The organism is Bradyrhizobium sp. UFLA05-125 (genome assembly GCF_059803515.1).
On the sequence record NZ_JBANBJ010000039.1, the window covers coordinates 1 to 57,671 of the forward strand.

48 protein-coding genes and 2 pseudogenes (1 of these 50 running past the window's edge) are annotated in these 57,671 nt (G+C 60.9%); 32 read left to right on the forward strand and 18 right to left on the reverse strand.

Going from position 1 to position 57,671, the window contains the following annotated elements; translation table 11 throughout:
* Window positions 1–162 (forward strand): annotated as a pseudogene (locus SO156_RS27880) (ATP-dependent Clp protease ATP-binding subunit ClpX); the annotation flags it as partial.
* Between the two features lie 51 nt (window positions 163–213).
* Window positions 214–424 (forward strand): annotated as a pseudogene (locus SO156_RS27885) (hypothetical protein).
* Window positions 425–542: 118 nt separating this feature from the next.
* Here SO156_RS27885 and SO156_RS27890 read toward each other — a convergent pair.
* Window positions 543–1,454 (reverse strand): LysR family transcriptional regulator, encoded by a 912-nt coding sequence (locus SO156_RS27890; RefSeq protein ID WP_498537046.1) that lies wholly within the window; start codon window positions 1,452–1,454, stop codon window positions 543–545.
* A gap of 100 nt (window positions 1,455–1,554) precedes the next feature.
* Between SO156_RS27890 and SO156_RS27895 the strand changes: the two genes are divergently transcribed.
* The 6 genes from SO156_RS27895 (at window position 1,555) to SO156_RS27920 (ending at window position 6,078) form a co-directional block, all read left to right on the forward strand.
* On the forward strand, window positions 1,555–2,391 hold the full coding sequence (locus SO156_RS27895) for an SDR family NAD(P)-dependent oxidoreductase (protein ID WP_498537001.1): 837 nt from the start codon (window positions 1,555–1,557) through the stop codon (window positions 2,389–2,391).
* A 50-nt stretch (window positions 2,392–2,441) separates the two neighbouring features.
* Window positions 2,442–2,702: a hypothetical protein gene (locus tag SO156_RS27900; RefSeq protein WP_458150717.1), complete on the forward strand. Its 261-nt coding sequence runs from the start codon at window positions 2,442–2,444 to the stop codon at window positions 2,700–2,702.
* 90 nt (window positions 2,703–2,792) lie between these two features.
* On the forward strand, window positions 2,793–3,527 hold the full coding sequence (locus tag SO156_RS27905; protein WP_458150715.1) for a hypothetical protein: 735 nt from the start codon (window positions 2,793–2,795) through the stop codon (window positions 3,525–3,527).
* 306 nt (window positions 3,528–3,833) lie between these two features.
* Complete coding sequence (locus tag SO156_RS27910) at window positions 3,834–4,043, forward strand: hypothetical protein (RefSeq protein ID WP_458150714.1); 210 nt, start codon at window positions 3,834–3,836, stop codon at window positions 4,041–4,043.
* A gap of 282 nt (window positions 4,044–4,325) precedes the next feature.
* Window positions 4,326–5,555, forward strand: a complete 1,230-nt coding sequence (gene hemA / locus SO156_RS27915; RefSeq protein WP_498537002.1) for a 5-aminolevulinate synthase — start codon at window positions 4,326–4,328, stop codon at window positions 5,553–5,555.
* A 250-nt stretch (window positions 5,556–5,805) separates the two neighbouring features.
* Window positions 5,806–6,078 (forward strand): hypothetical protein, encoded by a 273-nt coding sequence (locus SO156_RS27920; protein WP_498537003.1) that lies wholly within the window; start codon window positions 5,806–5,808, stop codon window positions 6,076–6,078.
* Between the two features lie 580 nt (window positions 6,079–6,658).
* Here the strand turns inward: SO156_RS27920 and SO156_RS27925 are convergent.
* Both SO156_RS27925 and SO156_RS27930 read right to left on the reverse strand, forming a co-directional pair.
* On the reverse strand, window positions 6,659–7,015 hold the full coding sequence (locus SO156_RS27925) for a hypothetical protein (protein ID WP_458150709.1): 357 nt from the start codon (window positions 7,013–7,015) through the stop codon (window positions 6,659–6,661).
* Window positions 7,016–7,056: 41 nt separating this feature from the next.
* The gene (locus SO156_RS27930; protein WP_498537004.1) at window positions 7,057–7,461 is read right to left on the reverse strand and encodes a DUF302 domain-containing protein; all 405 of its coding nucleotides are present in this window, start codon (window positions 7,459–7,461) and stop codon (window positions 7,057–7,059) included.
* A gap of 161 nt (window positions 7,462–7,622) precedes the next feature.
* On the opposite strand from SO156_RS27930, the gene SO156_RS27935 reads away from it, so the two are divergent.
* Window positions 7,623–10,478, forward strand: a complete 2,856-nt coding sequence (locus SO156_RS27935) for an ATP-binding protein (RefSeq protein WP_498537005.1) — start codon at window positions 7,623–7,625, stop codon at window positions 10,476–10,478.
* Window positions 10,479–10,692: 214 nt separating this feature from the next.
* On the opposite strand, the gene SO156_RS27940 is transcribed toward SO156_RS27935, so the two are convergent.
* Genes SO156_RS27940 through SO156_RS27950 form a run of 3 tightly spaced genes read right to left on the reverse strand, consistent with a single transcriptional unit; the run spans window position 10,693 to window position 12,664 of the window.
* Complete coding sequence (locus tag SO156_RS27940) at window positions 10,693–10,815, reverse strand: hypothetical protein (RefSeq protein ID WP_498537006.1); 123 nt, start codon at window positions 10,813–10,815, stop codon at window positions 10,693–10,695.
* On the reverse strand, window positions 10,812–11,195 hold the full coding sequence (locus SO156_RS27945; protein ID WP_458150705.1) for a response regulator: 384 nt from the start codon (window positions 11,193–11,195) through the stop codon (window positions 10,812–10,814). The genes SO156_RS27940 and SO156_RS27945 overlap by 4 nt, the downstream gene beginning before the upstream one ends.
* Window positions 11,192–12,664 (reverse strand): sensor histidine kinase, encoded by a 1,473-nt coding sequence (locus SO156_RS27950; RefSeq protein ID WP_498537007.1) that lies wholly within the window; start codon window positions 12,662–12,664, stop codon window positions 11,192–11,194. Before SO156_RS27950 ends, SO156_RS27945 begins: the two co-directional genes overlap by 4 nt.
* Before the next feature lie 633 nt (window positions 12,665–13,297).
* On the opposite strand from SO156_RS27950, the gene SO156_RS27955 reads away from it, so the two are divergent.
* Both SO156_RS27955 and SO156_RS27960 read left to right on the forward strand, forming a co-directional pair.
* Window positions 13,298–14,194, forward strand: a complete 897-nt coding sequence (locus SO156_RS27955) for an AraC family transcriptional regulator (RefSeq protein WP_458150702.1) — start codon at window positions 13,298–13,300, stop codon at window positions 14,192–14,194.
* A gap of 162 nt (window positions 14,195–14,356) precedes the next feature.
* Window positions 14,357–19,894: a trifunctional serine/threonine-protein kinase/ATP-binding protein/sensor histidine kinase gene (locus tag SO156_RS27960; RefSeq protein WP_498537008.1), complete on the forward strand. Its 5,538-nt coding sequence runs from the start codon at window positions 14,357–14,359 to the stop codon at window positions 19,892–19,894.
* A gap of 26 nt (window positions 19,895–19,920) precedes the next feature.
* Here the strand turns inward: SO156_RS27960 and SO156_RS27965 are convergent, their stop codons facing one another.
* On the reverse strand, window positions 19,921–20,274 hold the full coding sequence (locus SO156_RS27965; protein WP_498537009.1) for a response regulator transcription factor: 354 nt from the start codon (window positions 20,272–20,274) through the stop codon (window positions 19,921–19,923).
* Between the two features lie 38 nt (window positions 20,275–20,312).
* Window positions 20,313–20,942, reverse strand: coding sequence for a response regulator transcription factor (locus SO156_RS27970; RefSeq protein ID WP_458149980.1), 630 nt, complete (start codon window positions 20,940–20,942; stop codon window positions 20,313–20,315).
* 211 nt (window positions 20,943–21,153) lie between these two features.
* Between SO156_RS27970 and SO156_RS27975 the strand changes: the two genes are divergently transcribed.
* Complete coding sequence (locus tag SO156_RS27975) at window positions 21,154–22,704, forward strand: ATP-binding protein (RefSeq protein ID WP_498537010.1); 1,551 nt, start codon at window positions 21,154–21,156, stop codon at window positions 22,702–22,704.
* Window positions 22,705–22,723: 19 nt separating this feature from the next.
* Here SO156_RS27975 and SO156_RS27980 read toward each other — a convergent pair whose 3' ends face one another.
* From SO156_RS27980 to SO156_RS28010, 7 genes are all read right to left on the reverse strand, one after another.
* Window positions 22,724–23,035, reverse strand: coding sequence for a UBP-type zinc finger domain-containing protein (locus SO156_RS27980; RefSeq protein WP_498537011.1), 312 nt, complete (start codon window positions 23,033–23,035; stop codon window positions 22,724–22,726).
* Window positions 23,036–23,216: 181 nt separating this feature from the next.
* Window positions 23,217–24,383 (reverse strand): NADH:flavin oxidoreductase/NADH oxidase, encoded by a 1,167-nt coding sequence (locus SO156_RS27985; RefSeq protein ID WP_498537012.1) that lies wholly within the window; start codon window positions 24,381–24,383, stop codon window positions 23,217–23,219.
* An 87-nt stretch (window positions 24,384–24,470) separates the two neighbouring features.
* A complete protein-coding gene (locus SO156_RS27990; protein ID WP_458149976.1) occupies window positions 24,471–25,478 on the reverse strand; it encodes a cytochrome d ubiquinol oxidase subunit II in 1,008 nt (335 codons plus the stop codon).
* A complete protein-coding gene (locus tag SO156_RS27995) occupies window positions 25,475–26,863 on the reverse strand; it encodes a cytochrome ubiquinol oxidase subunit I (RefSeq protein ID WP_458149983.1) in 1,389 nt (462 codons plus the stop codon). Before SO156_RS27995 ends, SO156_RS27990 begins: the two co-directional genes overlap by 4 nt.
* A gap of 167 nt (window positions 26,864–27,030) precedes the next feature.
* A complete protein-coding gene (locus tag SO156_RS28000) occupies window positions 27,031–28,668 on the reverse strand; it encodes an MFS transporter (protein WP_498537013.1) in 1,638 nt (545 codons plus the stop codon).
* Complete coding sequence (locus tag SO156_RS28005) at window positions 28,665–29,762, reverse strand: HlyD family secretion protein (RefSeq protein ID WP_498537014.1); 1,098 nt, start codon at window positions 29,760–29,762, stop codon at window positions 28,665–28,667. The genes SO156_RS28000 and SO156_RS28005 overlap by 4 nt, the downstream gene beginning before the upstream one ends.
* Window positions 29,763–29,835: 73 nt before the next feature.
* The gene (locus tag SO156_RS28010) at window positions 29,836–30,435 is read right to left on the reverse strand and encodes a helix-turn-helix domain-containing protein (protein WP_498537015.1); all 600 of its coding nucleotides are present in this window, start codon (window positions 30,433–30,435) and stop codon (window positions 29,836–29,838) included.
* Between the two features lie 268 nt (window positions 30,436–30,703).
* On the opposite strand from SO156_RS28010, the gene SO156_RS28015 reads away from it, so the two are divergent.
* The 7 genes from SO156_RS28015 to SO156_RS28045 all read left to right on the forward strand — a co-directional run bounded on the left by SO156_RS28015 (window position 30,704) and on the right by SO156_RS28045 (window position 38,126).
* Window positions 30,704–31,369: a sensor histidine kinase gene (locus tag SO156_RS28015; protein ID WP_498537016.1), complete on the forward strand. Its 666-nt coding sequence runs from the start codon at window positions 30,704–30,706 to the stop codon at window positions 31,367–31,369.
* A gap of 108 nt (window positions 31,370–31,477) precedes the next feature.
* A complete protein-coding gene (locus tag SO156_RS28020; protein ID WP_498537017.1) occupies window positions 31,478–32,911 on the forward strand; it encodes an NAD-dependent succinate-semialdehyde dehydrogenase in 1,434 nt (477 codons plus the stop codon).
* A gap of 69 nt (window positions 32,912–32,980) precedes the next feature.
* A complete protein-coding gene (locus tag SO156_RS28025) occupies window positions 32,981–33,637 on the forward strand; it encodes an NAD(P)H-binding protein (protein ID WP_458149970.1) in 657 nt (218 codons plus the stop codon).
* A 76-nt stretch (window positions 33,638–33,713) separates the two neighbouring features.
* Window positions 33,714–35,138: a class II fumarate hydratase gene (gene fumC, locus SO156_RS28030; RefSeq protein WP_498537018.1), complete on the forward strand. Its 1,425-nt coding sequence runs from the start codon at window positions 33,714–33,716 to the stop codon at window positions 35,136–35,138.
* Window positions 35,101–35,709: an FUSC family protein gene (locus SO156_RS28035; protein WP_498537019.1), complete on the forward strand. Its 609-nt coding sequence runs from the start codon at window positions 35,101–35,103 to the stop codon at window positions 35,707–35,709. The genes fumC and SO156_RS28035 overlap by 38 nt, the downstream gene beginning before the upstream one ends.
* A gap of 43 nt (window positions 35,710–35,752) precedes the next feature.
* Window positions 35,753–37,036 carry a threonine/serine exporter family protein gene (locus tag SO156_RS28040; RefSeq protein ID WP_498537020.1) on the forward strand — a complete coding sequence of 428 codons (1,284 nt, stop codon included), beginning with the start codon at window positions 35,753–35,755 and terminating at the stop codon, window positions 37,034–37,036.
* A gap of 331 nt (window positions 37,037–37,367) precedes the next feature.
* A complete protein-coding gene (locus SO156_RS28045) occupies window positions 37,368–38,126 on the forward strand; it encodes an alpha/beta fold hydrolase (protein ID WP_458149966.1) in 759 nt (252 codons plus the stop codon).
* A gap of 149 nt (window positions 38,127–38,275) precedes the next feature.
* On the opposite strand, the gene SO156_RS28050 is transcribed toward SO156_RS28045, so the two are convergent.
* Together SO156_RS28050 and SO156_RS28055 are read right to left on the reverse strand one after the other, a co-directional pair.
* Complete coding sequence (locus tag SO156_RS28050) at window positions 38,276–38,776, reverse strand: Dps family protein (protein ID WP_498537021.1); 501 nt, start codon at window positions 38,774–38,776, stop codon at window positions 38,276–38,278.
* Between the two features lie 319 nt (window positions 38,777–39,095).
* On the reverse strand, window positions 39,096–40,112 hold the full coding sequence (locus SO156_RS28055; protein ID WP_498537022.1) for an aldo/keto reductase: 1,017 nt from the start codon (window positions 40,110–40,112) through the stop codon (window positions 39,096–39,098).
* A 493-nt stretch (window positions 40,113–40,605) separates the two neighbouring features.
* Here SO156_RS28055 and SO156_RS28060 point away from each other — a divergent pair, with 493 nt between their 5' ends.
* The 7 genes from SO156_RS28060 (at window position 40,606) to SO156_RS28090 (ending at window position 48,963) form a co-directional block, all read left to right on the forward strand.
* The gene (locus tag SO156_RS28060) at window positions 40,606–41,319 is read left to right on the forward strand and encodes a DJ-1/PfpI family protein (protein WP_458149963.1); all 714 of its coding nucleotides are present in this window, start codon (window positions 40,606–40,608) and stop codon (window positions 41,317–41,319) included.
* Between the two features lie 29 nt (window positions 41,320–41,348).
* Window positions 41,349–41,678: a putative quinol monooxygenase gene (locus SO156_RS28065; RefSeq protein WP_458149962.1), complete on the forward strand. Its 330-nt coding sequence runs from the start codon at window positions 41,349–41,351 to the stop codon at window positions 41,676–41,678.
* A 68-nt stretch (window positions 41,679–41,746) separates the two neighbouring features.
* Window positions 41,747–42,211: a (2Fe-2S)-binding protein gene (locus SO156_RS28070; RefSeq protein WP_458149961.1), complete on the forward strand. Its 465-nt coding sequence runs from the start codon at window positions 41,747–41,749 to the stop codon at window positions 42,209–42,211.
* Window positions 42,212–42,219: 8 nt separating this feature from the next.
* A complete protein-coding gene (locus tag SO156_RS28075; protein WP_498537023.1) occupies window positions 42,220–44,385 on the forward strand; it encodes a xanthine dehydrogenase family protein molybdopterin-binding subunit in 2,166 nt (721 codons plus the stop codon).
* A gap of 11 nt (window positions 44,386–44,396) precedes the next feature.
* Window positions 44,397–45,719, forward strand: coding sequence for a c-type cytochrome (locus SO156_RS28080; protein WP_498537024.1), 1,323 nt, complete (start codon window positions 44,397–44,399; stop codon window positions 45,717–45,719).
* 299 nt (window positions 45,720–46,018) lie between these two features.
* Window positions 46,019–46,918 (forward strand): TRAP transporter substrate-binding protein, encoded by a 900-nt coding sequence (locus SO156_RS28085; protein ID WP_458149982.1) that lies wholly within the window; start codon window positions 46,019–46,021, stop codon window positions 46,916–46,918.
* A gap of 17 nt (window positions 46,919–46,935) precedes the next feature.
* The gene (locus SO156_RS28090; RefSeq protein ID WP_498537025.1) at window positions 46,936–48,963 is read left to right on the forward strand and encodes a methyl-accepting chemotaxis protein; all 2,028 of its coding nucleotides are present in this window, start codon (window positions 46,936–46,938) and stop codon (window positions 48,961–48,963) included.
* 56 nt (window positions 48,964–49,019) lie between these two features.
* On the opposite strand, the gene SO156_RS28095 is transcribed toward SO156_RS28090, so the two are convergent.
* Complete coding sequence (locus tag SO156_RS28095; RefSeq protein ID WP_458149957.1) at window positions 49,020–49,913, reverse strand: LysR substrate-binding domain-containing protein; 894 nt, start codon at window positions 49,911–49,913, stop codon at window positions 49,020–49,022.
* A 108-nt stretch (window positions 49,914–50,021) separates the two neighbouring features.
* Here SO156_RS28095 and SO156_RS28100 point away from each other — a divergent pair, with 108 nt between their 5' ends.
* The 6 genes from SO156_RS28100 to tkt form a co-directional block, all read left to right on the forward strand.
* The gene (locus SO156_RS28100) at window positions 50,022–50,771 is read left to right on the forward strand and encodes an SDR family NAD(P)-dependent oxidoreductase (RefSeq protein WP_498537026.1); all 750 of its coding nucleotides are present in this window, start codon (window positions 50,022–50,024) and stop codon (window positions 50,769–50,771) included.
* Between the two features lie 14 nt (window positions 50,772–50,785).
* Complete coding sequence (locus SO156_RS28105; RefSeq protein ID WP_458149955.1) at window positions 50,786–51,634, forward strand: transketolase; 849 nt, start codon at window positions 50,786–50,788, stop codon at window positions 51,632–51,634.
* Entirely contained in the window at window positions 51,631–52,650 is a 1,020-nt protein-coding gene (locus SO156_RS28110) for a transketolase family protein (protein ID WP_498537027.1), read from the forward strand. The genes SO156_RS28105 and SO156_RS28110 overlap by 4 nt, the downstream gene beginning before the upstream one ends.
* A 51-nt stretch (window positions 52,651–52,701) precedes the next feature.
* Window positions 52,702–53,727 carry a TRAP transporter substrate-binding protein gene (locus SO156_RS28115; protein WP_458149953.1) on the forward strand — a complete coding sequence of 342 codons (1,026 nt, stop codon included), beginning with the start codon at window positions 52,702–52,704 and terminating at the stop codon, window positions 53,725–53,727.
* Window positions 53,724–55,592, forward strand: coding sequence for a TRAP transporter large permease (locus SO156_RS28120; RefSeq protein WP_458149952.1), 1,869 nt, complete (start codon window positions 53,724–53,726; stop codon window positions 55,590–55,592). Before SO156_RS28115 ends, SO156_RS28120 begins: the two co-directional genes overlap by 4 nt.
* Window positions 55,593–55,663: 71 nt before the next feature.
* On the forward strand, window positions 55,664–57,671 hold the 5' portion of the coding sequence (gene tkt / locus SO156_RS28125) for a transketolase (protein ID WP_498537028.1). The gene runs 29 nt beyond the window's last position; only the first 2,008 of its 2,037 coding nucleotides appear in the window; it begins with the start codon at window positions 55,664–55,666; the stop codon falls past the right edge of the window.

Below are 57,671 nucleotides of genomic sequence, written 5' to 3' on the forward strand. Positions count from 1 at the left end.
CTCGAGGCGATCCTGCTCGAGACCATGTTCGATCTGCCGGGCCTGGAAGGTGTGGAAGAGGTCGTGATCTCCCGCGAAGTCGTGGAAGGCACGGCGCGTCCGCTCTACATCTACGCCGATCGCTCCGATCGCGCGGTGGAAGGTAGTGCTTTGGCGTCCTGACTCGGCTGAACCAAACGAAGGCTGCCTTTGAACATCCGATGGGGTTTTATCGTGATCAAGATCATCGCTGTGCTCTGCAGTCTATCTTCTCCGGTAAGTTGTCACGAGCTGACCGTCACCACTTCGGACTCCGCCGACGTCTCCGTGCAGTCCTGTCTGATGGGCGCGCCCCAGCTCGCCCGAGTGGATGAATGAGCATCCGACCGAGCGTCTCGCGGCATGGCGCTACGTGATGGGAAGAACGAACGGCAGGGGAGCTTAGGGGAAATGTCGGCCGGCTCGCCTCCGCAGAGCGCAACGGATTGTAGCTGGCCCGGGCAAGCCCCATTGAAGGTCGTCATGCTTCGGGCGATCCTTTAGGCCAAATCATCGTGCCTCGGCTAAACAGGCGGCTGGAGCTCCGCGAAGACTTTCTTCAGTCTCGGCGCCGCAAAGTCGAGGAAAGCACGGACCTTGATCGGCAGAAACCGGTTGGCCGCGTACACGAGATTGACCGGCAGCGGTGCCGGCTGAAAGTCGTCGAGCAAGCTCGTGAGGGCTCCACGTTCAAGCGCGGTCTGGAAGTGATAGGTGAAGGCGGAGGTAATTCCGATGCCGGCGCACGCGGCGTCGCAGGCGGCCTCGGCGCTGCCCACCACGAGCCGCGCATGCACGGGCACCGCGACCGGCACTTTGTCCTTGAAGAACGTCCAGACATCAGGGGACATGAAGCCTGCATAGGTGATGCAGTCATGCCCGGCGAGATCGTCCGGCGTGCGCGGCGTTCCGTGGGCTGCGAGATAGGCGGGACTGGCACAAACCATGCGACGCATCGTACCGAGGCGTACCGCCATCAGGCTGCTGTCGGGGAGAGCGCCGATGCGGAGCCCGATGTCGATCTGCTCTTGAAACAGACTTTGCACGCGATCAGCGAGGAGCAAACTGGCCTTGATATCGGGGTAGACCTTGAGGAAATCCGCCAGGATCGGGATCAGGTAAGCGCGACCAAGGCCGACCGGAGCTGTCAAGATCAGCTCTCCGGTCGGAGCAGAATATTCGCCGGAGGCGGCGCGCTCGGCCTCGGTCACATCGGCCAGAATGCGCTTACACGCAGCAAAATAGGAGCTGCCCGCATCGGTCAAGACCAGTTTGCGGCTCGACCGGTTGAACAGCTTCGTCCGCAGATGGGACTCGAGCTCGGAGACCTTGCGGCTGACCGTTGGCAATGGCGTTTTCAAGTGCCGCGCCGCAGCCGACAGGCTGCCGGTTTCGACCACGGCCAGGAAGGTCGACATCGCGTCCAGACGATCCATCGGCTCCTCTTCCATATTTTGGAAGGATAGCTCTCGATTTTGCCAGATGGCGCCAGATTTCGGAAGGCCTTAGGTGTGGACGGCATAACGGAGAACAGCCATGAGCACCACCAACAAAGGCACCGCCCTCATCACCGGCGCATCGGCAGGCATCGGCGCTATCTACGCCGACCGTCTAGCCAAACGTGGTTACGACCTGATCCTGGTCGCCCGCGACAAGACCCGTCTCAGCGGCCTCGCGCAGCGTTTGAGAAGCTCGACCGGCCGCTCCGTCGACACCGTCGCAGCCGACCTCAACGACAAGACGGATCTTGCCAAGGTCGAGGCGATCCTGCGCGCGAATGCGGACATCACGCTCCTGGTCAACAATGCCGGTGTCGGAGCCACCGCACCGCTACTCAACGCCGACATCGAGAAGATGGACGACATGATCGGCCTCAATGTCGGTGCGCTAACCCGATTGACCTATGCGGCGGCCCCAGGCTTCGTCACACGAGGCAAGGGCACGATCATCAACATCTCGTCGATCGTCGCGATCTCACCCGAAACGCTCAATGGCGTTTACGGTGGCAGCAAAGCCTACGTGCTGGCTTTCTCGCTCTCGCTGCACCACGAACTCGCGGAAAAAGGCGTGCGCGTCCAGGCCGTTTTGCCCGGCGCAACCGCGACGGATTTCTGGGACGTCGCCGGCGTGCCGCTGCACCACCTTCCGGCTGCGATCGTGATGTCCGCCGATGACATGGTCGATGCCGCTCTGGCGGGTCTCGACCAGGGCGAGGTCGTCACCATTCCCTCGCTCGCCGACAAGGCCGACTGGGACAGATACGAGGCGGCGCGCCGCGCGATGGCCGGCAAGCTCTCAAGCGCTGTCCCGGCTCCCCGATACAGCGTCGGAGCGAATGCCGCGTCGAAGGCTGCCGTAGCGCCGGTGGCGTAACTCAATCACTACCGTAGACCCATGGAAGTAGAACCAAAGGAGATGCAATCATGAAACGTTCAATGTTGTTTGCCGCCATTGCCCTCGTCATCGCGAACGGAGTCGATGTGGCTGCCGCTGCCGAGCTTCCGACCTATGAAACGACGGGCTTTCCGATCACCGCGCACCAGGTTTCCGTGATGGGCGCAGCACATGTTCAGGAGGCTCCCTCGGTCCCCGCGCTGACGCTGGGGGGCATGCCTGCCTCGCCCAATCAAATCCTGGTCTTGACAGCGCACAAGCGGTCTCCCGCGAGCAAGCCACAAAGCTGACGGCTAGTGCGTAACCGGAGAGCCAAAGCGCGACGGTGATTCGACCCGATCCCATCGCGCTTTAGCGCCGATCGGATCAGCCACGGAAGATTGGAAAGGGAAGCCATGAACGAGCTACTGACGAAAGTACTTGATGCTCACGGCGGTCTGGAGCGCTGGCGTAGCTACAGCAAGATTGAGGCCACTATTGTCAGTGGTGGCGGCTTCTTTGCTTTGAAGGGCGCTTTGCAGGACGCAAATCCGCGCCGCATGACCGTGTGGCTTCACGAGGAGCGATCGTCCGTCACGCCCTATGGTGCCGCGGATCAGCGCACCATGTTCACTCCCGACCGCATCGCCATCGAGAAGCTCGACGGCACGGTGGTTGCCGAGCGGCGCATGCCCAGGGATTCGTTTGCCGGGCACCAGATGCACACGCCCTGGGACCCCTTGCATCGCGCCTATTTCAACGGCGAGGCCCTGTGGACCTATCTCGCGACGCCCTTCGCCTTTGCAATGGACGGCTTCCGCGTCGAGGAAACTGCGCCCTGGCGGGAGGGGAAGGAGACATGGCGGGTGCTGCGTGTCTATTTTCCCGGATCGATCGAGACGCATTGCCAGGTTCAGGATTTCTTCTACGACGATAAATTCGAGCTCCGACGCCACGACTACAGCGTCAATATTGCCGGTGGCTTCTCCGCCGCGCAACTGATGCTGGAATACACCGAGGCCAATGGCATACGCCTTCCAAGTAAGCGTCGCGCGTACACGCGCGGCCCAGACCGGCGTCCGATCCTGGATATGCTGATGGTATCGATCGACATCAGCGAGGTTGCCTTCTCTTAGGCTGCTCTTGAGCAATCGCGGCCGACCTGGACGTCACGCGCTTTTTATCTCTTCGTTACCAGCGGCGGGCTTCAAAGGCGGAGTCGAGAACCCTAACTGAACAATAGGAATGATGAGTGTAATTCAATAGGAGCTTACCATGGGTGAGGTTGTTCGATTTGTTTCAAGATCAGAGCGCGAGCGTATCCGCCTCATTCGAGAAGCTCGTGCGATATATGAAAGCGTCTTCCCGTCGGCTGCACCCATCAACGAGCAGGGCGACCAAGGGCCGGCGGTTCACTCGGTTAGTGGTGGGGATCTACTGCCGTGATCAGGATCATTGCCGTGCTCTGCAGTCTGTCCTCTCCGACAAATTGTCACGAGCAAACCGTCACCACCTCAGACTTCGCTACCGTTTCAGTGCAGTCGTGCCTGATGGGTGCACCGCAGCTTGCCGACTGGATGAAGGAGCATCCGGCCGAGCGCCTTGCCGGATGGCGGTGTGTGATCGGCAAACAGGATGGCAGGGGAATCTAGGGTGAAAGGCGGATCACTTCTCATGTGATCGATGCACCGGCCTGCGCATTCGCTACGATTTGCTGAGATTTACATTGCTTCACTCGCCCCGACGTCCTTTGTCGGATACCAATTTGCCTCGCGGAGGCAGACAGCTTCGCAAGTGCTTGGCCTCGGCGCCCCGTCCCTTCGCCGCGGCTCCCCACGGCCGGTCCTTTCCCTCCCGAGGACCGGCCGCCCCCCTTCGCAAGGCCTGATAGGCGACGGCGCCGTCGAGCACGAACAGGACGGAGATCTTGCCTTATGACTTATGATCATTTCTTTTCCGCCGCACTGGCTCGCTTGCACGCCGAGCGGCGCTACCGCGTTTTTGCCGATCTCGAGCGCATCGCCGGTCGCTTCCCGCACGCGACATGGCATTCCCCCCGCGGCCCGCGGCCGGTCGTGATCTGGTGCTCGAACGACTACCTCGGCATGGGCCAGCATCCGAAAGTGATCGGCGCCATGGTCGAAACGGCGACCCGCATGGGTGCTGGCGCGGGCGGCACCCGAAACATTTCCGGTACCCACCATCCGCTGGTCGAGCTTGAGCGGGAGCTCGCCGACCTGCACGGCAAAGAAGCGGCGCTGGTCTTCACCTCGGGATACGTGTCCAACGAGACCGGCATTGCGACCATTGCCAAGCTGCTCCCAGACTGTGTGATCCTGTCGGACGCCTGGAACCACAATTCGATGATCGAGGGCGTGCGGCGTGCCGGCGTAGATAAGAAGATCTGGCGCCACAACGACGTCAGTCATCTCGAAGAATTGCTGGCGGCGGAGATACCTGAGCGGCCGAAGCTGATCGTGTTCGAGGCGCTCTACTCGATGGACGGCGACGTCGCGCCGGTGAGCCGCATCTGCGATCTCGCGGAGCGTTACGGCGCCATGACCTATATCGACGAGGTTCATTCGGCTGGCATGTACGGTCAGCGCGGCGCTGGCATCGCCGCGAGGGAAGGGGCCTTGCACCGCATCGACGTGGTCGAGGGAACTCTGGCGAAGGCCTTCGGCGGCCTTGGCGGTTACATCGCGGCGAGCGCCGACATCATCGATGCCGTGCGCTCCTACGCACCGGGCTTCATCTTCACCACCGCACTGCCGCCGGCGGTCTGCGCCGCAGCTACCGCGGCGATCCGGCACCTCAAGGCGTCGCAATGGGAGCGCGACCGCCATCAGGACCGCGCCGCGCGGGTCAAGGCTGTGCTCAACGCAGCAGGTCTGCCGGTCATGCCCAGTGAGACACACATCGTGCCCGTCATGGTGAGTGATCCGGAGAAATGCAAGGAAGCGAGCGATCTCCTGCTCGCCGAGCACGGCATCTATGCCCAACCGATCAACTATCCGACCGTTCCGCGTGGCACCGAACGGCTGCGCATCACGCCGACGCCCTACCATGATGACGCACTGATCGATGCGCTCGCTGAAGCGCTGGTCGATGTATGGGAACGCCTTGGCTTGCCGCTGCGACACCGCGCGCTCGCGGCGGAATGACTCCTCATCGGGAAGAGCCGCTTCAGCGCCAGCTTGGGCCACTATGGTTGATAGTGCGGAGTCGCATTAAAAGCGGTTGTTTGAAGGCCGACCAAGTCTCGGGTAGGCAGACCTAAACTTAGGTGTGCTCTTCATAGCCATTGTACTGTACGTGATCGACCTCTGCGCAATGGCTTGCTTCTCCTCTCGTGCCTACACTCGGGGTGTTAATCGCCCGTTCCATCGAGCGGCAAATCGAGGAGCCACAGCGATGAGAATCATGGATGTACCAACACTGTCAGGTTTGGCTCGCAGGACGGTTGAATCAGCTTTCGACTTCGCCGGCGTCGTTCGCAACTTGATTCTGGACGTGCGCGACAGTTACCGGCCCGAGTTGCACTACATGCGCGGTCCCGGACCGAAATGGCGCGCCAAGCATCAGTCCTGGCTGAAATTCGATTCTCGAGAAGTACCGCCGGCCGGGCAGCACCAGCTCTCGCTGCTGCGTGTATGCCGCCGCGACGCGGCTAACCCCACTCGATAGTCAGGCTGAGGTTACGGAAATCATGCCCGTCTCGAGGGCCAGATCCTCGGAGTGCGACCTAACCTCTGGTCGCGCTCGTTGGGCCGAAATCCGAGGTTGGATGCTGCTCATTGGCGCCGCTCTTTGCATCGCATTGGTGGCAATGGTGAGCAGTTCGGCGCATGCCGGCGTTGCCGTCGAAGGACAGCAAATTGCCGATGAAGTCAACTGAGGGAGGCCGCACTACTCGAAGAAGCCGAAGATCTCCTCGCGTACCGCCGGGGCCGGATACCTAAAGCTCACCGGGCGCGTCAATGGTGCACTAAGACACCACGTTCAATGAGGGCGTTTGCGTGGATTGAGGTTCGGAGCGTCTGGGTAGAGGCGCGCAATTAGAGCAGGCGCCAGCGCGGCGGGCTTGGAGGCCTGGGGCCTCATCATCTCCCGCTACCGCAACCGGCGGGCCTCTCGGCGGATTTGAACCGCACTTTGATGACTGGCATCGCGAATTCTAGTCCTCGAAGGGCGGGCACACCGCTCGGATTTTGAGTTTTTTCGACACAATTGGCGCCAACCGGCCATTCGGCCGGATGCGAGCCACTCAGAAAGAGCTGTGAGGTTCCAAGGAACGGTTCTCGCTGATTGCTTGCGCTGCCTGGGTGCGGGCGTTCAGAACCGCTCGAAGCCGAACGACGAGTTCGCAGGCTCGCTTGCCGTCCGTGGCGATACTGCCGAGGATGTCGCGTACTTCTTCCAGGTCCGGCGGTTGAACGCGCAACCATCGTGACCCAGCCTGTGCACCCATGACCATCGCCGCGATCGCGTCGATGATCTCGTGGAGTTGTGCGTCAAAGGGAGACGCGAAATCCGCCGGCGTCTGCAAGGGTGTTTCGTCTTCCGCGCTTACCCTTTCCTCGAATGGGATGTCGCGTTGGACTATTGGTCGTGTGATAGTCATCGGCGTGCTCCGAAGTTTTGTCCTTGAACTGCCATTGGATGTCAGGTTGCGGTCGTGGCCTTGCTTGCGATCGCCTGCAATGCGGCAGCCATGGCGCTGACGGCCGTATCATTTGCACCGTCCACGCCATGGACGTGCGCAAGAGACGCTGGATCATTGTAAGACAACCACGTGGTGCCCGATGCGTCCTGCCAGACCAGGGTCTTCAGCGGCAGATCAATGCCGATCGTCTGGTTCGACTGCATCAGCGGTGTGCCGGTCTTTGCATGGCCGAAGATCAGGAGTTCCGTGGGCCGCAGCAGCAGCCCCACGGCGGTCGCACCCGCGGAGTGATCAATGTGGGCAAAGACGGTCATTCCCCTGGCCCGGACCTCGGCCTCGAACCGGTTCATCGTTTCCTCCGGTCCGTTGCGACTTTCGATTGTAATCAATCCGTTTGCGGTCATGGCTCTGTGGCCCAAAGAATTTGTGATGACTGACCCTATCCCAGCGAGCCGCACCCCTCCTTGAACCAGTTCTGAAAAATCCTGAAAGGCGTTGCCCGAGCGCCCCAGATTCTTCCGCAAAACCGTCCGAAATGGACCTAAAATGCCCAAAAGGAACACCGATGCGAGGCCAGGACCAACAGCCTGTCTATAGGTTCGGCGCTTGGGAAGTCGATCTTGCTCGTCGCGAGATGCGGCTGAACGGCGTTCCGACGGACCTTGGAAGCCGGGCCTTTGAAATTCTCGAGACGCTGGTCCGGTCGGCGGGCGAACCGATCGGCAAATACGATCTGATGAACCGTGTATGGCCGGGCGCAGCGGTTGAGGAAAACACCCTGCAAGCTCAAATCTCCGCCATACGCAAAGCGTTGGGGCCGGACCGGGGGCTACTGAAAACCATCGCGGGGCGCGGCTACCGACTGTTGGGAGACTGGGTCATCGGTCAGGAGGCTGTCGCCGCAGCCGCCATGCCGGCTGCCGAACCAATTCAAAGCCATGTCACAAATCTCACGGCACCGCCCAACGCATTGATCGGCAGAGAGGCTGCCGAAATCCAATTATCAGAGCTGCTTTCGACCTATCGAATGGTCACCATGACGGGGCCGGGGGGCATTGGAAAGACTGTCCTCGCGCAAGCCGTTGCACGGAATCTGCTCGCGGCTTTCGGAGGTGATGGTCTGCTCGTCGAATTGGCCCCGCTGTCGGACCCTGCGCTGGTTCCGTTCGTGGTCGCGACGGTTCTCGGCCTCAAGCAACGTGGCGACGAGGTTTCCATCGAATCGATCACGCGCGAAATTGGTGCAAGGAAACTTCTGCTGGTGCTGGATAATTGCGAGCATCTCATCGAAGGGGCTGCGAGGCTGGCGGAGGCGCTCGTGCGTTCCTGTCCAAATACGACGATACTGGCAACAAGCCGCGAGGTGTTGCGCATTGATGGTGAGTACGTCTATCGCGTTCCCCCACTCGATATTCCTGGACAGGAAGGTGGTGGAGATCGCGATGTCCTGGGATGCAGCGCAGTACAGCTCCTGATAGCGAAAACGAAGGCGCTGAATGCCGACTTCTCGCCGAGCGCAGAAAACCTTCAACTGATCGCGTCGATTGCGCGTCAGCTCGATGGCATCCCACTGGCCATCGAATTCGCGGCGGCCCGCGTTGCAACACTTGGATTGCAACAAGTCGCGGCGCGCCTGCACGATCGTTTCAATCTCCTGACCAGCGGCTTTCGAACGGCGTTGCCGCGGCATCAGACCTTGCTTGCGACCCTCGACTGGAGTTATGAGCTGCTGTCGGACACCGAGGCCCGAGTGCTGCGTCACCTCGCGGTCTTCAATGGAAATTTTGCCCTTGAGGCTGCGACCGCAGTGACGGCAGATATCGACGCGGCGGCCGCCGATATGCTGGCAGGGCTGGTCGTCAAGTCGCTCGTCGCCGCCGACTTTCAAGCCGGGGACGATCACTATCGTCTCCTGGACACGACGCGCGCCTATGCTCTCGAGAAACTGCGGGCTGCGGGCGAGTACCGGGAAGCCGCACGCCGTCATGCGGAATACTTCCGAGCTGCCCTCCTTCAAGCCGAGGCCGAGAGTAACTCCTTGCCGCAAGCCGATTGGCGGAAGCGCTACGGCCGATATCTCGGCAATGTCCGTGCAGGCCTCGATTGGGCGTTCTCTGCGGACGGCGATTTGCCGATCGGCGCTGCATTGACCGCGGCTGCAGTACCGCTTTGGGTCCACCTTTCGCTGTTTGGCGAATGTCGTGAGCGCACCGAACTGGCGCTCGCGCAGATCGATGACGGCGTTTCGGGTTCAACGCGCTTGCGCATGCAGCTCTCTGCGGCGCTAGGCTGGTCGCTGACCTACAGCCAGGGACGTGCGCGAGAGGCTGGCCCGGCACTCGCGGCCACTCTCGAATTGGCGGAACGGCTTGAGGACAAGGACTATCGCCTGCGTGCGCTTTGGGGCTTGTGTATCGATCAGTTCAACAATGGCGAATTCCTCAGGGCACTCGAATTCGCTCAGCGCTTCACCAGGGTAGCAGAGGACTCGGCCGATCAGACCGACTCGATGCTGGCCGATCGCCTTCTCGCCGTATCGCTCCACTTTCTCGGGAACCAGAATGATGCACGCCGCCACATCGATCGAGTGGATGCATCTCTCGATTGTCTGGTAGGAAGGCCCAGGATTTTCCCCCTCGATCTTCGCATCTCCACGCACTATTTCCGTGCTCGCATCCTGTGGCTGCAGGGGCTGGCGGGTCAGGCGCTACAGCTTGTCGAGCGCAATATCGAGGAGGGGCGCGCGAACGGTCACGCTTTGACCTTTTGCAGCGTGCTGGGACAGGCCGCGTGCCCGATCGCTTTTTGGGCCGGCGATCTCGACGCGGCGGAGCACTACGGCGACGTACTGTTCGAGCACGCCGAACGCCACGCGATACGACTATGGCGGATTTGGGCGGGCTGTTTCAGGGGGATGGTCATGGCCAAACGGGGTGACGTCGACGCCGGACTGGCGCTCTTGCGTAGTGAAATCGGTCGCGCGGGCGACGCCAGGTTCTTGCCGCGCTTCCTACTTCCGCTGGGCGAACTCGCGGCCTGTCACGGCGAAGCGAACGAAATCGACAGTGGACTTGCAGCGGTCGATGGAGCGTTGGAGCGCTGCAGAGCCAGACATGAAGAGTGGTACGTCCCGGAATTATTGCGCATCAAAGGCGAACTGCTGCTGAAGGGGTCGCCATACCGATCCGTCTCGTCAGCGGAAAAATACTTCTCCGACGCCCTCCACCTGGCAAGACAGCAGGGCGCGCTCTTCTGGGAGTTGCGAAATTCAGTGAGCCTCGTCCGTCTCTGGCAGGGACAAGACAGAAAGGCCGAGGCGAGGCAAGTCATCGCGCATGTATGCGAGGCGCTCGGAGACAGCCTCCAGATTGCTGATGCGCGCGAGGCGCGAGCCCTGCTTGCTGGACTTGACGCCAAGTGATGATCAGGCAACTCGTCGGGTTTGAGGTTTTCCGTCAAGCCTCCGTAAAACTTCGGCATCCGCGCGTTTTGTACCCGTCAGGGATACTTTGGTCTTAGCGTCGGCCGCCCTCCTCTCCAGCTCGAAATGCGGGTTGCCCGTCTGCAGTTCTTAGCTGCAAACAATGCAATGCTGCGCGATCACGAAAGACGGAGCCTGGGCAGACAGTAGCGTGCTAGAGCCGATCGAGGGCAGAGATGAATCTGAGGGTGCCTTCGCGGAACGATTGCGGAATTTTGCGCAGCACCAACTCGTGGAGATCCGGCTCATCGTCTACCGCCAGGATGGTCGCTGTCATCGCTCGAGTCTCGTATCGATTTCCTGTCGCAGGAGCGCGAAGTCGATCGGCTTCGTCAGCAATCCCTCGGCGCCGTGTTCGACCGCTTTCCTACACGTTTCCAGATCGCCATAGGCCGTAATCATGATGACAGGCACGTCGGGGCGCGTAGCGCGCATGACCGGCAATAGCTCCAGCCCGCTCATTCCGGGCATGTTGATGTCCGAAAGGACCAGAATCAGCGAAGCGTCCAGAATCTCCACGGCACACCTTAGCGCCGCCGGCGCGGACGTGGCGAACTCCATCCGAAAGCGTCCGGAGCGCAGATCGCGCCGGAAGCGCTGGCGGAACAGGACTTCGATGTCGGGCTCGTCATCTACGACCAGAATATAGACGGTCAATTTTTGCGTCCCTTGGGGATTTGGGCGGCCGCAATATGGGGCAGCGTGATGGTGAACTCGGTAAACACGCCCGGCTCGGTTGCGACATCGATGCGGCCACCGTGCTGTTTCACGACAATGTCGTGACAGATCGAAAGCCCAAGCCCTGTTCCTTCACCGGCCGGTTTGGTCGTGAAGAAGGGATTGAAGATCTTCTCCTTCACCTCCTCGGGGATCCCCGCGCCATTGTCACGGATTCCGATTTCCACTCCGTCGCGCACGCTCCTGGTACTCGCGCACAGCGTCGGCTCAAATCCCTCGCCGGCCGTCTCCTTGCGCTTGGTCGCTGCGTAGAACCCGTTCGAGATCAGATTGAGCAGGACGCGCGTGATCTCGTGCGGGTATAGATCGATCGTCCCGGCATCTGGGTCCAATTCGCGCTTGAGGATAATGTTAAAGGCTGATTTCGCCGCGCGCGCGCCGTGATATGCAAGGTCGACACTCTCCCAGACCAAGGCATTGATGTCGGCCGATCGGCGCTCGCCTGAGTGCTCACGTGAGTGCAGCAGCATGTTCTTGATGATAGAATCGGCTCGCTTGCCGTGCTGAACGACCTTCTCGAGGTTCTCTCGAAGAAGGCTGGTCAATTCATCGACTTTGGCACGAATTTTCCCGGAGAGAGTTGCCTGCCTCAACACGTCGTTGAGCTCGTCGGTCAGCTCGACCGATAGGGCCGAGAAGTTGTTGACGAAATTGAGTGGGTTCTTGATTTCGTGGGCGATCCCTGCGGTGAGTTGGCCAAGAGAAGCAAGCTTTTCGGTCTGCACGAGGCGATCTTGGGCCACGCGCAAATCCTCAAGTGATTGCGCAAGTTCGATGGTCTTGGCCTGCACTTCGTTAAAAAGCCGAGCGTTCTCGATCGCAATAACCGCTTGATCGGCAAACGTTCGCAACAAACGAATGTGTTCTTCCTTGAATGCACCGGTCTGTGCACGGGTCACGCTGATGATGCCGATGCTCGCGGAATGACGAAAGAGCGGGATCAGGGCGACGCTCCGGAAACCGCGCTTGCGCGAGAGATCCAGCAGGCCGGGGTGGTCGGCGAACCCCAGCTCGCAATCTTCGATCTGAACAGGCCGTACCTCCCGGATTGTTCTCTCGTACCAATCGACGTCCGAGAGCTTTAGGGGAAACACATTGACCAACGTCGCATCCGCGACCTCACCCCGTCGGGTGAACGCGGCAAGATGCAATGTGTCGTCGATCAAGTGAAGAACCGCTGTCGACAGCCCGTTCACGAGCTTGTTAGACCTTTCGGCTATCGCTGCGAAGATAGGGCCAAAGCCGCCAGGCGAACTCGCGATGACCCTTAGTATCTCGGCCGTTGCCGCCTCGCGATCGAGGGCTTCTCTCAGTTGCAGCTCAAGCGGATTGAGGAGCGGTTGTTGCGCTCCGCTCCCAGCGTGGTCGACGTTTGCTAGGACCTGCATCTACCGGCTCTCTCCCGGGCTGCGAGTGGCGCATGAGTACGCGGTCTCCGTGGCGAAGCCGCATGTGTACGACACCAAGCAGCTCGGACGCGGAAGCGACATCTCGTCGTCAATCCAATCTCGCCCGGCTGGGCGACCGTTCATTCACGTTCCAGAGTGCCGAAACATCCGCGCGGGCTCTGGGAGCTGCCCATAGCCTAGCCGGCCTTGCGTCAGCGAGCGTGTAAAAGCCGGTAAATCGTCGTCAAGAAAGAGACCGATGGGATTGAGCAACACACGGAGATTGGCCTGGCGTTGCGACCTGCTCCAATCCTATTCCAGGCGGATGCTGGACCGGCAGGACGAAGCAAAGGCGGCCTCGGGAAAGTCGTTCGTTCTCGCGAGGGTGATTAGGAGGTTGTCGTGCCGGGTCGGGCGATGGAATTTTCAGCGCACGGCGGCGCCTGAGTGACTACTCCGTTTTGAGCAAGCTTCGGTCCGAAGGATAGCTGACAGCTGCATATTATTTGGGCATCCGTACAGCGGATGGGCCTGCGACGCTGCCCGCGGACTTGTCGAGCGACGAAGCTCACCGCCGGGTATTTCCAGAAATTTCAGAATTGGGTATCCTGATGCCGATCCACGGAGCGTGCCGTGATCCTAAAGACGCATGGCGATCGAAAGTATCAAGACACTACCTCGCGGTTGGCGGGGGTGGCCGAGTTTTCGAACCTGCGTGTAGAGCACCGATTTCTCGAGGCTGGCTTTCAAGAGCCCGGAGTCTGCATCAGTAACGAGCTTGCGTTTGTACTTTCCGGCCGCGCATTCGCTATTCAGGAAGGGAACGGTCTGACCCGACGGAATTTTATTCAACCAGGTATCGCCTGTATTTGCCCAGAGGGGATCAACGAAAACGTTAGCGGCATCACATCTCCAATCGAGTGTCTGCACATTTTTCTGCCGCCAACCCTGATCCGACAAAGTGCCCTTGCGGACTACGATATAGATCCGTCTAAGGCGGAGCTGGTTTATTCGGGCGGCCTTAGAGACGCGAAGCTTCACCAGATTGCCATGAACATCCACAGTGTCGCGGGTCGGGCTGTCGAACAGATAGACCGCCTTTTCCTGGATGGGATGCAAGCGGCGCTCGCCGCTCATCTGCTTGGTAACTATTCGGTCGACCGCTGGAGTCCGCCCGCAAAGGCCCCGAATATCGATGCCAAGCGGCTCAAACGAGTCCTCGATTTCATCGAAGTGCGTTTCGCGGAGAATATATCGCTCCGTGATCTGGCGGCTGAGGCGCGTCTCAGCGACTTTCATTTTTTGCGATTGTTTCGAGAGGCGACCGGCCTTTCGCCCCATCGCTATGTAACCTACCGCCGAATACAAGAGGCGCAAAAGCGACTGGCATCGAATCATTCCTCCCTCGTGGACATTGCAGTGGAAACCGGCTTCCGATCGCAAGGCAATTTCATCAGGGCCTTTCGGAATGCGACGGGGCTAACGCCAGGTCAATATCGCGCACTACGTCAACCAGGGGGCGAGCGTTGAGGGCTCACGGTTCCCGGTCCCCGCAACAGCAAGATTTGCGCATGGGTCCGCAGTATTCGGTAGTGCGCCGGCTTATCGGCGGTAGTATCTTGCTTAGGACCGCGGCGGCGCGGGCTCCTTGCCGGGTCACGCGCGACTGAACCGATGTGAACCGGCGCTAACATGGATGCAGTTCGCTTCGCCGGAATCGCAGATAGCAGCTTCCACGTTGCGTGGAGGGACGGTGAGCGCGTCTTCTGCCGAGGATGGCATAAGGGCTCCGACGGCAGCCTCGTCGCCTTACTAGCAGTGCAGGCCTCCTCGGAGCATCCCCATCCTGCCATCATCGAACGCCTTGCTCACGAATATGCATGGAAGGACGAACTGGATCGCGCGTGGGCGGTGCGTCCGTTAGACCTCCTTCATGAAGGCGGTCGGACCGTATTGCTTCTCGAGGACCCAGGAGGGGAGCCGCTCGAAAACTTGATTGGCGCGCCAATGGAGGTCGAAAGCTTCCTGCACCTCGCGATAGGTATCGCTGGAGCAGTAGGCAACGTCCACCGGCGCGGCCTCATCCACAAGGACCTAAAGCCGACCAACATTCTCGTGAATCGCACGACCGGAGAAGTCAAGCTCACCGGTTTCGGCATTGCAACCCGCTTGCCGCGTGAGCATCAAAGTCCTGGTCCGCCGGAGGTGATTGCCGGAACCCTGCCATACATGTCACCCGAACAGACTGGACGAATGAATCGATCCATCGATGCCCGCAGTGATCTCTACTCTCTCGGTGTGACCTTCTACCAGATGCTCACGGGATCGCTTCCATTCTCGGCCATCGACCCGATGGAATGGGTTCATTGTCACATCGCCCGGTATCCGCTGCCGCCCAACGAGCGAGTAGACGCGATCCCGCCCCCCGTCGCGGCAATCGTATTGAAGCTCCTCTCTAAGGATGCGGAGAGCCGTTACCAGACTGCAGCAGGCGTCGAGTCCGATTTGCATCGTTGTCTCTCCGGATGGCACGCTCATGGCCGGATCGACTCGTTTCCGCTGGGCGCCCATGACGCGTCGGACCGGTTGATGATTCCGGAAAAGCTGTATGGCCGCGAAGCGGAGGTCGATAATCTTTTCGCTGCCTTTGATCGGGTCGTTACCGGGGGGACGACGGAAGTCGCGTTGATCTCCGGCTACGCGGGTATCGGCAAATCCTCAGTCGTGAACGAACTGCACAAGGCTCTCGTGCCGCCGCGCGGCTTTTTCGCCAGTGGCAAGTTCGATCAGTACAAGCGCGATATCCCTTACGCAACTCTGGCTCAAGCGTTCCAGTCGCTTGTGCGACAGCTCCTGAGCAAGAATGACGAGGAGATATCCCTCTGGCGATCGCTCCTGCTCGATGCGCTCGGCTTCAATGGCCAGCTCATGATCAAACTGATCCCGGAACTAGCCCTGATCATGGGAGAGCAGCCTCCCGTTCCCGAACTCCCGCCGCAGGAAGATCATAATCGGTTTCAGCGGGTATTCCGCCGCTTCGTCGGCGTATTCGCTCGACCAGAGCATCCCCTGGCGCTGTTCCTAGACGATTTGCAGTGGCTGGATACGGCAACGCTGGAGATGCTGGAACATCTCGCCACACACCCCGAGGTTCGTCATCTGTTGCTGGTAGGGGCTTATCGTCACAACGAAGTCGGCCCCTCCCATCCGTTCAAACGAATCCTGGGGGCGATCCGCGCCGCCGGCGGAAGGGTGCAGGAGACGGCGCTCGAACCGCTCAAGCAGGACGCGATCGAGCAGATGATCGCGGAGTCGTTGCATTGCGGCGAAGTGGGCGCGCAGCCGCTTGCGCGGCTCATCCACAAAAAGACGGAAGGCAATCCGTTCTTTGCAATCCAATTCCTCATAGTTCTCGGAGAGGAGGGGCTTCTTCAATTTGACCACACCAGGGAGCGGTGGGTCTGGGATGTGTCACGCATTAGCGCAAAGGGCTTCTCAGACAACGTCCTCGACCTCATGGCAGTCAAGCTCCGTCGCTTGTCGGATACGACGCGAAACGCGTTGGGGCAGCTTGCCTGCCTCGGTAACGTCGCCGAAATTGCGACAATGATGGTGGTCCACGGGGAATTCGAAGAGAAAATTCACGCGACACTCCGGGAGGCGGTTCTGGCGGGCCTCATCTTCAAAGTGGACGGCGCCTACAAATTCATCCATGACCGCGTACACGAAGCCTCCTATGCGCTCATTCCAGAGTCCGAGCGCGCAGCAGCCCATCTTCGCATTGGCCGAGTGCTCGCGGCCAGGACTGCGCCCGGCGAGCTTGAAGATACAATCTTCGACATAGTGAATCATCTCAATCGCGGTGCGGCCCTCATCGAGGCCTATGACGAGCGCGAGCAGGTCGCCGCGTTGAACGTGTTGGCAGGAAAGCGCGCAAAGAGTTCGACCGCCTATGCCTCCGCTCGCAACTATCTTATGCAAGCAACGAAGCTTTCATCTGAGAATGCCTGGACTCGTCGCTACGAGAAAACATTCGAACTCTATCTGCTGCTTTCGGAATGCGAATATCTGGCAGGCTACTTCGAGGCGGCGGACGCGCTCTTCGACATGATTCTAGGCAGGGCGTTGTCAAACCTGGATCGAGCGAAAGTTCACAGCCTGCGTATCAAGCTATATCAAGTGGCGGGCAAATATGACCAGGGACTTGCTGTCGCGCTAAATGCGCTGGGCTCGTTTGGCGTGACGTTTCCTGATGGCGATCAGGACATCAAGGCAGCTGTTGAAGAGCAATTCCGCAACCTTCCCGTCAATCTGGCCGGGCGCCCAGTTGGCGCGCTTCTCGATGCGGCCGTTGCGGTGGACCCCGTCAGCCGGACAATCATCGAGCTCCTCGTTGATGCAACACCATGCGCCTATATCGCTCGGCCGCCGCTGTTTCCGTTGGTGGCTCTTGAAGGGGTCAATCGTTCCATCAGAGACGGGAACACGGAGCAGTCGAGCTATGTTTACGGTGTTTTTGCCCTCTGGCTGGTGTCTCTAAAGGGCGATATCGGCTCGGCTTATCAATTCTCGGAAATGTCGCTACGGCTGAACGAACGATTCAAGAACTTGCGACTGCGGGGCACGCTGCTTCATCTGCATGGCGATCACGTCAATTTCTGGCGAAGACATTTCGCCACAGGACTGCCAATTCTCGAACAGGCCTTTGAGGCTTGTCTCGAAGTGGGGGACCTCGTCTATGCCGGTTTCCTCGCTTTCGAGACCGTGTGGCAGCTGATCGAAAAGGGAGACGGTCTTGAAGATGTGCTGACATCAGCGAGCAGGTACGCAACGTTTGCAAAGCAGAGCCACAACGATGCCGTTTTTGAAACGATCCGGCTGGAGCAGCAATTTATCGGAAGCCTCCAGGGGCGGACGAAAGCTCCCCTGAGCTTCGAGGACGGCACATTCGACGAAGCAGCCTGCTTTGCCACCATCGTCAAGGCGGCCTTTGGCTGCGGCATCGTCTTCTATCATATCATGAAGCAGATCCTCGCCGTCATCTATGGTGAGTACGAGGACGCACTAAAGGCCGCCGCGGAAGCAGAGCCTGTGCTCGGCGCCGCGATGGCGATGCCCATTGAGGCGACCTATCATTTCTGTCACGCGCTTACACTAACGGGACTGTACCCGACTGCTTCGGCGCTGCAGCGGGAGCAATATCGTAGATTGCTTGACGAGAAACTGCAGAAGCTCGAGCTGTGGGCCGACAATTGTCCAGAAAATTATTACAATCGATACTCGCTGGTTTCGGCAGAGATCGCGCGCATCGACGGGCGAAATATGGACGCGATGCGTCTCTACGAAGTGGCGATTCGCTCGGCGCGCGAAAATGGTCTGATCCAAAATGAAGCTATGGCCAGCGAGCTCGCCGGCCAGTTTTATCTTGCTGTCGAACTTGAAACCAACGGTTACGCGCATTTGCGCAACGCACGTGCGTGTTATGCACTTTGGGGGGCAGACGGCAAGGTGAGGCAACTGGAATCGCGACACCCTGGCCTTGCCGCCGGTGAAGGGTATCGGCAAACCGACACGATGGCGGCCGTCATTCAGAAACTGGACGTTGCCACACTCGTAAAGGCCTCTCAGGCTGTGTCCAGTGAAATTGAACTGCCGAAGCTGATAGAGCGGCTGATGAACGTCTCGCTGGAGAACGCGGGAGCGGATCGAGGCTTGCTGATCTTGCCCCAGAAGAATGACTATCGTGTCGAAGCAATGGCTGAGGTCAGCGGCGGCGAAATTGTCCTCTGCCGAGCGCCGCTCTCCGGCAACGATATTCCCAATTCCCTTATTCGCTATGTCGTTCGCACGCGCGAAACGGTCATCGTCGATGACGCCACGCGGCCGAACCCATTCGCAGGTGACGAGTATCTCCAGCGTCGACGACCTCGCTCGATCTTTTGCCTTCCGCTCGTGCGACAAACGGCTCTGGCCGGGGTACTCTATCTCGAAAACACATTGACTGCGGACGCGTTCACGCCTGATCGAACTGAAATGCTTGGGTTGCTGGCATCTCAACTCGCGATATCGCTGGAGAACACGCATCTTTATAGCGACCTTAGGGAGCGCGAAGCACGGATTCGTCGCCTGGTCGACGCCAACATTATTGGCATCATCATCTGGGATCTCGACGGCCATATCCTCGAAGCCAATGATGCCTTTCTCAGTATCGTGGGATACGACCGTGAGGATCTCGCATCCGGTCGCATGCGCTGGACGGAGCTGACGGCGCCCGAATGGCGCAACCGCAACGCACAGGTGGTCGAAGAGGTGAAGACGACGGGCATCGCGCAACCGTACGAGAAAGAGTATTTGCGGAAGGACGGCAGTCGCGTGCCGGTGCTGGTCGGGTCCACAAGCTTCGAAGAAGCCGGGAATCGAGGCGTGGCTTTTGTTCTAGACCTGAGTGAACGTAAACGGGCGGAAGCCGAAGCACGTGAAAGCGAGCGGCGCTACCGCGAAACGCAGATGGAGCTGGCTCACGCGAGTCGTATCGCGACTATGGGCCAGCTTACGGCGTCGATCGCCCATGAGGTCAATCAGCCGATCACTGCAACGATCGGCAACGCCGAAGCGGCGCTGCGCTGGCTCGCCCGTCAGCCACCGAACTTGGAGGAAGTTCATCAGCTCCTTGAAAGGATCGCCAAGGATGGGCGTCGGGTGGGCAATGTCGTCGACCGAACCCGTGAGCTTGTCAAAAAGGCGCCGCTGCGGAAGGAGCGCATGGAGATTAACGGAGCAATCGCCGAGGTGGTCGAGCTCACGCGTGGTGAGGCAACAAAGAGCCACATCTCCGTGCGGACGCAGCTTGCCGAAGGCTTGCCTCTTGTTGAGGCCGATCGCACCCAAGTGCAGCAAGTGATGCTGAACTTGATCGTCAATGCCGTACATGCCCTGGATGAGGTCAGGCAAGTTCGGCGCGAACTGCTGATCAGCTCGTCGTTGAACGGTTCAAGCTGCGTACTCGTATCCGTGCGAGATTCGGGGAGGGGCATCGGCCCGGAGCAGCTCGAACGACTCTTCGATCCATTCTACACGACCAAGTCGAGCGGAATGGGAATGGGACTATCGATCTGCCGCTCGATCATCGAAGGACACGGAGGACGGATTTGGGCGGAGGCAAACCTTCCGCAAGGCGCGGCCTTTCACTTCACCATTCCGCAGCTCCACGATGGCGGCCTCGCAATGTGAACATCGAAGAGGAGGGGGCGAGGACGTCAAATCCGCAATGCCTTCTTGATGCAGCCAACCAGCATTTCGACATCCAAGGGCTTGCGGAGTAAACCTATCGCACCACTGGAAATCGCTCTTCTTTCGAGATCAGGTTCGGTGCGGGCCGTTATCATGATGACCGGCAATGAGCCATTACGCTGTTGAAGTTCTTGCTGAAGCTCGAAGCCGCTCATTCCTGGCATATGAATATCTGTAATGGCACAAGTAAATTGTTCAAAGTCGGAGGCTGCAAGAAAATCCTCAGCGGAGGCAAAGCCAAGGGCGTCGTATCCAAGTGATCTCGTTAGCGAGACCAGCATCTCCCGCACGGCGACGTCATCATCAATAATGGAAATCATCTTTCGTTGCCTGCGTGGGTGAAGCTTTCAACGTTCTCTCAGCGCGATTTGCTCCTGAGTGCATCTGCCATACGAACCAGATCAGCAATCGAATGGGCTTCCATCTTACGCATCACGGCGCCGCGGTGCATTTTAACTGTTATCTCACTTAGGCCGAGTTCTCCTGCGACTTGCTTGTTCAATTTGCCAGAGGTTACCAACATCATCACTTCGCGCTCGCGCGAGGAAAGCGTGGCGAACCGATCGGCCGTCGCGACAGTCCAGTCATCGTTGGCGCGCCGCGCTCGATCCCGGTTGATTGCCGTGGTGACCGCATCGATCATGTCTTGATCTCGAAATGGCTTAGGAAGGAAGTCGACCGCGCCGGCTTTCATTCCTCGCACACTCATTGGAATGTCCCCGTGTCCTGTCATCAGCACCACAGGTAGCCTTACCCCTATGTCCTGGAGCTGCTCTTGAAAGTCCAATCCGTTGATTCCTGGAAGGCGAATGTCGAGGACGATGCAGCCGGGGCCATCCAAGCGGCTCGCCTTCAGAAATTCCTGCGTAGATCCGTAACTGCGGACGTTCAGTCTGACCGACCGCAGCAGGCTGTCGAGCATCAAGCGCACGGAATCGTCGTCATCGATGACGTGTACGGTAGGCGTGCCTTCAGGCGCTTGGGTCATGCACGTGCCACTCGGCAGCGGATTGACTTCAATACCACAAGCTGCATTCGATCGCACTAAACAAAGGTACGGCGTCACCGACAAAAGTACATACCAAGGTGTGGGTCGCAGAGACTCTTGCGAGGTTGGCCTGCGACAAGATGGCTATCATACTCGTTGCTACGACCACGTGTTCCGACGCTCTGCTCGCAAAAGGCAAGGAGAAACCTCAATGAACACGCGTATCAAGGTGCCCGCCGCAATCCGACCGAGTGCGGACGGCGACCGCCGGGAAAGGTGCACGATTTCGGCGTACGCAGCAACCGGGTCGGTGATCCGCATCAATTCTTCGGCGGTTGATCGCGGCGTCTCAATCGTGACTGAGTCGATGTCGGAGGAGTGCTACGAATTCGCGGACTTTCGATTGTTTCCTAAGCGGCGGACGTTATTGCGCGGGGCCGAGCGCGTCGCGATTGGCGGACGGGCACTCGATCTACTGTCCTTGCTGGTATCTCGGGCTGGGAATGTCGTGAGCTTCGAAGAGCTGATGCGTCAGGTGTGGTCGAATGTGACAGTCGAGGAAGCAAATGTTCGCGTGCAGGTCGCCATCCTCAGAAAGGTCCTGTCGCAATGCGAAGGGGCGAACCAGGCCATCGATACGGTGCCGAATCGAGGATATTGCTTCGTTCTATCTGTGCGCTACAGTCCGAATTGGATCGATCCGGGCGGCTCTAGGCTTCAGGTAAATCCCGCATTGCCAATCCTGCCAAACCCCACCGTAGGTCGAGATGATGCAATCCAAATCATCGGGGACGGTCTGGACAAACATCGCCTTGTAACCGTCACCGGCCCCGGCGGTATCGGAAAGACGACCGTCGCGATCGCAAGCGCGGAACGTTATGCGAAAAAGTTCCGGGGCTTGATCAGGTTCGTCGATCTTTCGCATGTCGCAGACGGCGCGGGAGCGGCTCGGGTCATTTCCGAGGCCTTGCATCTTGCGCCGGTCCACAATGCGATCGAGGCGTTGTGCGAGCATCTTAGAGTCCATGAAGCTCTCCTGATACTCGATACTTGCGAGCATATCGTGGAGTGTGTCGCGACGCTTGCTGAGATCATGTTAGGTCGTTGCTGCAATCTGAAATTGCTCGTGACCAGCCGAGAATCCTTGCGGGCAAAGGGTGAATGGACTCATCGGCTGCCATCACTCACGTTTCCTGAAGAGGGACATCAGATCGAGGAGAAAGATCTCGCGAAATTCTCGGCGGTTACCCTGTTCGTCGATCGTGTTCAGTCGTCAACTCGCTTCGAACCTCGACGGCGAGACCTGCCAACGATTGCGGAGATATGCCGGAGGCTCGACGGAATACCGCTCGCGCTGGAGTTTGCGGCCGCTCGAGTGGCGGAGCTTGGGCTCCGCGAGATTGCCGTGCGCCTCGACGATTGCTTTACGATCCTCACACGAGGCCGCCGGACCGCATTGCCCAGGCACCGCACGCTGGCTGCCGCTTTCGATTGGAGCTATAGCCTTCTCTCAGACGAAGAGCAGCGTATGCTGGTGCACCTCGCCGCTCTCCGCGGCTCGTTCACGGCCGAGCGCGCCATCGCGAGCTGCTTGGACGGCGCGTGCAAGCGGCCATCGGAAGCATTCTACAGTCTTCTGGACAAGTCATTTCTGGCGGTCGAAATGGCAAGTGAAGCGCCGATGTTTCGCTTGTTTGAGACCACGAGAGCTTACGCGGTGAGCATGGCATGTTCGGTGCAGCATTCGGTCGGCGGGCAGTAAGACGTGCGGTAGCGCGAGCTCAATCTTCTACGAACCGTGGTATCGGACCGAGCTGTTGCGTGGGGTGGTCAAGCTCGATGAAGACATCGTCGACATAGCACCAGCCCCAACCATCTGGCGGATCGTAGCCCTCGATGATCGGGTGTCCGCTTGTTTGAAAATGCCTGGTGGCATGCTTGCCTGGCGATTGATCGCAACAACCGACGTACCCACATGAACGGCAGAGTCGCAGGTGTACCCACCAACTCCCGGTCTTCAAGCATTCCTCGCAGCCGCGCGCACTCGGTGTAACGGTCCTAACGAGGCCCTGGTGAGAACAGGAACGCGGCATTAGGCGCCTCCATGCCGCGAATTGGCGGCTTGTGCTTGAGAAGACTCGCGACGGTTCGCGGGGAGCCATCCGGCCGTATCCTACGCCAAAGTTGAGCCAGACGCCGAGCTCGTTCACAGAATTGGGAGCGCCAAGTGGCGCACATGGATCCCGAGGCGCCGCTTAACCAGCAGCGCGCCAACTACGATGTAGAACCTTGTAAACTACGGTCAACAACGGAAGACGGCCCGGACCTCTTGGGGCTACTCGCTGTCAAGAGATCTTTGAATCGTCGAGGCTGCGACCGAAGGTACTGATTTGGTGCCTGAACCTGCGCGCCCAGTTCGGCCGCAGCATGCCAAGGCCATCGAGGATCATAAAGGATCGTCCGTGCCAGCGCGACCAGATCGGCTTCCCGGGTGGCTACGATCGCCTCGGCCTGGTCAAAGCCGGTGATCAGTCCGACGGCAACGACGGGAATTCGAACGGCCGTTTTGACAGCTCGAGCTAATGGCACCTGATAGCTCGGTCCGACGGGAATTTGCTGAGCAGGATGAAGACCACCGCTGGAAATATGGACTGCGTCGCAGCCGGCAGCTTCAAGCCTCGCAGCAAAGACGCAGGTTTGTTCGATGTCCCAACCTCCATCGACCCAGTCGGTGCCGGATATCCGTGCAGTGACAGGCCTGTCCGGAATTGCCTGGCGCATGGCCTCGAATACTTCAAGCGGAAACCGCATGCGGTTTTCCAATGATCCGCCATACCGATCGTCTCGCTGATTGGAGAGCGGTGACAGGAATTGATGCAAAAGATAGCCGTGGGCGCAGTGAAGCTGAATCAGATCGACACCGATCCGCCGGGCGCGTTTCGCCGACGCCACGAAAGCATCGCGTATGTCTCGGAGTCCATCGCGATCGAGCATCCGCGGCGAGATCTGGCCTTCGGCATAGGGTATCGCTGAAGGTGCATCCGTCTGCCAGCCGTTTGGCGCGCTTGGTGCGATCTGGGCTCCTCCGACCCAGGGCACGGCGGTGGACGCTTTGCGGCCTGCGTGGTTTAATTGAATGCCGATGGGAATGCCCGACCAGCGTCGAATGCGATCAACCGTAGAGCTCATGGCAATTTCTGTTTTATCGTCATAGAGGCCGACATCAGCCCATGTGATGCGACCTTCCGGGAGCACCGCTGTGGCCTCGATCGTGAGCAGAGCCGCTCCGGATAGCGAAAGGTGTCCCAAGTGGATCAGGTGCCAGTCGTTCATGCAGCCATTCTCTGCCGAATATTGGCACATCGGCGCGATAACGATCCGGTTCGACAATTCGAGCGAGCCGACCCGAATGGGTTCAAAGATGGCAGGCCTATGCGTCATTGCGATCTTCCTCCGCGGTGCCGTTGTCTCGAGTAAGGAATGTCGGCCCCCGTCGCTGCGGACGGGCCCGCTGTCGTCTTTCTTCGTTTATGAAGCGCCAACCTTTCCCCGAAACGTCCAATAGCTGAAACCAACGTAAGCCAGGATGATCGGGACGATTCCAGCGATTGCGAAGAACGAGATCACCTGGGTTCGCTGCTCGGATGCCGCTTCCCAAATGTTCATGACCCCTGGAATGGCGTACGGCCAGACACTGGCGCCGAGCCCGCCCAACGAGGCGAGGAACAGCAGAATCGCACAGAGAAATGGCACCCAGTCACGCGGTCCGGACAATGACCGCAGGGCGCCAACCCAGGCGGCTGCGGCGAGGAGGGGAAGCGGCGAGAGCGACAACAAGTGGGGAAGCGTGAACCAGCGATTGGCGATCGCAGGGACGCTCAACGGAGTCCAGAGGCTGATCAATGCGATTGCGGCGCCCGTGAGAAAAAGCGTTACGAGGGCGAGCCTGCGGCTGGAGATTTGCGTCGCTCCCTCGGTCTTCCAGATCAGCCAGCATGCGCCGAGCAGTCCATAACCCGCTGCGAGTCCGACGCCGGTTGCGATGGAAAACGGCGTGATCCAGTCAAACGGACCGCCGGCAAAGTGGCCATCGGCGACTCGAATTGTCCCGCCGACGAATGATCCCAGGATTGCGCCCTGGCAAAAGGCTGCGACCGCAGATCCGCCAGTGAAGGCCGTCGTCCATAGAATCCTCAGCGGACCGCCCTGGGATCGGAATCCGAACGAAACGCCTCGCAAAACGAGCCCAAACAGCATCAAGGCGAGGGGCAGGTAATACGCCGGGATGAGAATAGCGAAGGCTCCGGGAAAGGCGGTCCATAGCACCATCGCGCCAAGCACGAGCCAGGTCTCGTTGCCATCCCAGTTGGGCGCCAACGTTCGGATCATGATATCGCGATCGTCCGGGCGCGATGCGAACGGCAGGAGGATCCCGACTCCGAGGTCGAAACCATCCAGGATGACATAGAGCGCTATGACGAAGGCCGCGGATACGGCGAACACCACCGGCAGATCGAGATTGCTCAAGATGCTCATCTGATTGCTTCCCTTGCTGCGATTGCTGCGTGGATGGCGCCCAGTGGGCGGCCAACGGGAATCGTCGGCGTCTCGATCTCGAAACCGCGCCAAACAAGTCGGCCGCCATAGTAGAAGAATCCGAGCAGCAGGAGGTTATAGAGAACCAGCGCGACTGCGAGCGATCCGAAAACAGCTCCGCCGGCAATCGGGGAGACGGCATCGGCGGTTCGCAATTGCCCGTAGACGACGTAGGGTTGCCGTCCCACCTCCGTCACCGTCCAGCCCGCGAGCGTCGCGATGAATCCAAGCGGTGTGCCGGCCAGACACAGGTAGAGATACCAACGCGTGTCGAACAGCCTCCGACGCCAGCGAAGATAGAGAGACAACAGCGCAAGGCCGAGCAGTGCCATTCCGCAGCCGACCATGATCCGGAAGGCAAAGAAGACGGGAATGACGGGCGGACGCTCGCTCGCGGGAACTTCTTTCAGGCCCTTGACTTCGCCGTTGAGCGAATGCGTGAGAATGAGACTTCCAAGCCAGGGGATTTCGACGGCGTAATCGTTGCGCTCGGCCTTCTCGTCGGGCCAGGCAATGGCCGTCAGCGGCACCGCTCTCGCCGTCTCCCATCGCGCTTCGATGGCCGCGAGTTTCATCGGTTGGAATCTGCGGGTATTGAGCCCGTGTTGGTCGCCAACAAAAATTTGCAGCGGTACCAAAATCGCCGCCAGCCATAAGCAGAGCGAGAACGCCGCGCGGGCGGGCGCCTGTTCCTTCTCCCGGCCGCGCAAGAGCCAGAACCCGGACACGCCGACAACGACGAAGATCCCGGTGATGAAACTGGCCAGGAGCATATGTGCAAGCCGGTACGGCATCGAAGGATTGAAAACCACGCCCCAGAAATCCGTGGTGACGAACCGGCCATCGCCAGTCATCGTGAAATCCACCGGCGTTTGCATCCAGGAGTTCGCCGCGATGATCCAGAATGCCGAGATGACCGTGCCCGTCGCCACGATCACGGACGCCCCGAAATGGAGCCATTTGCCGACGCGTTTCTCGCCAAACAGCATGATCCCGATAAAGCCAGCTTCCAGGAAAAAGGCCGTCAAGACTTCTAGCGTCAAGAGGGGGCTGATGACATCAGCCGTGACCCGCGCATAACGGGACCAGTTCAATCCAATTTCGTACGAGATGACCACTCCGGTCACGACGCCCATCCCGAACGCGAGAGCAAAGACCTTCGTCCAGAAGGTCGCGAGCTGATGGTATGCGGGCTTTCCGGTCCGGAGCCACAAGGCGTTCAAGGTGACGATGAACCACGCGATCCCGATCGAAAATGCGGGCCACAGGATGTGGTAGCCAATCGTGAACGCGAACTGCAGGCGTGAAAGTATCACGGGATCCATCGGCACACTCCATCCGCGGACACGTGGCAACTCCCAGGAGTTGGAAGGGGTTGTCCGCACTCCGTCAGTGTGCAGCATCGGGTCCGACAAATATTGTGAAAGCGTGCCTCTATTTGTCTGCGTCGAGCCGCATGTTGCGCTGATCGCGGCAATAGAGCTTGTTGCTCTCAGACGTGCGTCGCCAGAGTTACGCCACATCGGCGCAGCAGCGCTTTGACAAAGCCAAACGGAGCGGGCGTAAACGGCCCTGGTGGCGCCCGTGTGATCCAACACAGGCAGAACAGGCCGGCGATCGCCAGCCAAAAGCACAGGGAGAAGCCGTCGATGAATGCCAAGACATTGGCTTCGCGCGCGACCGTTCCCGAAAAAACATGGATCGCTCGTGCTGATGCTGCGTCCGCGCCGCGGCCCGAGAGATGATTGGCGAGTGCGACCAACTGATGTTCCACCTCGGAATTGCCGTCTGCAACATGAAGCCCGAGATAATTCGAATGAATCTGCTCGCGGACACGCAGCCATGTGGTCATCAGGGCCACGCCAACCTCCGCACCGACCACGCGGATGACCTGGATGTATGCCGAGAATGCCGTTGCGCGCGACGAATCCGAGTTTGCGACCAGAGTAAGAATAGTCGGCGTCAAGGTGAAGACCTGGCCGACCGATAGCAGGAGGACGATCACACGAAAGTCCGCTGGCGCCCAGTCGTGGGTCAATTGCATGCCAAGAAGGCCGGCGGCCGCGAAAGTCGATAGTCCGAAGGCGGCAACCCAACGGGCATCGAAGTGTCGAAGGATGGCGATCGAAAGCGGCGTTAGTATCAATATCGGCAAGGCGCCATAAACAAGCGCCAGGTATCCATACTGCTCGGGACGCAGCAACGTGACGGTACCGAGAAAGCCGGGCACGAGAACAGAATTGGACAGGCTGGTCAGGGTGTAGAAGAGGGCAGTTGCGAGGCCTAGTCCGATGTTGCGCTTGAACAGCACGTTGATGTTGGCCCAGGGGTCTCTGGCGTAGATTTCGTTGACGAGGAAGGCAATGAAGAGGGCGCTGCCGCCGGCAAGCAGACCGACCACGATTCCGGACCCGAGCCAATCAAGCCGGTTGCCCTGATCAAGCCCTGCATAGAACATCGATAGTGAAGCGCCGAACAACAACATGCCGGCCCAGTCGGCCTTACGCAAAAGGTCGCGGTTGGTCTGGCATGGAGGCGTGCCCAAATAGACCAGCAACGCCATCACGGGCGCAATCACCACGCCCTGCCAGTAAAACCATTGCCAGCCGAGGTCGGCGGCAAAGAGCCCGGCGGCTGCCTGGCCGACATCCTGCGTCAGGCCGACGCGCACGGAGTAGAGGGCGATCGCCCAGAGCCACCACTTCTGCGGCAAGTGCCGGAAGATGATCATGAACGTCGCCGGCACAAAGGTCCCCAGCAGCATCCCGTAGATGATGCTCAACACCATCAGTGCTTCGTAATTCCTGGCAAACGGGATGGCATAGCAGACGACGGCAAACAGCAGGCTGGGGACTGCCAGGATGCGTCGCAATCCAAAGGTCGTGACGAGCCAGACCACCGCCGGAGCGACGAATATTTGCGATCCGACAGAAGCCGTGTAGAGCCAGGCTCCCTCGTCGAAGCCGAGCGAGAACGCGCCGCGCAGATCAGGGAGCCCGTAGCCGATCAATCGCGTGTCGTAATTGGTGAAGATGGAGCCAAGAACGACGGCGGCAACCGCGAACAGCGGTTGCGGAGTGATACCCCCGAACGAAACAGGCCCGCGCCGATCATCGTCGCTACTGATCATCCGCCGCCACCGACATGAATACGGGTGACGACGGACATGCCCGGCAACAGCTGAGAGAGCAGCGGCTGCTCCTTGTCGAAGGCGATCCGCACGGGGATTCGCTGGACGACCTTGGTGAAATTGCCGGTCGCGTTGTCCGGCGGGAGCAGCGCGAACTGAGAGCCGGACGCCGGCGAGATCCGTTCGACATGTCCGCGCAGCGGCCGGTCCGGAAAGCTGTCAACTGCGATATCGACGGGCTGGCCAGGGCGGATGCGTGTAAGCTGCGTTTCCTTGTAGTTCGCGATCACGTAGACGTTCGGGAGCGGCACGATATTGATGAAGTTCCGTCCAACAGTGACATAATCTCCGGGCTGAACTTGACGCTCGCTGACCACGCCATCAAACGGCGCAAGAATGCGTGTGTAACCCAATTTCAGGCTCGCGGCAGCCAAGGTCGCTCTGGCTCCGTCGACGTCCGCGGCACGCTGCTTTTTCGTCCCCTGTAGCACTTCGAGCTGGTGATGTTGCTCGGCGACAGCCGCGCGACTGGCGCGCGTGTCGGCCTGAGCCTTGCGGTAGGCGGCCGTCGCCTGCTCGAGGCGCTGTTGCGTGCCTGCGTCAGTCTGTGACAGAGCCTGCTGTCGTTCCTGCTCCTCTCGGGTTTCGACCTCAATGGCTTCCGTCGATCGAAGCGTCGCTTCAGCCTGCGCGATGACCGCATATTGGCGCTCAATCTGATCGCCCAGAATGTCGATAGCCGCCCGCGCGGCCGCCAGGGTGGCATTCGCCAGATCAACCTGAGCCTGGTAGTCGGCGGGATCAATCTGAATGAGCAAGTCGCCCGCCTTGACCGACTGGAAATCGTCCACAGCGACGGATGAGACCTGACCGGAAATGCGGGTGCTTAGCCGGGTGACATCCGCACTCACATAGGCGTCGTCAGTCGATTGTATGGCGGCCTGGCCCGTCCAGGTATTCCAGCGGTTCGCCGCGACGATGATAAACGCAACAACGACCAATAGAACGAGGGAGGGCAGCAGGAATCGCAGGTAGGACCGTAGCGCCGAAATCGCCCGATGATCGCGAAGCGGCCCGGCTGTGGCCTCGCGCATCAACATGTCTTTTGAGTCGACTGGCATTGACCCTCACTGGTCGGTCGTTCGACCCGCCCGAGATCCTCGCGAACTAGCTATCCTTTGGCCGGGAGTGAAGCAGCGGCGATTGGAGAACGCCGTCGGACGCGGCTCCCTTGAATGCCCGCCGCCACGCGTGTGGATTGCGCCCCACCGTGCGCCGAAACAGGCGGCACAGGGCGGACTGATCGACCAGGCCGCAGGCAACCGCAATTTGACTCAGCGGCTCGTTGGTCGTGAGCATCAGCTCTTGCGCGCGTATGGTTCGCCTCATCGTCAAGTAGGAGTGAGGCGGCTGGCCGAAGCTCTTCTTGAACGCCCGGGAAAAGTAGCTCGGGCTGAGATTGACCACGCCTGCAAGTTCGACCGTCGTCAGCGAGATGCTCAGATTGGCTTCGATGTGCGCTTTCAGACGGCGCTCTTGCCAGGGGGCCAGCCGACCCGCTCCGGTGGACGGAGCATCCGCGCGCTCGTCGAGCGTGGCGCGCAAAATGTCCATCACGCAATCGATGAGCTGCCTTGCGCGAGCCTGATCGGAGACGACGACAGCATCTGCGTTCCGAAGCAGTTCTATCATCGTATGTGTCGAGGCACGACAACAGAACTCGACGGGCGTATCGCCGTTCATTTTGCAGGCAACATGCGCCGGCATCGCCTGTGCGCCGTCGGACAGAGTACAAGAGCCATCCATGGTTCACCCAGTAGGAAATTGGCGTTGGAACCATGTGCGACGGCCGCGCCAAGCGAAAGTTAAAGGTTGTAAAAAGAGGAAGGAGGCTCTCGCCGGATTTGACTTCGATTTTACAGCACAAACGGGAAAGTCTCGGCGGTGCTGATCAATGCAGGCGACGCCGAATGGCTAGGATCCATCTCGCAGAGAAAGGTTGACAGATGGAGTGATTAGGCCAGGAGCGAACAAAATGAGAGACGTGTTCGAGTTTGCTGAACTGAGCAAGGATACTGCGGTTTCGGATGTCGAAGACCATGTCCTGCTGAAGGAGATGTCCCACCGTATCAAGAACGAATACGCGGGCGTCATCAATACAATTTCGTTGCGCGCCTACAAATCGCAGAGCACGGCAGTCAGGGCAGCCTTGACCGACGTGGCAACGCTCCTGATGCAGTTGTCGGATGTCCATCGGGCACTGACGTTTCCCGCTGGTCGGAAGCCGGTCGAGGTCTGTGCGTACCTGCAGCGGCTCTGCGGTGCGGTGAGTGCCGCGCGGCTCAGGGATCGCAACATAAAGCTGCTGCTCGTCGAGTCCGAGCCGCAATTTCTAGCGGCCGAAAGCTGCTGGAAGCTTGGGCTTGCCGTCTCCGAACTCATTACCAATTCGTGCCGTCACGCATTTGGCCCGGTCGGCGGCGTTATCCGGATCGAGTTGTCGAAGGACGGGCCAATGGTGACATGCTGTGTCCGTGACAATGGTTGTAACCGCGGCAAACGGCCGGCGGGACAGGGTCTCAAGCTCATGCAATCCCTGGTGCAAAGCGTTGGAGGCACGTTCGATTGCGGCTTTGGAGACCGCGGCGCTATCACGCTGATCTCGATGCCCAGCAGCGGAACTCTTGGCGGCCTTCACTGAGAACTGCACCGCAAGGTGTCACTTTTACCTCTCTTTACTTGCTCGCCGACAAGGCGCTGGCAATGTTGGAAGGTCGAGAAAGCTCACTCAAGAGCAGGAGCGCGAGAGATGGCGGAAGCAAGAGCATTCGGAGTGACCACACCCAATCTCTTTCAGACGGTCAATCCAGCGACGGGTGAGAAGGGGACAGCCTATCCGGGGCATACCGTCGACGACGCGTTGTCGATTGCCGCCAATGTTCATCGTGCGCAAGTCGCGTGGCGCCGGGTAGGGTTCAAGGCTCGCGCTCCTTTGATGAGGAACGCTGCCAAGGTCATTCGCGACAATAGTCCGCGGTATGCCAGGCTCATGACGGTAGAGATGGGCAAGCCGGTCACCGACGGCCTTGCCGAGCTCGAGAAATGTGCCTCGTGTTGTGACTATTTTGCCGAGGCGTCGGAAGGTTTTCTCAAGCCAAGACATCTCGATATGAGCGCCGGCTATTCGGGCCCCGGCGCGCCGCCCAAGGCATTTGCGACTTTCAATCCCCTCGGCGTCATCCTGGCGGTCATGCCGTGGAATTTTCCGTTCTGGCAAGTCATCCGGTTCGCTGCGCCGCATCTGATGGCCGGCAACGGTGGCGTCTTGAAGCATGCGTCCAACGTGCCGGGATGTGCGTTGGCGCTGGAGGAAATCTTCAGACTGGCGGGGTTTCCCGTCGACCTCTTTCGAACCGTGCTTCTGTCGTCGAAGGATTTGCGGCCCCTGATCGAAGACCCGCACATCGCCGCGGTCACGTTGACCGGCAGCGTTGCCGCCGGGAAGTCGGTCGCCGCGATTGCCGGCGCAGTCATGAAGAAGGGCGTTTACGAGCTCGGTGGCTCGGACGGCTATATCGTGCTCGAGGATGCGGATCCGGTCGCCGCCGCCAGGATCTGTGCGCGTGGGCGCATGGTGAACGGCGGCCAGAGCTGCATCGCTGCCAAGCGCTTTGTTGTGGTCGAGAGCGTCAGGCAGGCGTTCGAGAACGCGCTGGTCGAGGAGATGAAGCGGTTCGAGATGGGAGACCCCAACGATCCCAGGACGCTTCTTGGGCCGATGGAAAGCGTGCATTCGCGGGATCAGATCGCAAGCCAGGTCAGTCAGAGCATCAAGAATGGTGCTCGGCTTCTGCTGGGCGGCGAGGCACCGAAACGCGCCGGTGCATGGTTTCCGGCAACGATCCTGTCGAACGTTTTGCCGGGCCAGGCGGCGCATGACGAGGAGCTGTTTGGGCCAGTTGCGGCGATCATATCCGCCAAAGACGAGGAGGACGCGATACGTATCGTGAATGCGAGCGAGTTCGGCTTGGGATCGGCGGTGATTACGGCTGATACTGCGCGGGGCGAGCGCATCGCGGCCGAGGAGTTGGATGCCGGGGCAGCTTTTGTCAACCAGAACGTTCGGTCCGACCCCAGACTGCCGTTCGGCGGGGTCAAGAACAGTGGTTACGGCAGGGAAGTGTCTGAGTTCGGCATTCTGGAGTTCTGCAACATCAAGACGGTCTTCGTCGAGAAGCTGTAGGAGCACCGGAGCCGACGCGGTCCGGCCGAAGGCCTTACGAAGAAGCGTGCCGCCCTAGCGAGGACGAACGTGAAGATCTTCATTGTTGGTATTTCCGGAGAGACCGGGTTCAGGCTTGCACGTCTGCTCAAGGAGCGTGGCGACGAGGTCGATGGTCTCTATCGCCGGGCTGAGCAAGGCGAACGGCTCCGCGCGATCGGTATCGCGGGCACACATGGCGATCTCGTCTGGATCGATGAGACGAAACTCGCAACCCACTTCGCGGGAAGTGATGTCATCGTCTTTACAGCGGGCGCCGGCGAATCTGACAGTGATGCGATGATCGACGCCATTGATGGCGACGGCGTAACCAAATCAATCGCCGCAGCCCGAGATGCCGGCGTCAAGCGCTTCATCCTCGTCTCGGTGTTTCCCGAAGCCGGACGCCAGGACGGATGGGGCGAAAGCTTCGAACATTATATCGCCGCGAAAAAGCGAGCTGATGTGGAGCTGTCCCGGACGGAGCTCGATTGGGTCATCTTGCGTCCGTCCTCTCTAAATAACGAAACAGGTGTTGGCACCGTCAGTCTTGGGCCAGCGGAGTTCCATACCGACATTCGCCGTGATGACGTCGCGGCGACGATCGCAGAATTGGTTCACACGCCGGCTTTGCGACGTCGCATTCTGGAATTGACCGAAGGTACGACGCCCATAGCGCGCGCCGTGATGGCGCAGATCGAGAGCTGAGAAAGTTGCTGTTCGCCCGGGGACTATCGCCCCCGCGCAATGTTGCCGCCGCCGATACCATACCAAAGAGGATGCCATGACAGACTTCCGCATCGAAACCGACAGCCTCGGCAAAGTCAACGTTGCCTCCAACAAGCTGTGGGGCGCACAGACCCAACGCTCGCTCGAGCATTTCAGCATCGGCCACGATCTGATCCCGCGCGAGATGATCATCTCCTATGCGACCCTCAAAAAGGCCGCCGCCGTCGCCAACCACGCCAGCAAGCGGCTCGACGGCCAGCGCTACGAGTTGATCGTTCGGACCTGCGACGAAATCCTCAATGGCCAGCATCACGACATGTTTCCGCTGCACGTCTGGATGACCGGGAGTGGCACGCAGTTCAACATGAACGTCAACGAGGTGATTTCCAATCGTTGCTGCCAGCTCGCCGGCACGCCGCTCGGAAGCCATGCGCCGGTGCATCCCAACGACCACGTCAACATGGCGCAGTCCTCGAACGATACGTTCCCGTCGGCCATGTGTATCGCAGCGGCGGTGAACGTGAAGCAGCGGCTGCTTCCGGCGGTGGGCGAGCTGCGGGATGCCATCGCGGCCAAGGCCGGGGAATGGGACGACATCGTCAAGATCGGCCGCACCCATATGCAAGACGCGACGCCGCTGACGCTGGGTCAGGAATGGTCGGGCTATGTCGGCATGCTGTCGGATGATCTCGATCGGTTCGAAGATGCGCTGAAGGGCGTCTATCGTCTCGCGCTCGGCGGCACCGCCGTCGGCACCGGCATCAACTCGGCCCCCGACTTTGCCGAGGCGGCTGCAGCAGAGATCGCTGGGCTGACCGGGCTGCCCTTCGTCACCGCCCCGAACAAATTCACGGTTCAGGGCGCGCATGATGCGCTGGTGCAGCTTTCCGGAACGCTGCGGACACTTGCGGTATCGCTCTACAAGATCGCGAATGACATCCGCCTGATGTCATGTGGTCCTCGCGCCGGTTTCGCCGAGCTCAGCATTCCCGAGAATGAGCCGGGCTCGTCGATCATGCCCGGCAAGGTCAACCCGACGCAATGCGAGGCGCTTGCGATGATCGCAGTCCAGGTGATGGGCAATGACGTCGCTGTCGGCTTTGGCGGGGGCGGCGGTTACCTCGAGATGAACGTCTACAAACCGCTGATGATCCACAACATCACGCACTCGATCACGATCATGACCGATGGCTGCACCAACTTCCGCAAGTTCCTGATTAAGGGCACGAAGCCGAACTTGAAGAGGATCAACGAGTTCGTCGAGCGTTCGCTGATGCTGGTGACCGCGCTGTCGCCCGTCATCGGTTACGACAAAGCGTCCAGGATCGCCCATTTCGCGATGGACAACGATCTTACGCTGAAGCAGGCCGCACTGAAGCTCGGCTTCGTCGACGAGGCAGAGTTCGATCGCGTCGTCGATCCCGCCAAGATGGTCAAGCCCTATGTCGCGGCCGCTCCAGCAAAAGCTGGCGCTGCGTGAAACTGAGGGACTGGTGGTCATGAAGAAGCTCACGGCTTGGGAATTGATCTATGCGATCGTCATGGCGGTCGCCTGCGCCGCCTCCTACCTCTTGACGACCGAGTTGCTCGGCGGCTTCATCGATCGCAGCGATACCCTCCTCGGAGGCATGTGGGCTGCCGTCGCAACGCTGTTTGTTTTCCGGGAGACTCGGGAAGGGAGCCTCTTGGCAGGGATATCGCGGTTGACCGCGACTTTCGTGAGCTTCGTTCTGTGCTTCGTCTATATCGCCCTTCTTCCGGTCAATGCTGCCGGCATCGGTCTCGTGATCGGCGTGGGGACGGTCGTGATGCTGGTGCTGGGACGGCACGAGGATATTGTGACCACCGGGATCACGACGACAGTCGTGCTGGTGGTCGCCGCCATCGACCCGGCGCATGCGCTGGCGCAACCGCCACTGCGTCTGCTTGATACAGTCGCTGGAATCGGCGTCGGCATGCTGGCGAAATGCGCTGCGTCTTATGCCGTGGCCCGCGCCGGCATTGCACCCGACGACGCGTCCTATACGACGGTCAGGCGGGCCGGGGCATGACCAGTTTCGGCCAGTTGAGGCTGGCCTTGCGCGGGCAGAAGTGATGCTGATCGCAGATGGCCCCGAGCACGCGCCTTTGACCGGCGAGCGACGCGCGCGTCTGGTGCTCGCCTTTGCAAAGGTGCTGTACGTTTGTGGTCAGTCCACAGAACAGACGATTGCCGCCACTGCACGGCTCGGGCGAGCGCTCGGATTGAGCGCCGACCTGGTACCGCGGTGGGGCGAGCTGAGTCTCTTGGCCGACGAGGGGCCACGCACGTTCCTGTACCAGGCCGAGGCGAGCCCGACCGGGATCGAAATGGATCGTGTGGCCTCGACCATCCGGGCCATCGCAGACGTTGAGGCCGGCCGTCTCGCCCCCGAGCACGCTGCAAAGACCATCGACGCGATCGCCCGATTGCGTCCGTCCGCGACCTGGCTCTTCATGCTCGCCGCCGGAATAGGCAGCGTGGCGCTGGCGGTTATCTTCGGCGTCGAGCATGTCATCGCCGCTTGCCTGATTTTCCTCGGCGGCAGCGCCGGCGCCTTGTTGCGACGGGGCCTTGCCCGGTTCAGTGAGAATCTCTTCCTGCAGCCGTTTGGCGCCGCGCTGCTCGCCGGCCTCATCGGCGGGCTGGCGGTGCGCTATCAGCTGAGCTCGTCGCTGCGCCTCGTCGCGGTCTGTCCCTGCATGGTGCTGGTGCCGGGTCCACATTTCCTCAACGGCATGATCGATCTGGTTCGCGGCCGGCTGTCGCTCGGCGCTGCCCGCCTGCTCTATGCTCTGCTGGTCGTCGCCGCGATCTCGCTCGGCTTGGTGCTCGGGCTCGCCTGTCTCGGTGTGTCATTGCCGACGGACCCTTCCGGCCGGATCGTGTCATTGTGGGAAGATGTCGTCGCAGCTGGCGTCTGCGTCGCTGCCTACTGCATCTTTTTCTCAGCGCCGCTTCGCATGCTGCCATGGCCGGTATGTGTCGGCATGATCGCCCACGCGTCGCGATGGGTCGCAATCACGCAACTCGGCGCTGGCGCTGCCACCGGGGCTCTGGTTGCGGCTCTCGTCGTCGGCGTGACGCTCACGCCCGTCGCCCGGCGCGCCAACCTTCCCTTTGCGGCGATCGGATTCGCCGCCGTGGTGTCGATGATTCCTGGAGTCTATCTATTCAGAATGGCGGCCGGGTTGCTGCAAATCACCGCTCAAGCCCAAGTGACGCAGGATCTCGTGGGGGCAATACTGGTCGACGGCGCCAGCGCTGCGATAATCACGCTGGCATTGAGCTTGGGCCTGATCGTGCCAAAACTGATCATCGATGCCAGGGACGGTCATCCCAGCGCAAGCAAAGGTTAGAGCTCGCGCGCGCGGCTACTTGGCGCGGAAAGCGCTTTTACATCTTTAAACTGGCTTTATTCCGGCCGGACGCCTCTACTGGCTGCACGAACTGCGGCTCGACGGAGCAGATCACGACAAGGGTCTCTGTCGCGGCCGTCGTTTCAAAGCAAGGCGAATCCCAAGTGATGCTCCCGACGGCCGATCTACTCGTGCCAAAGCCACTCGCGCTCTGACATCTGCGCGGCGGCGATGCGGTCGCGATTCGATCGTGGGCGAGTGTCGCAGAGTGTCTCGTGTCGATTGTGAAGACGGCAATACCGAAGTCCCCACCAAACGAAGGAACGTAGCAATGAAATCGTGCAAAAGCGTTATGGGCTTGAGCCTCCTGACCGCGATGGTAGCGATCGCCCAGCCAGTTTTGGCTGCCGAACCGAAAGCAAAGACCGCAGTTCTTGTCCATGGCGCATTCGCTGACGGATCGAGTTGGGAGAAAGTCATTCCGTACCTCGAGAAGGCCGGACTCAAGGTCGTTGCAGTCCAGAATCCGCTCGACTCGCTGGACAACGACGTCGCGGCGACCAAGCGGGCGATCCGGAACGCGGAAGGTCCTGTCGTCCTCGTTGGCCATTCATGGGCTGGTGCCGTCATCACCGAAGCAGGGAACGACGACAAGGTCAAATCGCTCGTGTATGTGGCGGCCTACGCGCCGGATAAAGGCGAGTCGGTGAAAAGCGCCACTTCGAAATATCCAGATCCGGAGAGCCTGAAAACCTTCGTCAAGGACCCGGACGGCTATCTCACGATCAGCGAGGAAGGTATCAAGAAATATTTCGCGGCAGACCTTCCACCCAAGGAGCAGGCGGTCGTAGCTGCGACGCAGGGACCTTTCCACATCAGGACCCTGTCTGCTCCGATCAGCCAGGCCGCGTGGCGAGAGAAGCCGACCTTCATGGTCGTTGCGACCAAGGATGCGATCATTCCGCCGCAAATGGAGAAGGACCAGGTGAAGGCGGCCAAGGCTACGGCGATCGAGGTGCCATCGAGCCACGTCGCGATGCTGGCGTTCCCGAAGGAAGTCTCCGAGCTGATCATCAAGGCGGCGGAGTAGCGGAACGCCGTGACGTCAACGGCGATGGGCGAGGCGCAATCGCCGTTGACTTGTGACCGCTTCGTTGCAACCGTTTTCTCAACACGCGGACGCCGCCGGATGAGACAAGCGGCGTTCGCGTATATTGCTTCGGCTGGATGCCGCGGACATCAGGCAGACCGTGTGACTTCGAACAGGAACCAGGCCCGCCGCTCCGCCTGATCGGTCCAGCCGTCGAGCAGCCCCGAAGTGGCGTTGTCCTTGGCTTCATCAACCAGCACTTTCGCTTCCCGGAGCGCGCGAACCAGCGCGAAATTGTCCTCGCGGAGTTCGGCGAGCATGTCGTCGGCCGGCACGAATTCGGCATCATTATCCTTGATTGTCTGCCGGCGAGCGATGTCTCCGATCGATCGCAGGGTTGTATTGCCAGTCTTGCGAAGTCGCTCGGCGATGTCGTCGACAACCGAGAAGATTTCCGTCGCCTGATCGTCCAGCAACAAATGGTAGTCGCGAAAATGTGGCCCGGCCATGTGCCAATGAAAATTCTTGGTCTTGAAATAGATGGCGAGCATATCCGCCAGGATCGTGTTGAGCGCGTCGGCGGCCGTGGTGGTGTTCGGCAGCGCCAAGGCTGATGCGGAATCGGGTGTTGGTATGCGAGCTGGAATCATTGTCGTCTCCTGACGTTGATGCGGCGAGCCGCGATGGAATGTGATGAAAAAGGACGATCGGGGCGCCCTGGGGAGAGGGGCTTGGGCGGATTGCGCCCCGACCTACGCATGGCGCGCTGCCATCCGTATGGCATTTGGCTTTGGAAAGACGTGCTCTGATTGGCCAGACTTTCTGAAAGCTAAAGTCGTCAGGCATTTCTGAACCCGTCACAAGAGTAGAACCACACGACACCAGGCTCAATGAAATCGGCGTAACGGCTCGTAAAATCTCGCGGGTGCAGAATTTATCTGGTGTGGAGCGCTGGCATGGATCGACGGCCTATTTATCGATCGGCAGAGGCGCCTCTTCGGCCACGAGCCCTTTCTTTCGCAGCGCCTGCCAAAACTCGGCAGGAATTCTGGTCTTGAGCGCCGCGTGATCTTCGAGGATGCGCGCGGGCTTGCTCGCCCCGGGAATGACAGCGGCTGAAGCCGGGTGCGCCAGAGAGAAGTGCAGTGCCGCTGCCTTGATGGGTATGCGGTATTCCGTGCAAAGTGCTGAGATCTTCTCGACCTTGGCGGCAATCGCCGGAGGCACCGCCCCGTATTCGAAGTGACGCCCGCCTGCGAGCACGCCGGAGCTATAGGGGCCGCCGATCACGATATCGACTTTCTTGCGCTGTGCAGCCGGCATCAGCCGCTGGAGCGCCAGCTCATGATCGAGCAACGTATACCGGCCAGCGAGCAAGGTGGCGTCCGGGTCCACCTCGGCGAGCCCGAGCAGGAGCTCCACAGGCTCGACCTTGTTAACGCCGAGGCCCCAGCCTTTGATCACGCGCTGGTCGCGTAGTTTCGACAGGGCTCGGAAAGCCCCCGTTCGAGCGGTTTCAAACATCGCGAGCCAGCGATCGCCATAGAAATCCTGGGCGATATCGTGCACCCACACGAAATCGATATGGTCGACCTTCATGCGCTTGAGGCTGTCCTCGATCGATTTAATGGTGCCGTCGGCCGAATAATCGGGAACGATCTTGTTGGGGCGGCCGTGCTTGAAGATTTCGCCCTTCTCGCCGTGGTCCCTGCCGCTGGGATCTTCGACTTCGTCGAGGATCAGCCGGCCGACCTTTGAACTGAGAACGTAGTCGCTGCGAGGTCGCCTTGAGAGCGCCTTGCCGAGCCGGATCTCTGCGAGTCCGGCTCCGTAGAATGGAGCGGTGTCGAAAAAGCGCGTGCCCGCGTCCCAGGCTGCGTCGACTGTCGCGAGCGCCTCATCCTCGGGAATATCCCGATACATGTTGCCGAGCGGTGCTGTGCCGAACCCGAGCGGCCCTGCCAATAGTGCTTCCCTGATTCTCATTTGAACCTCCGGTGACGATGAAGTTGGCGTTGCCGATGTCGCGCGGAGTTGAGTGCATCCATCTACAGCCGGCAAGAGCGCCACTTCCACGAGTTTATGTCGCGTATTTCCGGCTGACGAATAGCGATTTGTAAATTGAAGAAAATCGCACCCGCGAAAGCAATGGGAGAAACTTGAAGCTCAGTGCTTGCGGGACACTCCCGCTGCCCGACGTTTTACATCTCTTTACGGGCGTCTGTGTCCGCTTCCGATTATCTGTGACGGCGACAATGGTGCCTGCGTGGCCGAGCTCATCCGCAACAGGGCATTGGCTGTCGGCAGATCCAATATCTCGACGTGGAACTGATGCGACCCATCCAGAAGCGAACGGAAGGCTGATACTATGAGCAAGGCAAAAGTGCTTGTCGTTGGATCCAATGCGACCCAGATCGAAGTCCAGGGTGGCAAATGGGGGCCAACTGGAAATTATCTGAACGAGACCGTCGTTCCGATCATGGCGCTGATCGGAGCCGCCTACGACGTTCAACTCGCCACGCCAGACGGCACCAAGCCCCATATGGACAAGGCCTCGGATTCGGCCGCCCACTTTGGCGGCGACGCGGCCGCCTATACCCGCGCCAGAGCCTTCTGGACCAATGATCCCGCGATGAACCAGATTCAGTCCCTGGGTGCTGTGATCGAAAAGGGATTGGACGGCTACGCCGGCGTCTTCGTGCCGGGCGGCCAGGCACCGGTCGTCGATCTGATGCAAGATCCGCAAATGGGTGCGGTGCTTCGTCACTTCCACGATCGTGCAAAGCCAACGGCCTTGCTCTGCCATGGTCCGATTGCGCTCGTGTCGGCGATGCCGCGTGCGCGCGAATTTCGCGCGGCCTTGATGGCCGGTAATGAATCGAACGCGAAGGAGTTGGCCGAGGGCTGGCCGTATGCTGGCTATCGGATGACGATCTTCTCCGCTTCGGAAGAGACGTGGGTTGAAAAGGAAATCCTGCACGGGAAGATGTACTTCACCATGCCCCAGGCGCTCAGTGCAGCGGGAGGCGACGTGGTGACGACGAAGGTCGATTTCGAGCCGCACGTGATCATCGATCGTGAACTCATCACTGGCCAGAATCCGCGCTCTGATCATTCGGTCGGTGAGGCGCTGGTCAAGGCGCTCGATAAGGCAATCGCTCAACGTCAGCCTGGCGCAGCCGCTTCCGCTTGATCGACGGGACGGCGGGTGGACGACGCACGATGATTGAGCCGACCCACAAGGAGAAATCAGTGGCAACTCAGATGAAAACTACGGCGCTGCTGAAGGCTCGACCCGGCAAGACCGGTGAACTGGTCGCCCTGTTGCGCGGCTTGGCGAGCCACAGCCGGTCCGAGCCGGGCAACCTTCGATGGGATCTTTGGCAAGATCAGGACGACGAGACTACGTTCATCATCGACGAGCTCTACAAGGATATCAATTCGGTTGAGGCCCATCGGGCAACGCCGCACTTTCAGAACTATGCATCCAGGATCAATGAGCTCGCGACCCGAACGGCTGTCACGTCGCATCCTCTGGACGTCGTCTCATAACGCCGTCCGACAGTCGAACGGCGCGTCCCGATCGCGCTGAGCTGCCCGAGCAGATAGCAGGAGTTCATATGGCCACGACGCTGAATATCAACGGTCAGGAAAGGTCCGTCGAAGCGCCTCCCGAAATGCCCTTGCTATGGGTGTTGCGCGATATTCTCGGTTTCACCGGTACGAAATTCGGCTGCGGCATGGCGCAGTGCGGTGCCTGCACCGTGCATGTCGATGGCAAGCCGGTGCGCTCTTGTGTGCTCCCTGTCGGCAATCTCCAAAGCCGCACGATAACCACCATCGAAGGCATCGCAGCGACCCCGGTAGGGGCCAGAGTGCAGAAGGCATGGCTCGATCTCGAGGTCGTGCAGTGTGGCTATTGCCAGTCCGGTCAGATCATGTCGGCGGCAGCGCTGCTTGCGTCGACACCGGATCCCGACGACTCCGATATCGACGCAGCCATGGCGGGGAACATCTGCCGCTGCGGTACCTATGTGCGCATCAGGGCCGCCATCAAGCAGGCAGCGGCCGCTCAGAAGGCGTAGGTGACATTATGACCGTCGCGGAATTGCCGGATATCTCGCGTCGTCGCGTGCTCGGCGGCGCATTGGCAACGGGCTTTGTGTTCGCCTTCCATCTTCCGGTCGATGCCGCCGGGCCCGTGAAGGATTCAGCCGCTAGGACGTTTGCGCCGAACGCTTACATCCGGATCGACGGAGCCGGTCTCGTCACGCTGGTGATGCCGCAGGTGGAAATGGGACAAGGCATTTACACGGGCGTTGCCACCATCCTCGCCGAAGAACTCGATGCAGACCTGACTCAGGTTGCACTCGAGCACGCACCGCCGGACGAGAAGCTCTATGCCAATGCGTTGCTGGGCGTTCAGGCCACCGGCGGATCGACTTCGGTGCGCGCTTTCTGGACCCCGTTGCGGAAGGCAGGTGCCACCACGCGGGCGATCCTCATTCAGACCGCCGCCGAGCAGTGGCAGGTCACGCCTGAGAGCTGCAGCACGATCCAAGGCGCGGTGGTTCACAATGAAAGCGGCCGCAAGCTTCGCTATGGCGAGCTTGTGGAGGCCGCCGGGAAGGTGTCACCGCCGCGGGACGTTGCGCTGAAGGATCCCAAGGACTTTGTCCTGGTCGGTAAGCCATTGAAGCGGCTCGATACGCCGGACAAGGTCAACGGCAAAGTGATCTACGGCATCGACACAATGATGGCCGGCCTGAAATTTGCGACGCTGGCCCAGTGCCCGGTCTTTGGCGGCACGGTCGCGAAGGTTGACGACGACGCCGCAAGGAAAATCTCCGGTGTGCGGCAGATCATCGCGTTGGACAACCTGGTCGCCGTTGTCGGCGATCATATGTGGGCCGCGAAGTGCGGGCTCGAAGCACTTGAGATCACCTGGAACGAAGGCAAGAACGCCAACCTCAGCTCCAGGGACATCTGGGATCATCTTCGCGCGGCGAGCGAAGGTGCAGGCGTCGTCGCAAAATCCGTCGGAGATGTCGCCAAGGTTCTCAATTTCGGAGAGACGTACGATGCGTCTTACGAAATGCCGTTCCTCGCGCACGCGACGATGGAGCCACTGAACTGCACCGTCTACGTTACGCCGAATTCGTGTGACGTCTGGGTGGGAACGCAGATCATTGCGCGCGCGCAGTCGGTCGCCGCGAAAGCGGCCGGGCTCCCGGAAGACAAGGTCACGATCCATCAGCACCTGCTTGGCGGAGGTTTCGGGCGCAGGCTCGAAGTCGACATGATCGACGCGGCTGTGCGCATCGCCAGCAAAGTCGATGGACCTGTAAAGATCGTCTGGACGCGCGAGGAAGACATTCAACACGACCTCTACCGCCCGGTCTATCGCGATAGTATCTCAGCGAGGCTGTCTGGCGACAAGGTGATCGCCTTCAAGTACCGCGTCGCTGGATCATCGGTGATCGCGCGTTGGTTGCCGCCCGCCTTCAAGAAGGGCATCGATATCGATGCCGTCGACAGTGCCGTCGATACACCCTACGACATTCCGAATTTTCAGGTGGAGTATATCCGCGTCGAGCCGCCGGCTGTGCCGACCGGATTTTGGCGCGGTGTTGGTCCCAACAACAATGTGTTCGCAATCGAATGCTTCATGGACGAGCTGGCGCGCAAGGTGAACAAGGATCCGATTGCGTTTCGACGCGACATGCTCGGAAAGACGCCTCGCATCCGACACGTGCTGGACCTCGTAGCGGAGAAATCGAACTGGGGCCAGTCGTTGCCGCCGCGCGTCGGCCGCGGCGTTAGTGTGCAACCGACCTTCAATAGTTCGATTGCCACCGTCGTCGAGGCGGAAGTCGACACGGGCGGTGACGTCTACATTCGCCGGGTGACGCTCGCTGTGGATTGCGGCCTCGCTATCAATCCCGACACCGTCATCGCGCAGGTCGAGGGTGGCATGATCTTCGGTCTGACCGCTGCATTGTATGGCGAAATCACGTTGGAGAAGGGCCGCGTCCAGCAGTCGAATTTCCATGACTATCGCATGCTGCGCATCGACCAGGCTCCGAAGATCGATGTCCACCTCGTGAAAAGCGGGGAGGCGCCGGGCGGGATCGGTGAGGCCAGCGTGGTCGGAGGCCCGCCTGCGTTGCGTAACGCCATCTATGCGGCGACGGGCATTGCATTGCGCCGGCTTCCGATCGACCGGCAGTTGATCGCGGAGAAGAAGTCGTGGTTGTAAGAGCGGTGGTTGTGAGATCCGTGATCGGGGCCGCCATCGCCGGCGCCGTCGTTGCGCTGGGCGCGGTTTGGTACGTACGCGGGCCTGGTCCGTTGGCGTTCACCGGCGGCAAGAATGTCGCCGTGGCGGACTACAAGGACGGCGATCCGACGGGGGTGCCTGCCGATATGAGGCAGGCCAGCCTCCTCGAGCGCGGCAAATATCTCACGGAGGCGGCGGACTGCGTGGTCTGCCATACGGCGCCAGGCGGCAAGAAATTTGCGGGTGGCTTTGCGTTCAAGCTTCCGTTCGGAACCATGTACTCGACCAACATCACGCCGGATCCGGAGACGGGTATCGGCAAGTACACCGACCAGGAGTTCCTGGACGCAATGCATCGTGGCGTTCGCCGCGATGGCGCGCGACTTTATCCGGCGATGCCCTACACTTCCTACACGTTTGTCACTGATGCCGATGCACTCGCGATCAAGGCCTACCTCTTCAGCCTGGCGCCGGTGCGCGCCGTGCCGCCGGCAAACACGTTGCTGTTTCCGTTCAACCAGCGCTGGGCCATGACGTTCTGGTCGTTGGTGTTCAATCCCGATGCGCGCTTCCGGCCTGATACTTCGCAGAGCCTCAAATGGAATCGCGGAGCCTACCTGGCCGAAGCGCTGGCGCATTGCGGCGAATGCCACACGCCGCGCAACATCGGCTTTGCGCTCGACAACCGGAAGAAATTTGCAGGCGCTCCGGTGGCAGGCTGGCATGCCTCGGATATCTCTTCCGACAAGACCAGCGGCCTCGGCAGTTGGACCGATGATGACATCGCCTCCTATCTTTCGCTCGGACATGTGTCAGGCCACGGCACCGCATCGGGACCGATGGGCGAAGCTGTCGATCACTCCTTCAGCAAGATGACGAAGGCCGATATCGAGGCGATGGTCACGTTCCTGCGGAGCGTTCCACCCGCGACGTCATCTGACGTTTCCTCAAAGTCGGTGCCCGCCCCCGTCTCTCACAAGGACGGCGTGACCGCGAGCCTGCTCGGCAAGAAGATCTTCGAGGGCGCCTGTGTGAGTTGCCACGGCTGGAGCGGCGAGAGCGCGGTCTCGAAGTTTGCGACGCTGACCGGAAGCGCCGCCGTCAACGATCCGAGCGCTATGAACGCGGCGCAGATCGTTATCAGCGGCACGAGACGCCTGACACCGAATAGTGCGCTGTCGATGCCGTCTTTCGGTCATGCGTTCTCCGACGATGAGATCGCCGCGGTCGTCAACTACGTCACCGCCCGCTTTGGAGCCAAGGGCTCGTCGCTGACGGCGCGGGATATTGCCGACCTGCGGGCGCAGAACTAGGCCGTTACGACGATGTCCCTGGGAGGAGAGTCTCGCGATCCGAAGGTCGGCTCTGGAGTGCAACCCGTAACTTACGCGCCGGCAAGCCAAGCGCGGGGTGGGGATGACTGAGTGCCTTCTTTTTAGTCAAGCGGCGCACGGTGTCGCTTTGTGCCAAGGTAAACATTTCATACAGCCAGTCCGGCTATCGTCGCGGCGCCTATGGAGGGCACTTGATGAAGCCGCAATCGATTCGTCTGGTCAGCGTTGCCCTGGCGTTGTCCCTTTCTTCTGCGCTGCCCGCGATAGCGGCATCCCAGATGGTGTCGCTGGTGTACAATGGCGCCCCGCAATCGCCGCAGCAGATTGGCTCGGACGGATTCCAACGCAAGCTGGCCGAGATTGTACAGAGCCGCATCATTCTGGATGAGCGCGGTGGCAACACGATGGGCAGCGAGACGGCGATCATCGCCGCCATGCGCAACGGCGAGATCGACATCGCGACGCTGTCCGGCTCGGTCGTAAGCTCCGTCGTGCCCGAATTCGGCGTGTTCGACGTGCCCTTCCTGTTTCGAGATGCTGCGCAGGCCAAGGCAGTCGCGGAAGGCCCAGTCGGCGCCGCGCTTGCGAAACATTGCGCCGACAAGGGGTTGGTGCTGCTTGCCATTGGCAAGCAGGGCTTTCGCAACGTCACCAATTCGAAGCGGCCGATCCGCTCGCCCGCGGACATCAAAGGGCTGAAGATTCGCGTTCTGCCCAACGAGGTCTATCAGATGACCTTCAAGGCGCTAGGCGCCGAGGTCGTGCCGATGGAGTTTCCGCTGGTCTATTCGGCGCTCAAGGATGGCCGAATCGACGGGCAGGAGAATCCCGTCATGACGATCGCCACGGCCCATCTCGAGGAAGTGCAAAAATATGTCAGCTTGACCGGGCATTTCTTTGCGCCAATCGCCTTCGTTGCCAATCGCGACATGTTCCAGGCGCTGAAGCCTTCCGACCAGACCGCCCTCATCGCCGCCGCCAAAGCCGGTGCGGAGGCGACCTGGCAGGCCGGCGCCGAGGACGAGGCGAAGAAGCTCGAGCAACTGCGCAAGGGTGGCATGGAGATCATCGAGAAGGTCGATCGCCAGCCCTTCATCGATGCCGTGAAATCTTTGGAGCCCGAGTTCGAGAAGCGCTTCGGCAAGGACGTGCTCGCCCAGATCCGGGCCACGCCGTAACTCCCGGGGGAAACATCATGACCTTGTCCGTGTTCCTGTCGCGCATCGGCATCCGCCCGCGCATCTTCGGTGGCTTCACGCTGATTTTGGGCTTCCTCACCGTGCTGGCACTCCTTGCCGTGCTGCGGCTGTCCGAGATTGGTGGCACGGTCAGCCATCTCGTCACCAGCGCTGACGGCGACGGTGCCATGGCGCGCGTCCATGCCGCGCTGCTGTCGGCCAATGGCGCGGTCGAAAAGTTCGTTCGCACGCGCAATCTTGGTGATCGCGACGCTGCTGCCAAGGCGATCGATGGATTCGGCCAGGCGTTCGACCAGGCCGACCAGCAGTTTGGCCGTTTGCCGGCGATCACGGCCGGCCGCAATGTACTGGTTGAGGCACTCGACAGCTACAGGAAATCCTTTGCAACCGTGGCCGCTGCGGTCGACCATCTCCGCACCGCGAGTGCCAAGAGCGAGGCGCTGGGGGCTTCAGCGAGCCTCGACATCGGCGCGATCAATGTCGCACTTGGTAACCAGCCGGAGCACCTTCTCCAGCCGCTGCGTCTGGCGGCTACGGTCGATGCGGTGCGCGTTGCCGCGCTGCATTTCATCATCACCCAGGCCCAGTCCGACGCCGACGATGTCGCGTTGACGCTCGGCTATGCGAAGGCTGCGATCGCTGACAGCGAGGCGGAGATCGCGGGCCTCGAGGCGCCACGCCTGAAGAGCCTGCTCATCGCACTCAAGAAGGTGCTCGCCGATCAGGCTTCTATGCTCACGGACCTTTCCGCCGCGGTCGGTGAGCTGCGCAAGGGCCAGGCCGATCTCGTCAAGGCGAGCGGCGCGATCGACGCGCAGACCGGAACCATCAGCCAGGCGTTGGGTAGTGCGCGCGCCGAACAGAGCCGGCTCACCGCCGAAACGGTCGAGCACACGGGCAACGTCTTGATGGCGGTCGCTGCCTCCGCGCTGGTTCTGGGCGCGTTGCTCGCCTGGCTGATCGGGCGCAGCGTATCGCGGCCGATCGGTCAGATGACCCTGCGCATGCAGTCCCTTGCGGCCGGCGACCTCGATCAGGCAATTCCTGGCGGTGAGAGGAGCGACGAGATCGGCCATATGGCCGGCGCCGTTGAAATCTTCCGGCAGAATGCACAGACTGTCCGACGCATGGAGCAGGAGGCCGCTGCACAGCGGTCCGCGGCCGAGACCGAGCGTGCGGCGATGATGGCGCAACTCGCCGACCGCTTCGATCGGGGCATGGAAGGTGTCATCGGCGGTGTCTCAAACCGTGCCGAGGAGATGGGACAGAGCGCCCAAGATCTCGCGCGCGTTGCTGAGCGCGGAAGGTCGCTCGCCGAGCAGGTCGCCGCAACCTCTGCCCAGGCCTCCTCCAACGTTCAGACCGTGGCGGCGGCAACGCATCAACTCGCTGCCTCGATCAAGGAGATCTCGAGCCAGGTGGCCCGCTCAGTCTCCGTGTCCGATCAGGCCAAGGAGGAAGCTTCGCGCACCGAAGCCCTGATGCGCGCGCTGTCGGACTCGGCGGAGCGGATCGGCACGGTGGTGCAACTCATTCAGGCGATTGCAAGCCAGACCAATCTGCTCGCGCTGAACGCCACGATCGAATCGGCGCGCGCCGGCGATGCCGGCAAGGGTTTTGCCGTGGTCGCGAACGAGGTGAAGAGTCTGGCGACGCAGACCGCTCGTGCTACCGAGGAGATCGCGGGCCTCGTCGCCGAGATCCAGAGTTCGACCGGCCAGTCCGTTGCTGCGATCGGACAGATCGGCAGGACCATCGCCGAGATGACAGAGATCGCAACCGTGATCGCAGCCGCCGTCGAGGAGCAGGGTGCTGCGACGGGCGAGATCGCCCGCAACGTCGAACAGGCAGCGAACGGGACGACGGCGGTGACCGGGCAGATCGGTGACGTCCGCAATGTCGCCGGCGAAACCGATGCCGGCGCCGAAGCGGCGCTTGCCGCAGCCGCTGCGCTGCAAGAGCAGGCGCGTGCACTCAAGCACGACGTTGCGGAATTCCTGCAGACGGTGCGTAAGGCCGGCTAGTCCGCGTCGGGGATCCGCAGCGACGTTGGATGGCTTTCCGTTTCGGACGGGACGAACTAACGCGTTTGGGCCCCGTGAGTTAAATTCAACTCCTTTGCAATCCACTTGGTAAACGTGCGGACCGACCGCCTGTGCTTGGCCTGCGGCGGGCACACGAGATAGTGGCCGACATAGGTGACATCGCGAGCGCGCCCGGCGAGCGGTGCTACCAGCTGGCCAGTGGCGAGCTCGCGTTCGGCAAGTCGTGTCGATTCCAGGGTGACGCCGAGGCCGTCCGTGGCGGCGGCGATCGCCATGAAGCTGCGGTCGAACCGAAATCCGCCGGGGCTCGGTGCGGACAGGCCGTTTGTGGCGAACCAGGCGTTCCAGCGAACGCGCTTCTGCTCGCTCTCGATCAGCACCAGTTTCAAGAGGTCTGCAGGCTCACGGATCGCGCCGGCGAGAGAAGGTGCGCACATGGGACGTATGGTCTCCTCGCCAAGAGGCAATACGGACAAGCCCTCCTGCCGCGGTGGCCCATAGCAGATGTCGACGTCGAACTCGTCGTTGCGAAAGTGCGGATAGTCGACGCCGGCGGCGAGCCGCACCTCAAGTTCGGGATGGCCTTCAATCAAGCTTCGCAGGCGCGGCATCAGCCATTGCGCCGCCATGCTCGGCGCGCAGTGGATTCGCAACAGGTTTGACGAACGTGCGCTCGCGACCTCGAGGCCGTGTCGCAGCTCGTCGAATCCGCTCGAGACGCGACGCAACAGCTCATCGCCCGCCACGTTGAGCCGCACATTGCGACCTTCGCGCTCGAACAGCGTCGTTCCGATCTGGTCCTCGAAGGCGCGGATCGCGTGGCTGACCGCGCTCGGCGTCAGTCCCAATTCGCTTGCTGCCGCGCGGAATGATCCGGTGCGGGCGGCCGCTTCGAATACGCGCAATGCACCGAGCGGAAGCTTGGACATGCCATAGGTGAACACAATTCACCTATTGATGCAAATTCCATGTATTTTCCAACCCCTCCCTCCCAAACATAGTCAGCGGCAATCGAAACAAGATCACACGGAGGGAACATGCTTTTGGCAGGCAAAACTGCGATCATTTCTGGAGCCGCCGGCATGCGCGGGATCGGCTTCGCAACTGCAAAAACATTCGCAAAGAACGGCGCGCGCGTCGCGATCCTCGATATCGATGCCAAGAGCGCGGCGAGTGCCGCAGCCGAGCTTGGCAAGGACCACATCGGGTTGGCCTGCGACGTGACGAACAAGGCCGACTGTGAGCGCGCTGTCTCCGACGTGCTCAAGGTCTTCGGCCAGATCGACATTCTGATCAACAACGCCGGCATCACCCAACCCGTCAAGGTCTGGGACATTTCGTCCGAGGACTGGGATCGCATCCAGGACGTCAATCTGCGCGGCGTGCTCTTTCTCTCGCAAGCGGTCATGCCGCACATGCGCGGCCGCAAATCCGGTGCGATCGCCTGCATGTCGTCGGTTTCCGCTCAGCGTGGCGGTGGCATTCTCGGCGGCGCGCATTATTCGGCCGCGAAGGCCGGTGTGCTCGGTCTCGCCAAGGCGATGGCCCGCGAACTGGGTCCCGACGGCATCCGCGTCAATTGCGTGACGCCCGGTCTGATCCAGACCGACATCAACGCGGGCAAGATCTCCGACGACAAGCGCAAGGAGATCATTGACGGCATTCCGCTCGGCCGGCTCGGCGTGCCGCAGGACGTCGCCAACATCTATCTGTTCCTGGCCTCGGACCTCTCCGCCTACACGACGGGCGCCGTCATCGACGTCAATGGCGGCATGCTCATCCATTGAACGAGGGGACGGTCATGGCTGAATCCGCATTGCGAACCAACGAGCCCGACGTTGCCGAACGTGCCTACCGCATCCGACGCAATGCTCTTCGGATGGGCGAGGTTCAAGGGCAGGGCTATATTGCCCAGGCACTCGATATCGCCGACGTGCTGGCCGTCGCCTACTTCCACGCCATGCGCTACCGCCCTGAAGATCCCGCTTGGGAGGGGCGTGACCGATTCCTGCTTTCGAATGGCCACTACGCCATTGCGCTCTATGCGGCGCTGATCGAGGCCGGGATTGTTCCGGATGCCGAGCTCGAGACTTACGGTTTTGACGACAGCCGGCTGCCGATGTCGGGCATGGCCAGCTATACGCCGGGCATGGAGATGTCCGGCGGTTCACTGGGACTGGGCCTCAGCATCGCCGTCGGCATGTGCCTCGGTCTCAAGCGCAAGGGTTCCGACAGTCGCGTCTACACGCTGTTCTCCGACGGAGAGCTCGACGAGGGCTCGAAGTGGGAGGCCATGATGTCGGCAGCACATTACAAGCTCGATAATCTCATCGCCATCGTCGACGTCAACAATCAGCAGGCCGATGGTCCCTCGGGGCAGATGATGGGCTTCGAGCCACTGGCCGACAAGGTCCGTGCGTTCGGCTGGTTCGTGCAACGGGTCGACGGCAACGATCTCAACGCCGTCACTGCCGCCTTCGATGCAGCCAAGTCGCATGGTGGCGCAAGGCCACGCATGATCATCGCCGACACTCTCATGGGCAAGGGCGTTCCTTTCCTCGAAGCGCGCGAGCGCAACCACTTCATGCGAGTGGACCAGCACGAATGGCAGCTGGCGCTGCAAGCTCTGGACGCAGGGAGGCAAGCATGAAGCCGGTCGCAACGATGGCTCCGACGGCCGCAAAGGAAAAGCCGCGGCTTACCACTTCGGCCATGATCGCCTCGATTGCCGGCGAAGGGCAGGCGACCAAGCCGGCTCCGTTCGGCCATGTGCTGGTCGAGCTTGCGCGCCAACGGGCCGACATCGTCGGCATGACTGCTGACCTTGGTAAGTACACCGACCTTCACGTGTTCGCGAAGGAGTTTCCGGATCGCTATTACCAGATGGGCATGGCCGAGCAGCTCCTGTTCGGTGCTGCATCCGGTCTGGCTGCGGAAGGATTTACCCCCTTCGTCACGACATACGCCGTGTTCGCGTCCCGCCGCGCCTATGATTTCATTCATCAGACGATCGCGGAGGAGGATCGTAACGTCAAGATTGCTTGCGCGTTGCCAGGCCTGACCTCCGGTTACGGGCCAAGTCACCAGGCCGCCGAGGACCTGGCACTGCTCCGCGCGATGCCGAACATGACCGTCATTGATCCTTGCGACGCCCACGAGATCGAACAGGTGGTGCCGGCGATCGCGGCGCATCAAGGTCCGGTCTACATGCGGCTGTTGCGCGGGCAGGTGCCGCTCGTGCTCGATGAGTACGGCTACAAGTTCGAGCTCGGCAAGGCCAAGCAATTGCGGGACGGCGCCGATGTTCTCATCATCTCCTCTGGCCTGCTGACGATGCGGGCGCTGGAAGCCGCCAAGCAGCTCGAATCCGACCGCATCGGTGTGGCCGTGCTGCACGTGCCGACCATCAAGCCGCTGGACACCGAAACGATCGTGGAGGCGTGCCGCAAGCCGGGTCGCATCGTCGTCGTCGCCGAGAACCACACCGTGATCGGTGGATTGGGCGAGGCGGTGGCGGCGGCCCTGATGCGGGCGCGAGTCCATCCTGCGTTCCACCAGATCGGTTTGCCTGACGAATTCCTCGCCGCAGGCGCGCTGCCGACATTGCACGATCGTTACGGCATTTCGACGGAGGCGATATGCACCTCCATCAAAAGCTGGAGATGAAGGACAAAACCTTCACGACAGACAATCAATCAAACAAACAGGGAGAGAGAAATGACCGAGGAAGCGAAGAGGGGCTTGACGCGTCGTGCTGCGCTGGCCATGGGCGCCGCCATACCCCTTGTCTCCATCATCTCGCGGCGCGGCGATGCCGCCGAATTCACCCTCAAATTCGCGACTGGCCAGGACCCCTCGCATCCCGTCAACAAGCGGGCGCGCGAAGCCATCGACCGGATCAAGCAGGCGACGGGCGGCCGTGTCGAAATCAATCTGTTTCCGGCCAATCAGCTCGGCTCCGATACCGATCTTCTCGGTCAAATCCGTAACGGCGCGGTCGACTATCTGAACATCGGCGCTTCGGTGCTTGCCACGCTCGTTCCGGGCGTCGGCATCGTCAACACCGGCTTCGCCTTCAGCTCCTACGATGCCGTGTGGAAGGCGATGGACGGCGATCTCGGTAATTTCGTCAAAGGCGAGATCGAGAAGATCGGCGTCCTTCAGGTCAGCAAGTCCTGGGACAACGGATTCCGCCAGCTCACGTCCTCCACCCGCGAGATCAAGACCCCGGATGACCTCAAGGGCTTCAAGATGCGCGTGCCCGCGGCGCCGATCCTGACAAGCCTGTTCCAGGCCCTCGGCGCAGGTCCGACGCCGATCAATTTCAACGAGGTGTACTCCGCGCTGCAGACCAAGGTGGTCGAAGGGCAGGAGAACCCGTTGGCGATCATTTCGACGGCCAAGCTCTACGAGGTACAGAAATATTGCTGCCTCACGAGCCATGTGTGGGACGCCTATCTCATCTTGGGAAATCGCCGCTCGTTTTCGCGCCTGCCGTCCGACGCGCAGGAGATCGTGACGCGCGAATTGAACAAGGCGGCCGACGACGAGCGCGCCGACATTGCCGCGCTGTCGAAGTCGCTGCGTGACGAGCTGGCGGCCAAGGGCCTCAACTTCGTCGAAGTCGACAAGGTTGCCTTCCGCGCGACGCTCGGCAAGACCAGCTTCTACAAGGATTGGCGCGAAAAGTTCGGCGAGAAGGGTTGGACGCTGCTCGAGCAGGCAGTAGGCAAGCTCGGATGAGCGCGATCCACGTCGATGACCCCGTGGCCGGAAGCATGAGCTCCGGACTGGCGGTCAAGCTCGACCGGCTGCTCGTTCTGGTCACCGAGCCGCTCGCGGCGTTCGCCGTGGCGGCCGAGATCGTCATCCTGCTCACGGGCGTGATCGCGCGCTTCGTCTTCAATCATCCCCTGACATGGTCGGATGAGCTCGCGTCGATCACGTTCCTCTGGCTGGCCATGCTGGGTTCAGCGATTGCGTTGCGCCGTGGCCAGCACATGCGCATGACCGCGCTGGTCGAACGAAGCTCCGGTTCGATGCGGGAGTTACTTGAGGCGCTGGCGACCATGGCGCCGGCTCTGTTCCTGCTGCTCATCCTCTCGCCATCCGTCGATTTCGCGGAAGATCAGGCTTTCGTTCACACCCCGGCGCTTGGGCTGAACGATGCCGTGCGCGCCGCAGCGGTACCCGTGGGCGTTGCGCTCATGCTTGCCGGTACGCTTGTTCGGAGCCTTCGCCTCGGAGTTTTGCAGCTTGCATTGGCGATTGCTATTCTCGGCGCTTTCGCGGCAGGACTCTATCTCCTTACGCCCTGGATCGTCGCGATCGGCAACTGGAACCTGTTGTTGTTCTTCACGCTGCTGCTCGGCCTCTGCGTGCTTGCGGGCGTGCCGATCGCCTTCTGCTTCGGCCTGTCGACGGTCGCCTATCTCGTGGTCGTGACCACGACACCGTTACAGGTCATCCCTGGCCGTATCGATGAAGGCGTGAGCTCGCTCATCCTGCTCGCCGTGCCGTTGTTCATCCTGCTCGGCTACCTGATCGTGATGACGCGCATGGCAGCGTCGATGGTCAAGTTTCTCGCCGCGCTGGTCGGTCACGTCGAGGGGGGACTTGCTTACGTGCTACTTGGTGCAATGCTGCTCGTCTCCGGCATTTCGGGCGCGAAGACCGCGGACATGGCCGCTGTGGCGCCCGTGCTGTTTCCGGACATGAAGCGTCGAGGTATCCACGAGGGCGAACTCGTTTCGCTGCTTGCGGCATCCGGTGCGATGGCCGAGACGATTCCGCCTTCGATCGTGCTCATCATCATCGGATCGGTGACGGGCGTCTCCATTGCGGCCTTGTTCACCGGCGGCATTCTTCCCGGCGTCGTGCTGGCGCTGGCGCTCGCCCTCGTGGCGCGGCGGCGGATGTCGGAAGGCACCGGTGCGGATCGCGGGGTGACGACGGCGCGCGAAATCGGTCGCACCTTCCTCATCGCGGCACCCGCGCTGATGCTTCCCGTGCTGATCCGCGTCGCGGTCAGCGAAGGCGTGGCGACCGCGACGGAAGTGGCCACCATCGGCATTGCCTATGCCTTCGTTGTGGGGATCGTCGTCTACCGCTCGTTCGATTGGCGCCAACTTTATCCGGCGCTGGTTGGCACCGCGGCGCTGTCGGGAACCATCCTGTTCATCATTGGCGCGGCGACCTGCATGTCCTGGGCGTTGACGCAATCGAACTTCTCCCATGCGCTTGCTGGTGCCCTGGCGCAGGCCCCCGGTGGGCGGTACGGTTTCCTCCTCTGCTCGATCGTGCTGTTCGTCGTGCTTGGCAGCGTGCTCGAGGGTATCCCGGCGATGGTGCTGTTCGGACCGTTGCTGTTTCCAGTCGCCAAGCAATTGGGCGTGCACGAAGTGCATTATGCCATGGTGGTGGTCCTGGCGATGGGCATCGGATTGTTCGCGCCGCCTTTCGGCCTCGGCTACTACGCGGCCTGCTCGATCGGACAAGTCGATCCGAACTCCGGCCTCAAACGCATCTGGAGCTATCTCGCTGCGCTCATCGTCGGTCTTTTGGTCGTCGCCTTCGTTCCCTGGATTTCGACCGGATTTCTCCCCTGATGCGCTAAACGCGCACTTAACCCAGGCGGCGCCGGTCTCGCCGGTGCCGCCCGCAACAGGTGTCATCGCAAATGTCGATCAGTCCTTCGATCACCTCAGATACGTCGCGCGCTCCGGTTGACCTGCACAAGCGCATGGCCGACGCGATCCGCTTTTTGTCGCTGGATGCCATTGAGCGGGCAGCGGATGGCCACCCCGGCGCTCCGCTCGGTTGCGCCGAGATCGCAACCGCGCTGTTCACGCGACACATCAAGTGCAATCCGGCCGATCCGCTGTGGCCGGATCGCGACCGGTTCGTTCTGTCGAACGGCCATGGCTCGATGCTGATCTATTCCTTGCTGCATCTGTCGGGCTACGCCGGTTTTCCGATCGAAGAGATCAAGCAGTTTCGCGAGCTCGGCTCGCACACCCACGGCCATCCCGAGCGGGCGCCCGATCTCGGCATCGAGGTCACGACCGGCCCGCTCGGACAGGGCATCGCCAACGCGGTCGGCATGGCTGTTGCAGAAGCCTGGCTCGGTGCGACCTTCGGCGCTGATATCGTCGACCACCGCACCTACGCCATCGTCGGCGACGGCTGCCTGCAGGAAGGCATCGCGCACGAGGTGATCTCGCTCGCCGGCCATCTGCGCCTGGGGAAGCTTTGCTTCCTGTGGGACGACAATCGCATGACCGACGACGGTCACACCGATTTCGCGATCTCCGAGGACGTGCGCGGGCGTTTCCGGATCGCCGGCTGGCAGGTCATCGATGCCGACGGTCATGATGTGGAGCAGGTCTCGGCGGCACTGCTATTGGCCGCACGCGACCCGCGACCGACCGTGATCGCCTGCCGCACCACAATCGGCAAGGGATTGCCGCGGCTCGAGGGCAAGCGCGGCGCGCATGGCGGTCGCGTGTTCGCCAAGGATCTGGAAGAGGCGCGCGCGGCGGCAGGCTGGACGGAAGGACCGTTCGAGATTCCCGGCGATGTGACGGAGGCCTGGAAGGACGGCGTCACCGATCGCAACCGGCCTGCCTACGAATCCTGGCGCGCCCGTGTGGCCGCCATGCAGCCGGAGAAGCGCGCCGTGTTCGAGCGTATGATGGCCGGCGAGCTTCCCGAAGGATGGAGCGATGCGCTGGCCGCGTGGCGCCGCAAGATGGCGGCCGAAGGGCCGATCCGCTCCACCAACGAGGCGACTGCCGATATCGTTGCGCTGCTCGCCGAGACGATCCCCGAGCTGATTTCCGGCGCCCCCGACCTCGAAGGTCCGACCAACTGCAAGCGCGCCTTGCAGGCATTCACGTCCGCCAATCCCGCCGGCCGTTACGTGCACTACGGCATCCGTGAGCACGCCATGGGTGCGATGATGAACGGCATGGCCGCGCATGGCGGCGTGTTGCCTCTCGGCGCCACCTATCTGGTCTTCTCTGACTACATGCGACCGGCGCTGCGGATGGCCGCGCTGATGGAATTGCCGGTCGTTACCGTCTACAGCCACGATTCCATTGGCATCGGCAAGAACGGGCCGACCCACCAGCCGGTCGAATTCCTGGCCTCGCTGCGCGCGATGCCGAACATGGCGGTGTTCCGCCCCGCCGACAACGTGGAAGCCGCCGAATGCTGGGAGCTTGCGTTGCGCCGCAGGCACGGCCCGTCGTCGATGATCTGCTCGCGACAAGCCTCGCCGCTGGTTCGTACCCAGGAGAGTTCCGCCAATCTTTGCTCGCGTGGAGCCTATGTGCTTGCCGAGGCCGATGGCGCGCGGCGTGCCACGTTGCTGGCAACAGGCTCGGAGGTCCAGATCGCGCTCGCAGCGCGGCTTGTCCTGCAGGCGCAGGGGGTGCCCACCGCGGTGGTCTCCATGCCGTGCTGGGAACTGTTCGAGGAGCAGGACGAAGCTTATCGCGCAGGTGTTCTCGGCAAGGGCGTGCGGGTCGCGGTCGAGGCGGCGGTGCGGCTCGGCTGGGACCGCTGGATCGGCGACCGGGGCGGATTTGTCGGCATGTCCTCTTTCGGGGCGTCAGGCCCGGGCGATGCACTGTTCGTCCATTTCGGCATTACGGCCGAGAAGGTTGCGGGAATGGCATTGGGAT

Bases quoted from the DNA above. Each gene is read 5' to 3' on its own strand.
- SO156_RS27890 (WP_498537046.1), bottom strand. From the start codon at position 1,454: ATGGATCGTCTGGACGCGATGTCGACCTTCCTGGCCGTGGTCGAAACC.
- SO156_RS27895 (WP_498537001.1), top strand. From the start codon at position 1,555: ATGAGCACCACCAACAAAGGCACCGCCCTCATCACCGGCGCATCGGCA.
- SO156_RS27900 (WP_458150717.1), top strand. From the start codon at position 2,442: ATGAAACGTTCAATGTTGTTTGCCGCCATTGCCCTCGTCATCGCGAAC.
- hemA (WP_498537002.1), top strand. From the start codon at position 4,326: ATGACTTATGATCATTTCTTTTCCGCCGCACTGGCTCGCTTGCACGCC.
- SO156_RS27920 (WP_498537003.1), top strand. From the start codon at position 5,806: ATGAGAATCATGGATGTACCAACACTGTCAGGTTTGGCTCGCAGGACG.
- SO156_RS27925 (WP_458150709.1), bottom strand. From the start codon at position 7,015: ATGACTATCACACGACCAATAGTCCAACGCGACATCCCATTCGAGGAA.
- SO156_RS27930 (WP_498537004.1), bottom strand. From the start codon at position 7,461: ATGACCGCAAACGGATTGATTACAATCGAAAGTCGCAACGGACCGGAG.
- SO156_RS27935 (WP_498537005.1), top strand. From the start codon at position 7,623: ATGCGAGGCCAGGACCAACAGCCTGTCTATAGGTTCGGCGCTTGGGAA.
- SO156_RS27940 (WP_498537006.1), bottom strand. From the start codon at position 10,815: ATGACAGCGACCATCCTGGCGGTAGACGATGAGCCGGATCTCCACGAG.
- SO156_RS27950 (WP_498537007.1), bottom strand. From the start codon at position 12,664: ATGCAGGTCCTAGCAAACGTCGACCACGCTGGGAGCGGAGCGCAACAA.
- SO156_RS27960 (WP_498537008.1), top strand. From the start codon at position 14,357: ATGGATGCAGTTCGCTTCGCCGGAATCGCAGATAGCAGCTTCCACGTT.
- SO156_RS27965 (WP_498537009.1), bottom strand. From the start codon at position 20,274: ATGATTTCCATTATTGATGATGACGTCGCCGTGCGGGAGATGCTGGTC.
- SO156_RS27970 (WP_458149980.1), bottom strand. From the start codon at position 20,942: ATGACCCAAGCGCCTGAAGGCACGCCTACCGTACACGTCATCGATGAC.
- SO156_RS27975 (WP_498537010.1), top strand. From the start codon at position 21,154: ATGAACACGCGTATCAAGGTGCCCGCCGCAATCCGACCGAGTGCGGAC.
- SO156_RS27980 (WP_498537011.1), bottom strand. From the start codon at position 23,035: ATGCCGCGTTCCTGTTCTCACCAGGGCCTCGTTAGGACCGTTACACCG.
- SO156_RS27985 (WP_498537012.1), bottom strand. From the start codon at position 24,383: ATGACGCATAGGCCTGCCATCTTTGAACCCATTCGGGTCGGCTCGCTC.
- SO156_RS27990 (WP_458149976.1), bottom strand. From the start codon at position 25,478: ATGAGCATCTTGAGCAATCTCGATCTGCCGGTGGTGTTCGCCGTATCC.
- SO156_RS27995 (WP_458149983.1), bottom strand. From the start codon at position 26,863: ATGGATCCCGTGATACTTTCACGCCTGCAGTTCGCGTTCACGATTGGC.
- SO156_RS28000 (WP_498537013.1), bottom strand. From the start codon at position 28,668: ATGATCAGTAGCGACGATGATCGGCGCGGGCCTGTTTCGTTCGGGGGT.
- SO156_RS28005 (WP_498537014.1), bottom strand. From the start codon at position 29,762: ATGCGCGAGGCCACAGCCGGGCCGCTTCGCGATCATCGGGCGATTTCG.
- SO156_RS28010 (WP_498537015.1), bottom strand. From the start codon at position 30,435: ATGCCGGCGCATGTTGCCTGCAAAATGAACGGCGATACGCCCGTCGAG.
- SO156_RS28015 (WP_498537016.1), top strand. From the start codon at position 30,704: ATGAGAGACGTGTTCGAGTTTGCTGAACTGAGCAAGGATACTGCGGTT.
- SO156_RS28020 (WP_498537017.1), top strand. From the start codon at position 31,478: ATGGCGGAAGCAAGAGCATTCGGAGTGACCACACCCAATCTCTTTCAG.
- fumC (WP_498537018.1), top strand. From the start codon at position 33,714: ATGACAGACTTCCGCATCGAAACCGACAGCCTCGGCAAAGTCAACGTT.
- SO156_RS28035 (WP_498537019.1), top strand. From the start codon at position 35,101: ATGTCGCGGCCGCTCCAGCAAAAGCTGGCGCTGCGTGAAACTGAGGGA.
- SO156_RS28040 (WP_498537020.1), top strand. From the start codon at position 35,753: ATGCTGATCGCAGATGGCCCCGAGCACGCGCCTTTGACCGGCGAGCGA.
- SO156_RS28045 (WP_458149966.1), top strand. From the start codon at position 37,368: ATGAAATCGTGCAAAAGCGTTATGGGCTTGAGCCTCCTGACCGCGATG.
- SO156_RS28050 (WP_498537021.1), bottom strand. From the start codon at position 38,776: ATGATTCCAGCTCGCATACCAACACCCGATTCCGCATCAGCCTTGGCG.
- SO156_RS28055 (WP_498537022.1), bottom strand. From the start codon at position 40,112: ATGAGAATCAGGGAAGCACTATTGGCAGGGCCGCTCGGGTTCGGCACA.
- SO156_RS28060 (WP_458149963.1), top strand. From the start codon at position 40,606: ATGGCGCTGATCGGAGCCGCCTACGACGTTCAACTCGCCACGCCAGAC.
- SO156_RS28065 (WP_458149962.1), top strand. From the start codon at position 41,349: ATGATTGAGCCGACCCACAAGGAGAAATCAGTGGCAACTCAGATGAAA.
- SO156_RS28070 (WP_458149961.1), top strand. From the start codon at position 41,747: ATGGCCACGACGCTGAATATCAACGGTCAGGAAAGGTCCGTCGAAGCG.
- SO156_RS28075 (WP_498537023.1), top strand. From the start codon at position 42,220: ATGACCGTCGCGGAATTGCCGGATATCTCGCGTCGTCGCGTGCTCGGC.
- SO156_RS28085 (WP_458149982.1), top strand. From the start codon at position 46,019: ATGGTGTCGCTGGTGTACAATGGCGCCCCGCAATCGCCGCAGCAGATT.
- SO156_RS28090 (WP_498537025.1), top strand. From the start codon at position 46,936: ATGACCTTGTCCGTGTTCCTGTCGCGCATCGGCATCCGCCCGCGCATC.
- SO156_RS28095 (WP_458149957.1), bottom strand. From the start codon at position 49,913: ATGTCCAAGCTTCCGCTCGGTGCATTGCGCGTATTCGAAGCGGCCGCC.
- SO156_RS28100 (WP_498537026.1), top strand. From the start codon at position 50,022: ATGCTTTTGGCAGGCAAAACTGCGATCATTTCTGGAGCCGCCGGCATG.
- SO156_RS28105 (WP_458149955.1), top strand. From the start codon at position 50,786: ATGGCTGAATCCGCATTGCGAACCAACGAGCCCGACGTTGCCGAACGT.
- SO156_RS28110 (WP_498537027.1), top strand. From the start codon at position 51,631: ATGAAGCCGGTCGCAACGATGGCTCCGACGGCCGCAAAGGAAAAGCCG.
- SO156_RS28115 (WP_458149953.1), top strand. From the start codon at position 52,702: ATGACCGAGGAAGCGAAGAGGGGCTTGACGCGTCGTGCTGCGCTGGCC.
- SO156_RS28120 (WP_458149952.1), top strand. From the start codon at position 53,724: ATGAGCGCGATCCACGTCGATGACCCCGTGGCCGGAAGCATGAGCTCC.